This window comes from Micromonospora sp. B006 (genome assembly GCF_003408515.1).
GTDB lineage: Bacteria > Actinomycetota > Actinomycetes > Mycobacteriales > Micromonosporaceae > Micromonospora > Micromonospora echinospora_A.
Map to the genome: position 1 here is coordinate 5575320 of NZ_CP030865.1, position 57671 is coordinate 5632990.

49 protein-coding genes (2 of these 49 cut by a window edge) are annotated in these 57671 nt (G+C 71.8%); 34 read left to right on the plus strand and 15 right to left on the minus strand.

Annotation, left to right across the window (positions count from 1 at the left end):
• The 4 genes in view from MicB006_RS24995 to MicB006_RS25010 are tightly spaced (at most 52 nt apart) and all read left to right on the plus strand, a layout consistent with a single transcriptional unit that may run on beyond the window.
• Positions 1-1572, plus strand: the 3' portion of a protein-coding gene (locus MicB006_RS24995) for a sugar ABC transporter ATP-binding protein (protein ID WP_116509401.1). The gene continues 78 nt to the left of window position 1, outside the view; the window shows 1572 of its 1650 coding nt (coding positions 79-1650); the start codon falls outside the window, past its left edge; the stop codon is at positions 1570-1572.
• A complete protein-coding gene (locus MicB006_RS25000; protein ID WP_192900132.1) occupies positions 1569-2663 on the plus strand; it encodes an ABC transporter permease in 1095 nt (364 codons plus the stop codon). Before MicB006_RS24995 ends, MicB006_RS25000 begins: the two co-directional genes overlap by 4 nt.
• Before the next feature lie 25 nt (positions 2664-2688).
• Positions 2689-3681, plus strand: coding sequence for a substrate-binding domain-containing protein (locus MicB006_RS25005; protein ID WP_116509403.1), 993 nt, complete (start codon positions 2689-2691; stop codon positions 3679-3681).
• 52 nt (positions 3682-3733) lie between these two features.
• Complete coding sequence (locus MicB006_RS25010) at positions 3734-5368, plus strand: fucose isomerase (RefSeq protein ID WP_116509405.1); 1635 nt, start codon at positions 3734-3736, stop codon at positions 5366-5368.
• Here MicB006_RS25010 and MicB006_RS25015 read toward each other — a convergent pair.
• Positions 5358-6422, minus strand: coding sequence for a LacI family DNA-binding transcriptional regulator (locus tag MicB006_RS25015; protein WP_116511781.1), 1065 nt, complete (start codon positions 6420-6422; stop codon positions 5358-5360). The genes MicB006_RS25010 and MicB006_RS25015 overlap by 11 nt on opposite strands.
• Before the next feature lie 241 nt (positions 6423-6663).
• Here MicB006_RS25015 and MicB006_RS25020 point away from each other — a divergent pair, with 241 nt between their 5' ends.
• Together MicB006_RS25020 and MicB006_RS25025 are read left to right on the plus strand one after the other, a co-directional pair.
• Positions 6664-8115 (plus strand): VCBS repeat-containing protein, encoded by a 1452-nt coding sequence (locus tag MicB006_RS25020; protein ID WP_225980493.1) that lies wholly within the window; start codon positions 6664-6666, stop codon positions 8113-8115.
• A 20-nt stretch (positions 8116-8135) separates the two neighbouring features.
• Positions 8136-10211: an N-acetylmuramoyl-L-alanine amidase gene (locus MicB006_RS25025; protein ID WP_116509407.1), complete on the plus strand. Its 2076-nt coding sequence runs from the start codon at positions 8136-8138 to the stop codon at positions 10209-10211.
• Between the two features lie 55 nt (positions 10212-10266).
• Here the strand turns inward: MicB006_RS25025 and MicB006_RS25030 are convergent, their stop codons facing one another.
• The 6 genes from MicB006_RS25030 to MicB006_RS25055 are packed head-to-tail and all read right to left on the minus strand — an operon-like array spanning position 10267 to position 15314.
• Positions 10267-11244, minus strand: a complete 978-nt coding sequence (locus MicB006_RS25030) for a cyclase family protein (protein WP_161565950.1) — start codon at positions 11242-11244, stop codon at positions 10267-10269.
• Between the two features lie 20 nt (positions 11245-11264).
• Positions 11265-11723 (minus strand): thioesterase family protein, encoded by a 459-nt coding sequence (locus tag MicB006_RS31875; RefSeq protein WP_161565951.1) that lies wholly within the window; start codon positions 11721-11723, stop codon positions 11265-11267.
• An 8-nt stretch (positions 11724-11731) separates the two neighbouring features.
• Entirely contained in the window at positions 11732-12517 is a 786-nt protein-coding gene (locus MicB006_RS25040) for an HpcH/HpaI aldolase/citrate lyase family protein (protein WP_116509411.1), read from the minus strand.
• On the minus strand, positions 12514-13431 hold the full coding sequence (locus MicB006_RS25045) for a hypothetical protein (protein WP_225980494.1): 918 nt from the start codon (positions 13429-13431) through the stop codon (positions 12514-12516). Before MicB006_RS25045 ends, MicB006_RS25040 begins: the two co-directional genes overlap by 4 nt.
• Positions 13432-13461: 30 nt before the next feature.
• On the minus strand, positions 13462-14394 hold the full coding sequence (locus MicB006_RS25050; protein ID WP_116509415.1) for a 3-keto-5-aminohexanoate cleavage protein: 933 nt from the start codon (positions 14392-14394) through the stop codon (positions 13462-13464).
• Positions 14391-15314 (minus strand): DUF6282 family protein, encoded by a 924-nt coding sequence (locus MicB006_RS25055; RefSeq protein ID WP_116509417.1) that lies wholly within the window; start codon positions 15312-15314, stop codon positions 14391-14393. The genes MicB006_RS25050 and MicB006_RS25055 overlap by 4 nt, the downstream gene beginning before the upstream one ends.
• 360 nt (positions 15315-15674) lie before the next feature.
• Between MicB006_RS25055 and MicB006_RS25060 the strand changes: the two genes are divergently transcribed.
• From MicB006_RS25060 to MicB006_RS25135, 16 genes are all read left to right on the plus strand, one after another.
• Positions 15675-16457, plus strand: coding sequence for an IclR family transcriptional regulator (locus MicB006_RS25060; protein WP_116509419.1), 783 nt, complete (start codon positions 15675-15677; stop codon positions 16455-16457).
• A 40-nt stretch (positions 16458-16497) separates the two neighbouring features.
• Positions 16498-17364, plus strand: coding sequence for an ABC transporter permease (locus tag MicB006_RS25065; protein WP_161565952.1), 867 nt, complete (start codon positions 16498-16500; stop codon positions 17362-17364).
• Entirely contained in the window at positions 17361-18218 is an 858-nt protein-coding gene (locus tag MicB006_RS25070; protein WP_083664663.1) for an ABC transporter permease, read from the plus strand. The genes MicB006_RS25065 and MicB006_RS25070 overlap by 4 nt, the downstream gene beginning before the upstream one ends.
• Positions 18219-18225: 7 nt before the next feature.
• Positions 18226-19359 carry an ABC transporter ATP-binding protein gene (locus tag MicB006_RS25075; protein ID WP_116509422.1) on the plus strand — a complete coding sequence of 378 codons (1134 nt, stop codon included), beginning with the start codon at positions 18226-18228 and terminating at the stop codon, positions 19357-19359.
• A 162-nt stretch (positions 19360-19521) separates the two neighbouring features.
• Positions 19522-20595, plus strand: a complete 1074-nt coding sequence (locus tag MicB006_RS25080) for an extracellular solute-binding protein (RefSeq protein ID WP_116509423.1) — start codon at positions 19522-19524, stop codon at positions 20593-20595.
• A 49-nt stretch (positions 20596-20644) separates the two neighbouring features.
• A complete protein-coding gene (locus MicB006_RS25085) occupies positions 20645-21415 on the plus strand; it encodes an IclR family transcriptional regulator (RefSeq protein WP_161565953.1) in 771 nt (256 codons plus the stop codon).
• 291 nt (positions 21416-21706) lie between these two features.
• The gene (locus MicB006_RS25090) at positions 21707-23740 is read left to right on the plus strand and encodes a nuclear transport factor 2 family protein (protein ID WP_161565954.1); all 2034 of its coding nucleotides are present in this window, start codon (positions 21707-21709) and stop codon (positions 23738-23740) included.
• 279 nt (positions 23741-24019) lie between these two features.
• Entirely contained in the window at positions 24020-26035 is a 2016-nt protein-coding gene (locus MicB006_RS25095; protein WP_152037888.1) for a nuclear transport factor 2 family protein, read from the plus strand.
• Between the two features lie 180 nt (positions 26036-26215).
• Positions 26216-26989 (plus strand): SDR family NAD(P)-dependent oxidoreductase, encoded by a 774-nt coding sequence (locus MicB006_RS25100; protein WP_073827372.1) that lies wholly within the window; start codon positions 26216-26218, stop codon positions 26987-26989.
• Positions 26982-28259: an iron-containing alcohol dehydrogenase gene (locus MicB006_RS25105; protein ID WP_161565955.1), complete on the plus strand. Its 1278-nt coding sequence runs from the start codon at positions 26982-26984 to the stop codon at positions 28257-28259. The genes MicB006_RS25100 and MicB006_RS25105 overlap by 8 nt, the downstream gene beginning before the upstream one ends.
• A complete protein-coding gene (locus MicB006_RS25110; protein WP_225980495.1) occupies positions 28256-29683 on the plus strand; it encodes an NAD-dependent succinate-semialdehyde dehydrogenase in 1428 nt (475 codons plus the stop codon). Before MicB006_RS25105 ends, MicB006_RS25110 begins: the two co-directional genes overlap by 4 nt.
• Positions 29684-29992: 309 nt before the next feature.
• Positions 29993-31048, plus strand: a complete 1056-nt coding sequence (locus MicB006_RS25115) for a dipeptidase (protein ID WP_116509433.1) — start codon at positions 29993-29995, stop codon at positions 31046-31048.
• Positions 31049-31079: 31 nt separating this feature from the next.
• The gene (locus tag MicB006_RS25120; RefSeq protein WP_161565956.1) at positions 31080-32693 is read left to right on the plus strand and encodes an ABC transporter substrate-binding protein; all 1614 of its coding nucleotides are present in this window, start codon (positions 31080-31082) and stop codon (positions 32691-32693) included.
• Positions 32694-32757: 64 nt separating this feature from the next.
• The gene (locus tag MicB006_RS25125) at positions 32758-33624 is read left to right on the plus strand and encodes a tetratricopeptide repeat protein (protein WP_116509437.1); all 867 of its coding nucleotides are present in this window, start codon (positions 32758-32760) and stop codon (positions 33622-33624) included.
• 1 nt (position 33625) lies between these two features.
• Positions 33626-33826: a tautomerase family protein gene (locus tag MicB006_RS25130; RefSeq protein ID WP_018786431.1), complete on the plus strand. Its 201-nt coding sequence runs from the start codon at positions 33626-33628 to the stop codon at positions 33824-33826.
• Positions 33823-34803 (plus strand): D-2-hydroxyacid dehydrogenase, encoded by a 981-nt coding sequence (locus tag MicB006_RS25135; RefSeq protein WP_116509439.1) that lies wholly within the window; start codon positions 33823-33825, stop codon positions 34801-34803. Before MicB006_RS25130 ends, MicB006_RS25135 begins: the two co-directional genes overlap by 4 nt.
• Before the next feature lie 63 nt (positions 34804-34866).
• Here the strand turns inward: MicB006_RS25135 and MicB006_RS25140 are convergent, their stop codons facing one another.
• Genes MicB006_RS25140 through MicB006_RS25155 form a run of 4 tightly spaced genes read right to left on the minus strand, consistent with a single transcriptional unit; the run spans position 34867 to position 39481 of the window.
• Entirely contained in the window at positions 34867-37053 is a 2187-nt protein-coding gene (locus MicB006_RS25140) for a thiamine pyrophosphate-dependent enzyme (RefSeq protein ID WP_370013505.1), read from the minus strand.
• Between the two features lie 35 nt (positions 37054-37088).
• Positions 37089-37994, minus strand: a complete 906-nt coding sequence (locus MicB006_RS25145) for an ABC transporter permease (RefSeq protein WP_225980496.1) — start codon at positions 37992-37994, stop codon at positions 37089-37091.
• Entirely contained in the window at positions 37984-38931 is a 948-nt protein-coding gene (nikB, locus tag MicB006_RS25150; RefSeq protein ID WP_116509443.1) for a nickel ABC transporter permease, read from the minus strand. The genes MicB006_RS25145 and nikB overlap by 11 nt, the downstream gene beginning before the upstream one ends.
• 19 nt (positions 38932-38950) lie before the next feature.
• Positions 38951-39481: an Lrp/AsnC family transcriptional regulator gene (locus MicB006_RS25155; protein WP_030499629.1), complete on the minus strand. Its 531-nt coding sequence runs from the start codon at positions 39479-39481 to the stop codon at positions 38951-38953.
• Positions 39482-39601: 120 nt separating this feature from the next.
• Between MicB006_RS25155 and MicB006_RS25160 the strand changes: the two genes are divergently transcribed.
• From MicB006_RS25160 to MicB006_RS25180, 5 genes are read left to right on the plus strand one after another with little or no spacing between them, the layout of a single operon-like run.
• Entirely contained in the window at positions 39602-40636 is a 1035-nt protein-coding gene (locus MicB006_RS25160; RefSeq protein WP_225980497.1) for an ABC transporter ATP-binding protein, read from the plus strand.
• Positions 40636-41670 carry an ABC transporter ATP-binding protein gene (locus tag MicB006_RS25165; RefSeq protein WP_116509444.1) on the plus strand — a complete coding sequence of 345 codons (1035 nt, stop codon included), beginning with the start codon at positions 40636-40638 and terminating at the stop codon, positions 41668-41670. The genes MicB006_RS25160 and MicB006_RS25165 overlap by 1 nt, the downstream gene beginning before the upstream one ends.
• Before the next feature lie 2 nt (positions 41671-41672).
• A complete protein-coding gene (locus MicB006_RS25170) occupies positions 41673-43100 on the plus strand; it encodes an aldehyde dehydrogenase family protein (RefSeq protein WP_116509446.1) in 1428 nt (475 codons plus the stop codon).
• 8 nt (positions 43101-43108) lie between these two features.
• Positions 43109-44056 carry an NAD(P)-dependent oxidoreductase gene (locus MicB006_RS25175; protein ID WP_116509448.1) on the plus strand — a complete coding sequence of 316 codons (948 nt, stop codon included), beginning with the start codon at positions 43109-43111 and terminating at the stop codon, positions 44054-44056.
• A gap of 38 nt (positions 44057-44094) precedes the next feature.
• Positions 44095-45231, plus strand: a complete 1137-nt coding sequence (locus MicB006_RS25180; RefSeq protein WP_370013506.1) for an acyl-CoA dehydrogenase family protein — start codon at positions 44095-44097, stop codon at positions 45229-45231.
• 13 nt (positions 45232-45244) lie between these two features.
• On the opposite strand, the gene MicB006_RS25185 is transcribed toward MicB006_RS25180, so the two are convergent.
• Positions 45245-46090, minus strand: a complete 846-nt coding sequence (locus MicB006_RS25185) for a hypothetical protein (RefSeq protein WP_116509452.1) — start codon at positions 46088-46090, stop codon at positions 45245-45247.
• Positions 46091-46228: 138 nt separating this feature from the next.
• Between MicB006_RS25185 and MicB006_RS25190 the strand changes: the two genes are divergently transcribed.
• From MicB006_RS25190 to MicB006_RS25205, 4 genes are read left to right on the plus strand one after another with little or no spacing between them, the layout of a single operon-like run.
• On the plus strand, positions 46229-46567 hold the full coding sequence (locus MicB006_RS25190) for a PadR family transcriptional regulator (protein WP_116509454.1): 339 nt from the start codon (positions 46229-46231) through the stop codon (positions 46565-46567).
• Positions 46564-47385: an ATP-binding cassette domain-containing protein gene (locus MicB006_RS25195; protein WP_116509455.1), complete on the plus strand. Its 822-nt coding sequence runs from the start codon at positions 46564-46566 to the stop codon at positions 47383-47385. The genes MicB006_RS25190 and MicB006_RS25195 overlap by 4 nt, the downstream gene beginning before the upstream one ends.
• The gene (locus tag MicB006_RS25200; protein WP_116509457.1) at positions 47382-48068 is read left to right on the plus strand and encodes a hypothetical protein; all 687 of its coding nucleotides are present in this window, start codon (positions 47382-47384) and stop codon (positions 48066-48068) included. Before MicB006_RS25195 ends, MicB006_RS25200 begins: the two co-directional genes overlap by 4 nt.
• A gap of 52 nt (positions 48069-48120) precedes the next feature.
• The gene (locus MicB006_RS25205; RefSeq protein WP_116509459.1) at positions 48121-51261 is read left to right on the plus strand and encodes a BTAD domain-containing putative transcriptional regulator; all 3141 of its coding nucleotides are present in this window, start codon (positions 48121-48123) and stop codon (positions 51259-51261) included.
• Here MicB006_RS25205 and MicB006_RS25210 read toward each other — a convergent pair.
• Together MicB006_RS25210 and MicB006_RS25215 are read right to left on the minus strand one after the other, a co-directional pair.
• A complete protein-coding gene (locus MicB006_RS25210; RefSeq protein ID WP_116509460.1) occupies positions 51245-51991 on the minus strand; it encodes an ABC transporter permease in 747 nt (248 codons plus the stop codon). The two genes, MicB006_RS25205 and MicB006_RS25210, sit on opposite strands and share 17 nt — an antisense overlap.
• Positions 51988-52929, minus strand: coding sequence for an ATP-binding cassette domain-containing protein (locus MicB006_RS25215; RefSeq protein WP_116509461.1), 942 nt, complete (start codon positions 52927-52929; stop codon positions 51988-51990). Before MicB006_RS25215 ends, MicB006_RS25210 begins: the two co-directional genes overlap by 4 nt.
• A 93-nt stretch (positions 52930-53022) precedes the next feature.
• Here MicB006_RS25215 and MicB006_RS25220 point away from each other — a divergent pair, with 93 nt between their 5' ends.
• The 3 genes from MicB006_RS25220 to MicB006_RS25230 all read left to right on the plus strand — a co-directional run bounded on the left by MicB006_RS25220 (position 53023) and on the right by MicB006_RS25230 (position 55690).
• Complete coding sequence (locus MicB006_RS25220) at positions 53023-53592, plus strand: DUF4240 domain-containing protein (protein WP_116509462.1); 570 nt, start codon at positions 53023-53025, stop codon at positions 53590-53592.
• A gap of 77 nt (positions 53593-53669) precedes the next feature.
• Positions 53670-54704 (plus strand): DUF3800 domain-containing protein, encoded by a 1035-nt coding sequence (locus MicB006_RS25225; RefSeq protein ID WP_116511791.1) that lies wholly within the window; start codon positions 53670-53672, stop codon positions 54702-54704.
• A complete protein-coding gene (locus MicB006_RS25230; protein ID WP_116509463.1) occupies positions 54701-55690 on the plus strand; it encodes a BtrH N-terminal domain-containing protein in 990 nt (329 codons plus the stop codon). Before MicB006_RS25225 ends, MicB006_RS25230 begins: the two co-directional genes overlap by 4 nt.
• Positions 55691-55693: 3 nt before the next feature.
• Here the strand turns inward: MicB006_RS25230 and MicB006_RS25235 are convergent, their stop codons facing one another.
• Positions 55694-57671 carry the 3' portion of a hypothetical protein gene (locus tag MicB006_RS25235; protein ID WP_116509464.1) on the minus strand. 1295 nt of this gene lie beyond the right edge of the window, so only the last 1978 of its 3273 coding nucleotides appear in the window; its start codon lies beyond the right edge, outside the window — the gene reads right to left on this strand; it ends in the stop codon at positions 55694-55696.

Sequence of the window (57671 nt, forward strand, 5' to 3'; positions counted from 1 at the left end):
TTCGGCGGCGTGACTGCCCTCGACGGCGTCGACTTCGACGTGCGCGCCGGTGAGGTGCACGCGCTGCTGGGCGAGAACGGCGCGGGCAAGTCCACCCTGATCAACATCCTCTCCGGTGTCATCACCGACTACGACGGAGAGGTCACAGTCGACGGGACGCCGGCACGGTTCACCGGCCCGGCCGCCGCCCAGGCCGCCGGCATCGCGACGATCCACCAGGAACTCGACCTGGTGCCCGCGCTGTCGGTGGCGGACAACCTGGTGCTCGGGCGGGAGCCCCGGACCCGGCTGCGCACAGTCGACCGGCGGGCCGCGGCGCGTACCGCGCGGGAGCACCTGGACCGGCTCGGCGCCGACATCGACCCGCGCCGCCCGGTGGGCTCGCTGCGCGTGGGGGAGCAGCAGCTCGTCGAGATCGCCAAGGCGCTCGCCCTGGACGCCCGCGTGCTCGTCATGGACGAGCCGACGGCCGCGCTCGCCGACGGGGAGGTGCGGCGGCTGTTCACCACTGTCGACGGCCTGCGCCGGCGGGGCGTCGGTGTCGTCTACATCTCCCACCGGATGGAGGAGATCGAGGTCGTCGCTGACCGCGCGACGGTGCTGCGCAACGGTTCGGTCGCCGGTGTCGTGCCGGCCGGCCGGATGGACCGGCGGCGGATCGTGGCGACGGTGGTCGGCGGCCGGGCCGCGTCGCTGTTCGAGCCCGCCTCGGCCGGCAGTCCCGCTCCGCATCCCGAAACGGCGGACCCGGCCGGTGCTTCCGCTCCGCGCCGCGAGACGGCCAGGACCGGTGCCGGTCCGCTGTTGCGCGTCACCGACCTGGCCGTCCGGCCCCGGGCGCCCCGGTCCGGCCGCTGCGAGCCGGACGGCGTCAGCCTGACCGTGCGCGCAGGCGAGATCGTCGGCCTGGCCGGACTGATGGGCGCCGGCCGTACCGAACTGCTGGAGACCCTCTTCGGCGCCGGGCCCGCCGGCCGCCGTACCGGCACGGTCCTGCTGGCCGGCCGCCCGTACGCGCCGCGCCGCCCTCGCGCGGCGCTGCGTGCCGGCGTCGGCTTCGTCCCCGAGGACCGGCGCCGTTCCGCGCTCGTCCTGGAACACCCGGTCGGCCGGAGCATCGTGCTGGCCGCGCTGTCCAGCGTGACCTCGGCCGGGATCGTCAGCCGACGGCGGGAACGGGCCGCCGTCGCGCGGTCGGTCACCGGCCTGGCGATCAAGACGGCGTCGGCGGCCACGCCGGTCGGCGCGCTCTCCGGCGGCAACCAGCAGAAGGTCGTCTTCGCCCGGCACCTGCTCACCGAGCCGCGGCTGCTCCTGCTGGACGAGCCGACCCGCGGCGTCGACATCGGGGCGAAGGCGGAGATCTACCGGCTGCTGCGCCGGCTCGCCGACGACGGCATGGGCATCCTGCTCGCCTCCTCGGAACTGCCCGAGCTGCTCGGCGTCTGCGACCGGGTGGTGGTGCTGCGCCGCGGCCGGGCCGTGGCCGACCTCGCCACCGACGGCTGCACCGGCGAGGACATCCTCGCGGCGGCGATGGGCGGCCCGGCCGCCGGAAGGGACGACAGATGACCGACACCCGCGTGCCGCCGCCCGAGCCGGCCGTGACCGAGGCGCCGCCCGCCGCCGGTACGGTCGGACTGCGCGGCGCCACCGCCCGCTGGTTGCGCCGCCCGCGCAGCCGCCGGGAACTCGCCGACCGGCTCTTCGCGGTGCAGAGCCTCTTCGCGCTGCTCGTGGTCTTCGTCGTGGCGATCCTCGCCTCACCGCGCCGCGACGGCGAGATCCTCTTCCTCACCGCCGGCAACCTGGGGAACATCGTCCGCGCGGTGTCGGAGATCGGCATCATCGCGATCGGGATGACATTCGTCATCCTGCTCGGCGGCATCGACCTGTCGGTCGGGGCGATCCTCGGCCTGTCGGCAGTCGGCACCGCGACGCTCATGGTCGACTCCGGGCTGGGCATCCTGCCCGCCGTCGCCGCGGTGCTCGCGATCGGCGCGCTGTTCGGCGCACTCCAGGGGTACGCCGTGGCCCGCCTCGGCATCCAGTCGTTCATCGTCACCCTGGCCGGTCTCCAGGTCGCCCGGGGCATCGCCCGGATCTGGTCCGGCGGCCTCGGCATCCCGATCGCCTACGGCGACGGACCCCAGGAGGCGCCGCCCGCCTTCGAACTGCTGAACGGCTCGATAAACGGCGTGCTCCCGGTGCCGGCGGTGCTGTTCGTCCTGATCGGGGTGGCCGCTGTCGTGGTGCTGCGGACGACAGCGTTCGCCCGGCACGTCTACGCGATCGGCGGCAACGAGATGGCTGCCCGGCTCTCGGGTGTGCCCGTGACCCGGGTCAAGGTCGCCGTGTTCGCCGTCGCCGGCCTCCTGGCGGCGGTGGCCGGCGTCGTCCACGCGGGACAGCTCAACCAGGGCAGCCCGAACGACGGCGCCGGATACGAGCTGGACGCGATCGCCGCCGTCGTCATCGGCGGCACCAGCCTGGCCGGCGGCTCCGGCTCGATGGGCGGCACCCTGGCCGGCGCGCTGCTGCTCGGCATCCTCAACAACATCCTCGCGCTCAACAACATCGACGCCAACGTCCAGCTGCTGATCAAAGGACTGGTGATCGTGCTCGCGGCGGCGTTGCAGAAGCTGCGCCGCGGCATCGCCTGACCGAACCGACTCCGAGGAGCCACCGATGGACAAGCGAACCACACTGCTCGCGCTGCTGGTCGCCGGCGCGCTGGCGGCGACGGGGTGCAGCGTCGAGAAAGCGTCCGACGACGCCGGGCAGGCCCGCGCCTGCGGCGCCGGCAAGGACTTCCTGATCGGCATGTCCCAGGCCAACAACGCCGAGCCGTACCGGCAGGTGATGAACAACGACGTGCAGACGGCGGCGAAGTCGGTTCCCGGCTTCCGCGTCGTGGTCTCCGACGCCGCGCAGGACAACAGCAAGCAGGTCGCCGACGTGGAGAACTTCCTCACCCAGAAGATCAACCTGCTGATCATCTCGCCGAACGAGGCCAAGCCGCTGACCGCTGTGGTGAAGAAGGCGTACGACCAGGGCGTGCCGGTGATCGTGCTGGACCGCAAGGTCGAGGGGGAGGCGTACACCGCGTTCATCGGCGGCGACAACGTGGCGATCGGCAAGGCGGCCGGCGAGTTCTACGCCACGACGCTGCTGCCCGACGGCGGCAAGGTGATCGAGATCGCCGGGCTGCCCGGCTCGACCCCCGCCGCCGAGCGCGCGCAGGGCTTCCGCGACGGCATCGCCGCCAACCCGAAGATCCAGATCGTCGCCTCCCAGCCCGGCGACTGGCTGCGCGAGAAGGGACAGTCGGTGGCGGACGCGCTGATCAAGGCCCACCCGGACGTGTCCGCGATCTACGCGCACAACGACCCGATGGCCGAGGGCGCCTACCTCGCCGCGAAGTCGGCGGGCATGGTGCAGCGGATCAAGTTCACCGGAATCGACGCGCTGCCGGTGCCCTCCGGCGGGATCAAGGCCGTCGAGCAGGGCCGGCTCGCCGCCACGTTCCAGTACGCCACCGGCGGCCGGGAGGCGGTCGAGCTGGCCCGGAAGATCCTCGTCGACTGCGCCGAGGACGTCCCGCGTACCACCACGCTGGGCACCATGCGGATCACCAGGGAGAACGCCGCCGAGGCGTACGCGAAGCTCGGTGGCCTCTGAACGCGGCCGCGTCCCGTCCCGCCCACCGTCCGCCCGTCGAGGGAGCCGCCCCGTGACCCGTTACATACTGCCCGCCCCGGTCGAGCGTCCGGCCGCCCCGCCCCGGACCGTCTACACAGTGGCCAGCGGCGACCTGCGGCTTAGCGCGAACGTCACCTGCTGGCCCACCCAGCGGCAGCTCGAAGCCGACCTCGCCGCCGCCGTCACCGCGCTCGGCTGGCACGTCCGGCGCGGTCACGACGTCGACCCGGTCAGAGGACACGGCTTCATCGACAGCCAGCGCGCCGGGATCGAGGTCTTCCGGAGCATCCCGGCCGACGTGCCGCTCATCGTGGTGGAGGCGGTCTGGCAGTACAGCCACCACGTGCTGGCCGGGCTGCGCGCCCACCGCGGGCCGATCCTGCTGGTGGCGAACTGGAGCGGGCAGTACCCCGGGCTGGTGGGCCTGCTCAACCTCGCCGGCAGCCTCACCAAGGCGGGCGTGCGGTACTCGACGCTGTGGAGTGAGGACTTCACCGACGAGTGGGCGCGTGACGGCCTGAAGAAGTGGCTGGAGACCGGCGAGGTGACGCACGACGAGAGCCACGTACGCCCGCTGCCGGCGCTGCGGCCGGACGAGGAGGTCGAACTCGGCGTGGCGCTGGCCCGGCAGCTCGTCTCCGAGCGGGCTGTCATCGGCGTCTTCGACGAGGGCTGCATGGGCATGTACAACGCCATCATCGACGACGAGCTGCTCAACCCGATCGGCATCTTCAAGGAACGCCTCTCGCAGAGCGCGCTCGTGGCGGAGATGGCGCGGGTGCCCGACACCGAGGCGCGGGCGGTGCTCGCATGGCTGGAGACGGCCGGGATGACGTTCCACACCGGCACCGACGAGGCCACCGAACTGACGTACGCCCAACTGCTCAGCCAGTGCCGGATGTACGTCGCCGCGCTGCGCATCGCCGACGACTTCGGCCTGGACGCGGTCGGCATCCAGTACCAGCAGGGGCTCAAGGACACCGTCCCGGCCAGCGACCTGGCCGAAGGGCTGCTGAACAACGTCGAACGCCCCCCGGTGACCAGCCGGGACGGCTCCCGGGAGCTGTACCCGGGCGCGGCGCTGCCGCACTTCAACGAGGTCGACGAGGGCGTCGCTGTGGACTCGCTTGTCACCAACCGGATCTGGACCGCGATGGGCCTGGACCCGGCGACGACGCTGCACGACATCCGCTGGGGACAGCGGTACGGCGAGCACTTCGTCTGGGTCTTCGAGATCTCCGGTTCGGTGCCCGCGTCGCACAACGGCGGCTACGACAGGTCGTACAGCATGCGTCAGCCGCCGATGTACTTCCCGCTCGGCGGCGGCACTCTCAGCGGCGTGTCGAAGCCGGGGGAGATCGTCTGGTCGCGGGTGTTCGTGATGGACGGCTGCCTGCACGTGGACCTCGGGCGCGGCACCGTGGTGGAGCTGCCCGAGGCGGAGACCCGGCGGCGGCTGGACGCCACCACACCGCAGTGGCCGATCATGCACGCCGTGCTGCACGGCGTGGGCCGCGACCAGTTGATGGCCCGGCACAAGGCCAACCACGTAAACGTGGTCTACGCGCCCGACGCCGACACCGCCGACCGCGCGCTACGGGTCAAGGCCGCCCTCTTCGCCGAGCTGGGCGTACGGGTGCACCTGTGCGGGGAGGTCACGATCTGAGCGAGCCGGCGGCAGTGCCGTGCGACGGGGTACGGCCGGCGGCTCGGCCCCGCCGGCCGGCCGACGGCGCCGAGCTCTCACGGACCCGCAGCTCGGTGTGGAGCACCACGGTCGAGGGCGCCTTGGCCGGGTCGGCGATCCGCTCGACCAGCAGCGTGGCGGCGGTACGCCCCAGGTCGTACGTGGGCTGCGCGACGGTGCTCAGCGAGGGCCGGACCAGGTGCGCCCACGGGATGTCGTCGAACCCGACGATGCCGAACGGGTCGGGTACGCCGATGCCGTTGTCCACGAGGCATTCGACGGCGCCCACTGTCATCAGGTTGTTCGCCGCGAACACCGCGTCCGGCGGCTCGGCGGTCTCCAGCAGCGAGGCCATCGCGCGGTAGCCGCCCTCCTCGCGGAAGTCGGCGTACCGGATCAGGTCCTCGGTGGCCTGGCGTCCGCTGGCCTTCAGGGCCCGCTGGTAGCCCCGCAGCCGCTGCATGGCGGTGGAGATCCGGCGTGGGCCGGTGATGCATGCGATCCGCCGGTAACCGCTGTGCACCAGGTGGGCGGTCGCCTGCTCGGCGCCGTGGGTGTTGTCCACCAGCACGGTGTCCACCTCGACGCCGCGCGGTTGCCTGTCGATCGCCACGACCGGGATGCGCGCCTGCACCAGGCGGCTGATCAGGGCGGGCTTCCCGGACGAGGAGATGATCACCCCGGCCATCCGCTCGGCCAGGGCCGCCGCCACGTAGCGGGCCTCCTTCTCCGGGTCCTCGTCGCCGTTGCAGAGCACGACGGAGAAGCCGGCCTCCTGCGCGACGTCCTCGACGCCGCGCACCATCGAGGTGAAGAACGGGTTCCCGATGTCGGAGATGATGACCGCCCAGAGGCTGGTCCGGCTGCGGCGCAGGCTGCGCGCGACGGCGTTCGGGCGGTAGTCCAGGTCCTGCGCGGCCTGCCGCACCCGGGCGGCCATCTCCGGGTCGACCGAGGCTCGCCCGTTGAGGACGCGGGAGACTGTCGCCGGTGACACTCCCGCGCGACGCGCCACGTCGTAGATGGTCGTCATCGCGCTCCCGTCGTCGTCGCCCGGGCTGCTCCGACCCGGCCCCCGTCGGATGGTGACGTGCCGGAGGGAGACCGCCACCGCGGGAGGTCGCTCGGAATCCTATACCGGCCCAGCAATCGATTTCCGGCCGGGTGGGCCGGTCCGACCGACGCTATTGACATCGACGAGGATGACTACGAGACTCGTCGGCAATCGATTTCTCGCCCGGTGCCGCCTGGTCAGCCCACACCCCCGGAGGAGCATGGTGAGACGAACCCTGCTGGCGCTGCTTGTCGCGCTCTGCACCGTCACGGCAGCCGGCGCGGTCGGCGCGCCGGCGGCCGCCGTGCCGATCGGCACGCTCGCCTGCCCGTCCGTCCCGGCCACCCACGACCCCGCCGTCACCGTGATCGTCTACCGGGTGGCCCGGTCGTACAACGTCAACGACAAGGTCATGCTCTCCACCTTCGAGACGGGGTGGGTCGAGTCCCACATGAACAACCTGCCCTGCGGCGACAAGTCGAGCCTGGGCGTGTTCCAGCAGCGCTGGGACTACGGCTGGGGCACCCCGGAGCAGATCATGGACCCGGTCTACGCCACCACGCAGTACGTCACCCGCGCGATCACCTGCGACCGCAACAACCCCGGTTACACCGCCGGGCAGGTCGCCCAGTGCGTCCAGCGGTCGGGCTTTCCCGACCGGTACGACCAGGCGGCGGCGACCGCTCGGACGCTGCTCAACCAGGCGGCGCGTACCCACGGCATGGCCGGCGGTTCGTCGACGGACGTCAACGGCGACGGCCGCGACGACGTCCTCACCTTCACCCAGAACGCCACCGCCGACGTCTACGCGAGCACGTCGACCGGTACCGGCTTCGCCGGGACGTCGGTGAAGTGGAACGACTTCTTCTCCATCGGCGGGGAGACCGCGTCGACGGGCGACGTCAACGGTGACGGCCGCGACGACATCGTCACGTTCGCGCACGGCAACACCGGCGACGTGTACGTGGCGCTGTCGAACGGGTCGGCGTTCACGTCGCCGGGCAGGTGGCACGACTGGTTCGCCCCCGGCGCGGAGATAGCCGCCGTGGGTGACGTCAACGGCGACGGCCACGACGACATCGTCGCGTTCACGCACAACGCGACGGCGGACGTCTACGTGGCGTTGTCGACCGGTTCGTCGTTCGCCGGTACGGCGGTGAAGTGGCACGACTACTTCTCCATCGCCGGTGAGTTCCCCGCCCTCGGCGACGTCAACGGCGACGGCCGCGACGACATCATCACCTTCACCCAAGGCCCCAACACCGCAGCCGACGTCATCGTCGCCCTGTCCACCGGCAGCGGCTTCGGGGAACCCCAGAAATGGCACGACCTGTTCGCCGTCGGCACCGAACAACCCCGCGTCGGCGACATCAACGGCGACGGACGCGACGACATCGTCACCTTCACCTGCAACACCGACGCCGACGTCTACGCCGCCACCTCCACCGGGACCACCTTCACCGGCACCACCATCAAATGGCACGACTTCTTCTGCCTCCCCGGCGAATTCCCCTACCTCGCCGACGCCAACGGCGACGGCAAAGACGACCTCATCGTCTTCACCAAAAACACCACAAACGACATCTACGTAGCCCTGTCCACCGGCACCACCTTCAGCCCCTCCACCAAATGGCACGACTACTTCGGCCTCACCGGTGAGGTGACGCTGTGACGCCAGGATGGGAGGCCCTCGTGGCCGGAACACGACGGAGACGGCGGCGCGTCGGCGCCGCCCTGCTGGCCGCGGCGCTCGCCGGAGCGGTCGCGGTGCAGCCCGCGTCCGCGTCCGCGACGCCGCCGGGCCGTACCGCGCTGGACGCCGCCTTCGTGCGGGCGGCGCAGGAGTACGACGTGCCCCGGGACGTCCTGGTAGCGGTCGGCTACGGCGAGTCCCGCCTGGACGGGCACGGCGGCAAGCCGAGCCAGGCGAACGGCTACGGGGTGATGCACCTGGTGAGCAACCCCGCCCAGCGCAGCCTGGAACGGGCGGCGGCGTTGACCGGCGAGCCGGTCGCGCGCCTGAAGACCGTCACGCCGGCCAACATCCGCGGCGGCGCGGCGGTGCCGCGCGAGCTGGCAGACGCCGAAGGGCTGACCGCGCGGGACCGGGACCGGGTCACCGCCTGGTATCCGGTGGTGGCGCGGTACGGCGGCGCGGCCGACGACGCCACCGCCCGCCTGTACGCGGACGGGATCTACGAGCTGGTGCAGCAGGGCATTCCGGGCGCCGTGCCGGTCCGGGCGTACCGGGTCGAGCCGGAGCGCGGCCGCTACGCCACGGTTCCGCCCGCCGGCACGGCGTCCCGTACGCTCGCCGCCGCCGTGCCGGAGTACCCGGCGGCGCGGTGGGTCGCCGCGAACGGCGCGAACTACGGCGTCGGGCGGTCCAGCCGGATCACCACCGTGATCCTCCACGTCACCCAGGGCTCATACGCCGGCACCGTCAGCTGGTTCCAGAACCCGTCGTCCGGCGTCAGCGCCCACTACGTGGTGAAGTCCAGCAACGGCGAGATCACCCAGATGGTCCGCGAGGGCGACACCGCGTACCACGCCCGGTCCGGCAACGCGTACGGCGTTGGCATCGAGCACGAGGGGTACGTGGACAACCCGGCCTGGTTCACCGACGCGATGTACCGTTCCTCGGCCGCGCTGACCCGCTACCTGTGCGACAAGTACGGCATCCCGAAGAACCGCACCGGCATCAAGGGGCACAACGAGATCCCGGGCAACGACCACACCGACCCGGGGCCGAACTGGAACTGGAACTACTACCTCTCGCTGGTGAACCAGGGCGGTGGCGGGCCGGCCGCGCCCCGGTATTTCGGTGGTTCGCCGACTGATTTCAACGGTGACGGCCGGGATGACGTGGTGGCGTTCACGCACGGCTCACTCGCCGACGCCTACGTGGCCACCTCAACCGGTTCGTCGTTCGCGGGAACGTCGGTGAAGTGGCACGACTGGTTCGCGTTGTCCGGGGAGACCCCGTTGACCGGAGACGTCAACGGCGACGGACGAGACGACGCGATCGTGTTCACCCACGGCACCACCGCCGACGTCCACGTCGCCCTGTCCACCGGCACATCATTCGCGGCGTCGGCGAAATGGCACGACTGGTTCGCCCCCGGCACCGAAATCCCCGCCGTCGGCGACGTCAACGGCGACGGCCGCGACGACATCATCACCTTCACCCACGACACCACCGCCGACGTCTACGTCGCCCTGTCCACCGGCACCGGCTTCACCGGCACCGCAATCAAATGGCACGACTACTTCTCCATCGCCGGTGAGTTCCCCGCCCTCGGCGACGTCAACGGCGACGGCCGCGACGACATCATCACCTTCACCCAAGGCCCCAACACCGCAGCCGACGTCATCGTCGCCCTGTCCACCGGCAGCGGCTTCGGGGAACCCCAGAAATGGCACGACCTGTTCGCCGTCGGCACCGAACAACCCCGCGTCGGCGACATCAACGGCGACGGACGCGACGACATCGTCACCTTCACCTGCAACACCGACGCCGACGTCTACGCCGCCACCTCCACCGGGACCACCTTCACCGGCACCACCATCAAATGGCACGACTTCTTCTGCCTCCCCGGCGAATTCCCCTACCTCGCCGACGCCAACGGCGACGGCAAAGACGACCTCATCGTCTTCACCAAAAACACCACAAACGACATCTACGTAGCCCTGTCCACCGGCACCACCTTCAGCCCCTCCACCAAATGGCACGACTACTTCGGCCTCACCGACGAAACCACACTCTGACCCCGTGATCGCCGACGACGCCGGCCCTCGATCCGGGGCCGGCGTCGTCAGCCGCTCACTTGACGGCGAGCGCGTTCGGCGGCGACCCGACGCCGCCGGGCAGGTTCAGCGGCTTGCAGGTGAGGAAGAACTCGTAGACGCCGTCGGCGGCGCAGTCGTCGGCGAGGTCGTCGAGTTTCCACAGCTCGCCCAAGGCCATCCCGAGCAGCGCGATGAGCGGCCGGTGCAGCATGCCGCTGTGGTCGACCCCGCGCTCCGGCGGGCGGTCGTGGGGCGAGCGGAAGTCCGACTCCAGCACCGGGTCCGCCTCCACGGCCAGGTTGTCGGCGGCGACGAGCGCGATCTCGTGGTCCCACAACCAGCGCAGCACCGACTCGCGCTGGGCCAGCCCGGGGGAGCGGTTGCGGGTGTTGAACTCGACCCGTTCTTCGACGGACTTGGCGAGGTAGTTCCCGGCCCACCCGGTACGCAGCAGCAGCATGTCGCCGCCACGCCAGGACACGCCCTGCGCCCGCGCGACGGCGTCCAGCACCGTCTCGTCCAGCGCGATCGTCTGCTCGCAGTCGTACGGGCGGCCCTCGCGGCCGAAGTGCCGGGGGATGTCGAGCAGCACGCCCCGTCCGGCGATCCCGGCCTCCGCCCAGTGGTGGATGCCGAGCGCGGTCGAGTCCTGGTTGTTGTCCGCGGCGGACAGCCCGCCGTAGAAGCCGTGGGCGGGGTGCCCGATGTGACGCAGCGAATCGAGCTGCGAGGTGGACTGGAGGTAGAACGAGTCGATCCAGTCGTCGCGATGCAGCGGGTTGTTGGCGAAGACGTGGTGCTCGGCGGGACGCCGGGTGCCGGTGGGATAGGGCTCGAAGGCGTTGACCGGGTAGTCGAGGTTGAACCGCTCGCCCCGGCGGACCAGGCGGGCGGCGGCGGTCACCCGCTCCGGCGTCAGCCGGTTGATGCTGCCGAGCTGGTCGCCCGGTCCGAAGACGTCCCAGGCGGCGCCGGGCACCGCGGCCGTGGAGAGCTCGTCGTAGGTCGGCACGGTGATTCCTTTCGGGCGGCTCAACGGAAGGTCAGCGGATCGCCCCGGTAGGGCGCCAGCGCATCGCGCTCGGCGGCGGTCAGCGGCCGGGGCCGGCGGTCGGCCAGGTCGCAGACCACGAGCGTGGTCTGCGCGAGCAGGTACGTCGTCGTGCGCGCCTCGTCGACGAAGCGAAAGCTCAGGTCGAGGCTGCGGGAACCGGTACGGGACAGCCAGGCGTCGGCGAGGATCGACTGCCCGTGGTAGGCGAGCTCGCCGGTGAACTCCAGCCGGGCCGCCGCCGTCATGGTGAACGTCGCGGCGCCGAGCACGGCCAGCGCCGGCGGCCGCGCCGGATCGAACGTGCCGGGCAGGTCCGGCAGCCCGAACGTGCGGATCCGCGCCTCCTCGACGTAGCGCAGCCAGGTGACGTTGTTGACGTGGCCGTAGTGGTCGGTGTCGGCCCACCGCAGGTGCAGCGCCGTCGTGAGGGGTGCCACGGCGTTCCTCAGCGCTTATGCACGGTGCGCTGCCGCCACGCAAGCGCCGGGCCGCCGCGCCGAGCAGGCTGCGTCGTCGGCTCTAGCACAGGTAGCGTGAAACCCTTCCACCGCCAAACGGTTCGCGTGCCGCCCCACGGCGTTGCCGATGGGTACGCCGGGGAGCGGGAATTCCTTATAGCAGCAGGCGGGGCCACTAACCGGGGATCGTCCTCGGTGGTGCCCTCGGACGTGGACAGATCCGCGGCCCCGACGAGCAGCGCGTCGACCCCCGGCACCGCCGCGACGGCCCCGGCGGACGAGGCGGCCCGGGCGCTCTCGATCTGGGCGACGAGCACGACCTCCTCCTGTCCGTAGCGCAGGTACTCGGCGCGGGGCATGGCGCCCCACGCGCCGGCCCGGCTCGTGCTGCCGACGCCGCGGGCGCCGAGCGGCGGGAACCGGACCGCCGCGACGGCGGCTCGCGCCTGCTCGACGGTGTCCACGTGCGGGACCATGACGCCCTCGGCGCCCGCGTCGAGGACCCGCTGCGTGATGCCCGGGTCGAGCGCCGGGATCCGGACGATCGGGGCCAGCCCGAGATGGTTGGCGGTCCCGATCAGCTGATAGGCCGTCTGCAGGTCGATCGGGGCGTGTTCCAGGTCGACGACGACGAAGTCGAATCCGGCGAGCGCGAGCAGTTCCACGCTCTCCATCACCGGCAGCTTCACCCACGTGCCCAGCGCCGGGGCGTCCGGGCGGGCGAGCGCGGCCCGGAACCGGCTGCGCCTCGGGGCGGCCACGTCGGTGCTCATGCCGGCATCGGGTAGTCGTCGGCGTTGCGCACCCACCCGGTCTTGGCGGAGAAGTCCGCGCGCGGCGGCGCGAACATGTCGATCAGCTGCTGGTGGTCGCCGACGCCCTGGGTGGTGTGCACCGTCGGCGGCGGGATGACGCAGAGCGAGGGCACGCCGAGGCGGCCGTGGTCGTCCGGGCGCCAGCGGGTGGAGTCGGGTCCCCAGGGGTAGCGGATGTGGTGGACGAACTCGCCCTTGACGCCGAACGAGAGCTGCTCGAAGTCGTCGTGCGAGTGCGGGGAGAGGCGCAGCGGGTCCCGCGGCGTCGGTTCCTCGGCCAGGAAATTGATCATCATGTTCGTGGTGCGGAAGATGCGTCCGAACCGGCCCGGCTCGATCGGGTGCTCGGCGAGCGGGTACACCCGCAGCCGGAACCCGTCCACCGGGTCGGGCCAGGCGGCGAGCGGCGCGCACCGGGGGTCGGGCTCGCGGTAGGCGGCCGCGTTGGCGGCCGCCCCGGCCAGGTCCGGGGCGAGAGTCGACAACACCCGGATCACCGGGCCGTCGGCGAGCGCCTCGACTACGCTGTCGCCGGGCGGCACCACCACGAACGCCTCCTGCGCCACCTCGGCGGAACCGCCGCCGGCACTCACCCGCACCGGGGCGCTGCCGGAGTACATCAGCACCGCGTACTCGTCCGGCTGCTCCGACCGGGCGAACCGGTCGCCGGCCACCGCCTCGGTCCACGAGAGCACGAGGTGCTGGCCGCGTACGAGCCACGTCCGGCTGCCCGCGTCGCTGACCGTCGTCGGCGCCATGTCGTACAGCGCGAGGTACTGGGCCGGCCGGACCGGCGTGGACGGGTCGACAGTCCGCGACGGGGCCGCCGCCGCCAGTTGCGACCGGATGTCGTCCTTGGCATACATGGTCATGTCATCAGTCCCTGCGAAGTGTCGGTGGCGTCAACGGCTGATGTTCTGGCCGCCCTTGAGGCCGAGGATCGCCCGGGCCTCGTCGGGCGTCGCGATCGTGCGGCCCAGGTCCTGCACGACCGACCGGACCTTGCGGACCTGCTGCGCGTTGCTGGTGGCGAGTTCGCTCTTGCCGATGTAGAGGTTGTCCTCCAGACCCACCCGGACATGCCCGCCCAGCCACGCGCTGTGGGTGCAGAACTGCATCTGATGCCGGCCCGCGGCGAACGCGGAGAAGTGGTACTCGGCGCCGAACAGCTTGTCGGCGATGGCGATCATGTGGGTCAGGTTGGCGTGGTCCGCGCCGATGCCGCCGAGGATGCCGAAGACGCCCTGGATGAACAGGGGCGGCCGGGCGAGACCGCGGTCCACGAAGTGGGCCAGGGTGTAGAGGTGCCCGATGTCGTAGCACTCGTACTCGAACCGGGTGCCGCCCTTCTCGCCGATCTCGCGCAGCGCGTACTCGATCTGGGCGAACGTGTTGACGAAGGGCTGCCGGTAGGTGTTCTCGACGTAGGGCTTCTCCCAGTCGTGCTTCCAGCGGCTGACCCGCTCCGCGATGCCGGAGTAGACGAAGTTCATCGACCCCATGTTCAGCGAGGCGAGCTCCGGGCTGAACCGGGCCGCGGCGGCGAGCCGTTCCTCGATCGTCATCGACGAGGCGCCCCCGGTGGTGATGTTGATGACCGCGTCGCACTGATCGACGATCGGCGGGATGATCTCCTCGAACGTGGCCGGTTCGAACGCGGGCCGCCCGTCCGGGTGCCGCGCGTGCAGGTGGATGACCGCGGCGCCGGCCTGAGCCGCCTCCAGCGAGGACTGCACCACCTGCTCGGGGGAGAGCGGAAGGTGGTCGCTCTGCGAGGGCACGTGCACGGACCCGGTGACCGCCGCGCTGATGATGACCCTGTCCGCCCTGATCACGACGGGCTGTCCTCCAGGCCGAGCAGATAGGCCGGGTTCCCGGCGATCATCCGCCGGACGTCCTTCTCGGACACCCCGTGGTCGAGCAGGCGCTGCACGATGTAGATGTAGCCGTCGACCGGCAGCGGGTTGCCCTGCTGTCCCAGGTCCGAGCCGATGGTGGTGCGTTCGGGCCCGACGCGTTCGATCCAGCGCACGAGCTGCTCGATCGGCCAGCCCGGCTTCGGGACGCCGGGGTGGTACATCGCGATCTCGTGCTCGACGTACGCCCCCATCCGCAGCAGTTCCTCGATGTCGCCGTCCGAGGCGCCCACGATGAAGTCGGGGTGCTGGACGAGAAGCCGGCGTACGCCCTTGTCGACGGCGACCGTGAACAGCGCCTTCATCGACTCGGCGTCGAGGTGGCCGCCGGTCAGCAGCGCGCCGGCATCCGCGACGACCTCGACGACCTGCTCGGTCTGCGCGGAGACGGACCCGGTGTCGTCGAACACCGAGACCTCGCTCTCCAGCAGGTCGAGGCCCGAGGTCGGGAATCCGTGCTCGTGGCTGTGGTGCTCGATGTGCTGGCGCGCGGACACGGTGGGCGCCCACACGCACCGGCCGCCCATCCGCAGGCTCATCGCGACAGCCGAGGGGTTGATGCCGCCGACCTCGGAGTTCAGCGCGACGCCGCCGTAGACGGGTGTCGGCGCCTCCTTCAACCACGGGCCCATGGCCAGCAGGTCCATGACGGTGTTGTGGTGGTGCGACTTCACCAGCAGCGCCCGCAGGCCGATGCGTGCGGCGTCGTACGACGCCTCGACGTGGTTGATCCGCCGCGGGAAAGGGCTCGGGCCGGAGTGGCAGTGCAGGTCAACCGTGCCGTCCAGGACCTTCAACAGCCCTGGGGGGACCGGCTGGCCATCCTTCGAGACGCCCATCGACTCCTCCTGTTCGTCCCATGAACTTGTCGTTCAGCATACGGACGAGCACTGCTCGTGTCCATGGGCCGCCGAACGGCGTAATGGCTGCGCCGGGCCCGCGAAAGGACCATTGTGTTGCGCGCGGGTTACCGGTTATCGTCCGCATACCGAAAGCGGTAGCTCGCAAAACGAACGCCCGGTCTCGGGTCAACCATCGGTCGTGCCGGATCCGCCCAGCGCTCGCGCCTCGTCGGCGTGCCCGTCGAGGCGTCGAGCGGAAGAGCCTTCGTTCGCATCGTGCATGGCTCTGCTCGCATGTGAACTTTTGCCTGCCCTGGATCGGGTCCCCGGAAGGATGCGTCCGGCAAGGAGGTGACGATGAGCGCCGATCCTGACGACCAGCGAACCGGCCCCGGACCGGCAACAGTGGACACGGATCGCACCATGATCCAGTCCATCGACCGGGCCGCGAACGTCCTCGCGCTGCTCGACGAGCACACCCGGAGTCTCGCCCCGGGCCTGGTGGCCGAGCGCCTCGGCCTCAACCGGACGACCGCGCACCGCTACCTCCAGTCCCTGCAACGGGCCGGCTTCCTGAGCGCGTCGTTCGGCCCCGGCCCGCTGCTCGACCAGCTCTTCGCCCTCGTCTCGGTCCGCCAGCAACTCCTCACGCTGGCGCCGGCGATCATGCGGCAGCTCTCGGACACGACCGGCCTCACCACAGTGCTGAGCTTCCTCGGACGCTCCGGCGCGGTGGTGACGCTCGTCGAGGAGCCGCACCAGGGCACCATCGTGCTGACCGCCCGGGTCGGGACGGTGCTGGAGCTCAAGGCCGCGCAGACCCGCGTCCTGCTCGCCTTCCAGGCCGATCCGGCCACCGTGACGCGGGCCCACGCGAGCCTCACCCCGGCCGAGGCGGCAGTGGAGCGGCAGGCGCTGGCCCGGGTACGGCGGCACCGCATCGCCTGGGCGGACCTGGACCGGGCCGGCCTGGCCTCGGTGGCGGTGCCGATCTTCGCCACCTACGACGTGCAGGCCGCGATGGGCCTGCTCGGCACGACCGAGATGCTCAACCCCGCGGACCGGCCCGCGGCGCGCGTCGCCGCGCTGGAACAGGCGGCCGAGACCCTCGGCTCCATGATCGCGACCAGCCATGCATGACAGGCGAGCCCGGGACGCCGGGCGGAAGGCGGAAACAGAAATGCCAGGTCTCCTACGGCGGCTCCGGCCGCGTCCGCAGTGGTTGCTCCTCGTGCCGGCGCTCACCCTGCTCGCCTGGATCCTGCTCGTGCCGCTCGGCAACAGCTTCCTGCGCAGCGTCGGCAACGGCGACTGGACCCTGCGGCACTACGAGTCGCTCTTCACCGACGGCGTGACGATGCGGGTGCTCGTCCGCACCGCGATGACGGCGGCGGCGGTCACCGTCATCGCCTTCCTGCTCGGCTATCCGTACGCCTACCTGATGACCCGCGTCGGTCCCCGCATGCGGGGCGTGCTGCTGGTCATCGTGCTGATCCCGTTCTGGACCTCGGTCATGGCCCGCAACTACGCCTGGATCGTCATCCTGCAACGCAACGGGCCGGTGCACTCCTTCTTCGAACTGTTCGGCCTGGACGTCGTGCTCTACGGCACGGTGGCCGGCGTGACGGTCGCGATGAGCCAGGTGCTGCTCCCGTTCATGGTGCTGCCGTTGTTCAGCGCGCTGTCCGGCATCGACCGGCGGCTCCTGCTGGCCGCGCGCGGTCTCGGCTCCCACCCGCTGGTCGCGTTCTGGAAGATCTACTGGCCGCTGTCGCGCGCCGGCGTGGTCGCGGGACTGATCCTCGTGTTCACCCTGAGCCTCGGCTTCTACGTCACGCCGGCCCTGCTCGGGTCGCCGCAGCAGTCCCTCGTCGCGCAGCTGCTCGGCCAGCGCACCACCCTGCTGCTCGACTTCTCGGGCGCCGGCGCGCTGGGGATGCTCGTGCTCGTCGTCACCCTCGTGCTCGTCGCCTGGGCGAACCGCCTCGGCGGAACCATCTCGGCGATCGGCGTCGTCGCCGCCGCCAGGACGAAGGACCAGCCATGACCGCGACGAAGACCGACCAACCTCCGCGTACGCCCCGGCGACCCGCCCCGGCCCGCCGGCGTCGCCGCGCCACCACCGTCGACCCGATCCCCTGGTGGCTCAAGCTCGTCGGCGCCCTGGTGGCGCTGTACTTCATCCTGCCGACCCTGTTCGTCATCCCGATGAGCTTCAGCACGGCGTCGACGTTCCAGTTCCCGCCCACCGGCTTCTCGCTCAAGCTGTACGAGAACTTCTTCACCGACCCGACCTGGCTCGCGTCGTTGCGTACCTCGGTGCTGGTCGGCGTGCTCGCCGCGTCGCTCGCCACGGTGGTCGGCACCGCCGCCGCCATCGGCCTGCACAGCCTGACCGGGCGGCTCGCGCGGCTCGCGCGGACGCTGCTGATGGTCTCGATCGTCACGCCGTCGATCGTGATCGCGGTCGCGGTCTACATCTCGTTCCTCAAGTGGCACCTCGTCGGGACGCTGAGCGGTTACGTGTTCGCCCACGCCGCGATCGGCGTGCCGTTCGTGCTGGTGTCGGTGACGAGCGCGCTCAGCGGCTTCGACCCGAAGCTGCTGCGGGCGTCGGCGTCGCTGGGCGCGACGCCGATGCGGACCTTTCTGTTCGTGACCATGCCGCTGATCAGCCGGGGGATCGTCACCGGCGCCATTTTCGCGTTCGTGACCTCGTTCGACGAGGTGGTGATCGCGCTGTTCCTCCGCGCTCCGACGTTCCAGACGCTGCCGGTGCAGATGTACAACAGCGTCACCGTCGAGATCGACCCCACCATCGCCGCGTCGTCCAGCCTGGTCGTCGTCGCGGTCACCGTCATCTGCCTCGTGCTGTTCGTGGGCAACCGAAAGAGCCGATAGGAGCATCATGTCCGCATCCACGTTCCGCACGGCCGCGCCCACGCCGACGTCCACGGCAGCCGGAACCCAGATCCGGCTCACCAACGTGACGAAGGACTTCGGACTGAGCCACCCGGCCGTCGACGACGTCTCACTGACCATCGAACCGGGCGAGTTCATGACCCTGCTCGGGCCGAGCGGCTCGGGCAAGACCACCACGCTCAACCTCATCGCCGGGTTCGAGACGCTCACCACCGGCGCCATCTCGTTCGACGGCGTGGACGTGAGCCGGCTGCCGCCGCACCGGCGCAACCTCGGCATGCTCTTCCAGAACTACGCGCTCTTCCCGCACATGACCGTCGCCCAGAACGTCGCCTACCCGCTGCGGGAGCGCCGCATGTCCAAGCCGGACATCGCGCGCAAGGTCGCGGAGGTGCTCGAACTCGTCCAGCTGACCGGCCGGGACGGGCACTACCCGGCGCAGCTGTCCGGGGGGCAGCAGCAGCGGGTCGCGCTGGCCCGGGCCATCGTCTTCGGCCCGACCGCGCTGCTGCTGGACGAGCCGCTCGGCGCGCTGGACCGCAACCTGCGCGCCACGCTGCAACTGGAGATCCGCCGCATCCACCGGGAGGTCGGCTCGACGTTCGTCTTCGTCACCCACGACCAGGAGGAGGCGATGAACCTGTCCGACCGGATCGCGCTCTTCAACGACGGGCGGATCGAGCAGCTGGGCCATCCCGAGGCGCTCTACCAGTCGCCCGAGACGCTGTTCACCGCGCGGTTCCTCGGCGACTCGACGGTCTTCACGCTGTCGCAGGCGACCGGTACGACGGCGGTCTGGGAGGGCGAGGTGTGGTCGGTCGACAGCCGTACCGTGTCGGCCCTGGTGCGTGAGGGCCGCCCCGCCGCCCTGGTGGTTCGGCCGGAGGACGTGCGGATCGCGGCCGACCGGGACGCGGTCCCGCCGGACGCGAACTGCGCGGCGGCGATCGTCCGCGACATCGAGTACATGGGGGCCTACCGGACCGCCATGCTGTCGCTCGGTGGAGCCGGCGACGTGATGGGCCGGGCCCGGCTGGACGCGCTGGAGAGCGACCTGCGGATCGGCCAGCCCGTGGTCGCCTGGTGGCGAGTGGACCGGCAGCGCATCGTCGCAGGCTAGCTGCGTTCACCATGCGCACATTCGACCGCACGCTTTGGTAACGAACTCGTTCCACGCTCTTGTTGGGCACGTTACGCCCTCGCTACTGTTCACTATGCGAAGCACCAATCCATATTCCGAACAGTCAGCCCGTGTTGGCGGGCCATAGCCGAAGGAAGTGACATGGTGTTGAGAACATCCCGCGTCCTCGCGGTCCTCGTGGCGACCGCAGTGGTCTCGATGACCGCCGCCTGCGGCGGAGACGAACCGGCCGCCGCGGTGGACCCCGAGGGGGACGTCAAGCTCACGTTCGTCGCCTACGGCGGCGTCGGCCAGGAAGCGATGATCAAGCACTACCAGGAGCCCTACACCAAGGCGCACCCGAACGTCACCTTCACCAACACCTCGCCGCCCGACGTGTCGCAGGTGAAGGCCCAGGTCGAGAGCGGGGCGGTGCTCTGGGACGTGGTGGCGACCGCGCCGGCCGCCGCCACCCAGAACTGCGGGACGCTCTTCGAGCCGCTCGACTTCTCCGGCGTCGACAAGAGCAACCTGGCGGAAGGCACGATCGGCAAGTGCTACATCGGCAACTTCATCAACGCCTCGCCCTTCGCCTACCGCACCGACGCGTTCCCGGACCCGAGCAAGGCGCCCAAGAGCATCAAGGACTTCTTCGACGTCCAGAATTTCCCCGGCCAGCGCGGGATCCTGACCAACCTGCAGAACGGCATCCTTGAATACCCGCTGCTCGCCGACGGTGTTGAGCCGGACGCGCTCTACCCGCTCGACGTCGACCGCTCACTGAAGAAGCTCAACACGATCCGCAAGGTGACCACGTTCGCGCCGAACGTCGGCGCGCTCCAGCAGGCGGTCGGCGCCAAGCAGGTCGACATGTTCCTGCTCGCCGACGCGCGGCTCGTGCCGTTGATGGACGAGGGCGCGGACATCACTGTGGTGTGGGACGTGACGGTGGCCTCGATCAACTGCTTCGCCGTGCCGAAGGGGTCGCCGAAGAAGGTCGCCGCGGAGCGGTTCCTGTCCACAGTGGTGAGCCCGGAGGCGGTGGCCGGCATCTCCGAGGCGCTCGGCACCGCGCCGGTGAACCTCGCCGCCAAGCCGAACCTGTCGGAGAACGCGAAGAAGGTCGAAGTCTACGGCGACGCCAACACCGGCAAGACCGTGCTGCAGGACGTCCAGTGGTACGCCGACAACTTCAACGAGGTCACCGCCAAGCTCACCAACTGGCTCGCCGGCTGACGTGACCCCCCGGTAGCGATTCGTCCGTCATGTGAACTACGCTTCGGGGGTGGCGAACTTTGATCCGAATGAAGCCTCGAACTCGGACATCCGGGCGGTCGCGCGCGTGGGCCAGATCTGCGCGCTCTTCGGGCCCCGGGTCGTCGAGCTCACGGCCGCGGACGTCGCCGAACGGACGGGTCTGAACCGCACCACCGCCTACCGATACTGCGCGTCGATGACTGCCGCCGGCATTCTCGAACGGGGGACGCGCCGCGGGACGTTCGCCCTCGGCGGACTGATGCTGGAACTGGGAATTCGGGCGCTGGGACGCCAGCGGATCGTCGAGATCGCCGGGCCCCACCTGCGGAAGCTGAGCACCGACGCGCGAATGACGGCGGTGCTCAGCGTCCGCGGCGCCCAGGGGCCGGTGGTGACCCTGGTCGAGGAGGACACCAGCCGCCAGGTCGTGGTCACCGTGCACCCCGGCACCAAGCTCGACGCGAGCGCCGCGCAGACGCACGTGTACCTCGCGTACGCCGACGCGGCCGTGATGGATCTGCTGGCAGCCGGCATGTCCCCGGCCGAGCGCGCCCGGCTGGACTCCGAGGTCTACGCCGCGCGCCGGCAGGGGTACAGCGTGGCCCGGCACAGCGGCGGCCTGTTCGCGGTGGCCGCCCCGGTCTTCGACGAGAAGGGGCTGTGCGCCACTGTCGCCCTCCTCGGCGCCGGCGACATCGCCGAGCTGTCCGCCGCCATCGAGCTGCTGGTGGCGACCGCCACGACCCTGACCAACGAACTCGGCGCCCCCGCAGACAGCGCGCCCAACGTCGACGAGTAGCGGCCCGGCCCTCCCGCGCCGCCGTCCGAGCCCGCCCGCGCCGACACGCGCGGTGATCATGAGGTTGGCCGGGAGAAAACGGGCGAAAATCGCGGTCAACTTCATGATCGACGGCATCGGGCGCGCCCGCGTCCGGCGAGAAGTTCGTATGCCGGAATGGTTCTTGCGGCAGGTGAACACGTCACGTACGTTCACCGCATCGCCCTCCGGCCGGACCTGGCGATGCCAGAGCTCTCCCTCCACCCATTCCGCGCGGGATTCCGCACGGCATCAACGGACAGGGATGTGACGATGAAACCTCTGACAAGACGGCTGACGGCAACGGTGACCGGGCTTCTGCTGGTGGCCGGCGTGAACGTCGCGGTGCGGGCGCCGCACGCGGCGGCGAGCGGGAACGCGCCGGTGAGCATCGACTCGCTCGCCCGGGACGTCGAACGGGTCGAGTCGCTGCGCGAGGTCAAGGACGTGCAGCGGTCGTACGCCCACCTGGCCCAGTTCGGGCGCTGGGCGGACATGGCGAAGCTGTTCAGCGCGAACGGCACGTTGCAGTGGGGCAGTCAGGTGGTGAGCGGCCACCACGCCATCAAGGGGTGGCTCGCGGCGGAGGCCGGGGACATGAACGGCGCGCGGCCGGGCGCGCTGCACACCACGGTGATCGACCAGCCGCTGGTGAACCTCTCGCCGGACGGCCGCACCGCGAAGGGCCGCTGGTCGGGCATCCGGTTCCTGGGTGACGGGGCCGGCGCGGCGCGCATCGACGGCGGCATCTACCAGAACGAGTACGTGCTGGAGAAGGGCGAGTGGAAGATCTCGCTGCTGCGCTACTACCCGCTCTACGAGGGGGACTACGCCACCGGCTTCCGGACCATCAACCGCCAGCCGGTGCCGGTCGTGCCGTACCACTTCACGCCCGACGTCGCCGGCGTGCCGATCCCGGCGGCGACCGGGCCGGCGCCCAAGACCCGGTTCAACGCGAAGGAGCTGGCCGACCGCATCGGCGCGCTCAACGACGAGGACTCCGTACGCAACCTGCAGCACGCGTACGGCTACTACGTCGACCGCCGGATGTGGAGCGACGTGGTCGACCTGTTCACCAACGGCGCGAAGGTCACCATCGACGGCGTCGGTGTCTTCCGCAACGCCGCCGGTGTCCGGCAGGCGATGGAGCGGATGGGGCCGGAGGGTCTGACGCAGGGGGTGCTCAACGACCGGCCGCTGTTCGACACCATCGTCGACGTGGAGGACAACGGCAAGAAGGCGACCGCCCGGGGCATCGAGGTCGGCATGCTCAACGACGCAGGTGGCGCCTCGTGGCAGTTCTCCGTCTTCACGAACCACTTCGTCAAGCAGGGCGGGCTGTGGAAGCTCAAGGAGATGCACCTGACGCCGCTGGTCACCGCGCCCTACGGCACCGGCTGGGGCGACGGCGGCACCGGCCCGGTGGCTTCCGGGAAGCCGCCGAAGTTCCTCGACGTGGCCGGCCGTACGCCCGCGCCGAAGCCCGGCAAGGCCGCCGGTGGTCCGAAGGGGCCGAAGGAGGACCTGGCCGACCTGCAGCGGAGGCTGAACCGCTCGGTCGCGTTCGACGGGGCGGAGAACGTCTCGGCGGCGTACAGCTACTACATCGACGACAGCAGGTGGCCGGAGATGGCGGCCGTGCACGCTGTGGACGGCCACAAGCTGTCGCCGTTCGCCGGCTGGAACGTGACGCGCGAGCGGATCCTCGGCTCGGTGGTGTCGACGTACGGCAACACGCCACCGCCGACGCAGAAGTCCTTCCTGGTGCTGCACTGGCGGCCGCAGCCGGTCATCGACGTCTCGCACGACGGCCGGTCGGCGTCGGTCCGGGCCCGGCTCATGCACGTCAACGCCTCGACCGTCAACGCCGGGTACATCAACGGCGCGATGTACAACGACCAGTTCGTGCTGGAGGACGGCATCTGGCGGATCTGGAGCCTGGACATCGACGAGTTCTACTGGCAGTCGCCGAACTGGGCCCAGGGCTGGGGTGGCGTGGCCCCGCGTGATCCGAGCCTGCCCGACCCGCCGCCGAGCAACCTGGTGAACACCTACCCGCCGGACGTGCTGCACAGCGCGCTGGGCGAGCGGTCCCGCGGCTTCCGCGGCGGCAGTCCCGGATACATCCATTGGCCGGACATCGTGCCGATGTGGTTCCACTACCGCAACCCGGTGAGCGGGCGGGTGCCGCCGCACTTCTGGTACGACTGCGCGCCCTGCGAGGTGCGGCCGGACTGGAGCATGACGCGGTACGGCTACCAGCTGCCGCCGACCGGACCGCAGATCGACGGGCTGGAGGTGGGCTGATCCGTCCCTGACGGCGGCCCGGCCGTCGCGCCCGTCCCGAGGCGCCTCTTCCCGCATCCCGCGGGGAGGGGCGCCTCCGCGTGCCTGCCGCACTCGGGCGTCCCCCCAGTCGATGGCGAGATGGTGCGGGTTGGGCAAAGTTCATCTGGCGTAACTGCTCTTGCGCCCTGCGAACATGTCCCGTACGTTTCCGGCAACTGCCTCCGGTCGTGAAACTCCACGGCCGCCCGCCGACCCACGGGGATTCCACATACGACAGCAACGGACAGGGATGTGAAGATGAGACGTCTGACAAGACGGCTGACCGCGACAGCCTCCGCACTGCTGCTGGTCGCCGCCGGAATGGTCGCCCTCCAGGCGCCCCCGGCCGCGGCCACCACCCCGACGATCACCCTCGACACGCTCGCCCGGGACCTCGTCCGCGTCGAGTCGCTGCGCGAGGTCAAGGACGTGCAGCGCACGTACGCGCACCTGGCGCAGTACGGCAGATGGTCGGACATGGCGGCGCTGTTCAGCACCGACGCCACGTTCCGCTGGGGCGACGAGACGGTCACCGGCCGGCCCGCGATCCGCAACTGGCTGGAGGCCGACGCCGGCGCGATGAACGGCGTCAACCCGGGCTCACTGCACACCGTCATCGTCGACCAGCCCCTGGTGAACCTCTCCGTCGACGGCTTGTCCGCGAAGGCGCGCTGGAACGGCTTCCGCTTCCTCGGCGACGGCGCGGGCGCGGCCCGGATCGAGGGCGGCATCTACGAGAACGAGTACGTGTTCGAGAACGGCCGCTGGCGGATCTCCCTGCTGCACTACTACCCGCAGTACGAGGGCGACTACGCCACCGGCTGGCGCAACAAGGACCTCGCGCTGCTGCCGATCGTCCCGTACCACTTCACCCCGGACGAGGCCGGCGTGCCGATCCCGGAGCCGGTCGGCCCGGCCCCACGGGCCGGCACGACGGTCAACAAGGTGGCGGCCCGCATCGACAAGCTCAACAGCGAGGACGCGGTCCGCAACCTGCAGCACGCGTACGGCTACTACGTCGACCGCCGGATGTGGTCCGACGTGGTCGACCTGTTCGCCAACGGCGCCACGGTGTCCATCGACAACGTGGGCACGTTCCGGGGCGCCGCCGGTGTCCGCCAGGCGATGGAGCGGATGGGTCCGGAGAACCTCAGCCAGGGCATCCTCAACGAGCGGATCCAGTTCGACACGATCGTCGACGTGCACACCAGCGGCACGCAGGCGACCGCCCGGGGCATCGAGTTCGCCATGGTCGGCGACGCCAACACCCGCGCGGCGTCGTGGGAGATCTCCGTGTTCCACAACCACTTCGTCAAGCAGGGCGGGTTGTGGAAGCTCAAGGACATGAACATCACGCCGCTGGTGATCGCCCCGTACTCCACCGGCTGGGGTGACGGCGGTATCGCGCCGGCGCCGACCCGGGTGCCGGCCTTCCTCGACGTGGAGGCGCGCAGCCAGAAGAACGCCGGCGGCGCGGCGTCGTCCAACCGGAACCTGGCCGACCTCGACCGCCGGCTGGCCCGTTCGCTGGCGTTCGACGGGGCGGAGAACGTCTCGATGGCGTACACCGCCTACCTGGACGATCTCCGGATCTACGACATGGCGCAGATCCACGCCGAGTTCGGCCACAAGCTGTCGCCGTTCGCCGGCTACTTCCAGGGCCCGGAGCGGATCCGGCAGGCCGGGGTGACGGTCTACGGAACCAACCCGTCGACGATGCGCGCCAGCATCTCGTACCACTGGCGGCCGCAACCGGTGATCCTCGTGTCGGAGGACGGACGGTCGGCGACGATGCGCGCCCGGCTGCTCCAGCCGCGGACGTCGAGGACGAACGCCGGTGCGTTCAACGGCGCGATGTACAACGACGAGTTCGTGCTCGAGAACGGCATCTGGCGCATCTGGAGCCTGACGATCGACGAGTTCTACTGGCAGTCGACCAACTGGGCGGGCGGCTGGGCCGCGGCGAACCCGCGCAACCCGGAGCTGCCGGACCCGGCACCCAGCACGCTGGTGACCCGGTACCCGCCGGACGTGCTGCTCAGCAGCATGGGTGAGCGCTCGCGCGGGTTCCAGGGCGGTTCCCCCGGTTACATCGCGTGGCCCGGGATCGTGCCGATGTGGTTCCACTACAAGAACCCGGTCAGCGGGCGCGAGCCGCAGTTCTACTGGCCGCAGTGCGCGCCGTGCGAGGTGCGGCCGGACTGGCGGATGACCGAGCACGGCTGGCAGCAGCCGCCGCTCGGCCCGCAGGTCGACGGGGTGGACCTGGGCTGACCCGGGGCGACACCGCGCCGTCAGTGGGGGGAGCGCCTCTTCCGACTCCGGTCGGGAGGGGCGCTCCGCCGTCACGGCGACTGTGGACACACGAGACCGCGCTCCGTAATATGAACTTCGGTTGCGCTATCCGAACATTGCTGCCCACCGGCAGCCGTCGAGAAGAGGGATAGAGAAGCCATGCCGGACCCGCAGAACCGCCCCCTCCCGTTGGCGGGCAAGGTCGTCCTCGTTGTCGGCGCCAGCGCGGGCATCGGCGCCGACGCCGCCCGGGTGTTCGCCGCCGACGGCGCCTCGCTGATGCTCGTCGCCCGCTCCGAGGGGCCACTGGAGAAGATCGCCCTGGAACTCGCCTCGGCCGGGCACGACGTCGACCACGTCACCGGTGACATCTCCGTCGCCCGCGACGTCGCCCGCGTCGTGGACCGGACCGTCGAGCGGTTCGGCCGGCTCGACGGCGCCTTCAACAACGCCGCGATGACGCAGGGCGGCCGGCTGGACCAGGTCCCCGAGGAGGACTTCGACCGGATCATGGCGGTGAACGTCAAGGGCACCTGGTTGTGCGTCCGCGAGCAGGTGCGGGTCATGCTCGGCCGGGGCGCCGGCTCGATCGTCAACGTGAGCAGCATCGGCGGGCTGCGCGGCAGCTCCGGCCTGGGCGCGTACCAGGCGACCAAGCACGCGGTCATCGGCCTGACCCGCACCGCCGCGCACGACTTCGGCCCGCTCGGGATCCGGGTGAACGTGATCGCGCCCGGTCCCACCGAGACGCCGATGCTGGCCCAGACCCGGCTGGCGATTCCCGGTGGGGTCGAGGCCCGCATCGCGGCGACCCCGCTGCGCAAGGCGGGCACCGGCACGGAGGTCGGCGCGACCGCGTCGTTCCTGCTGAGCGACCGGGCGAGCCACATCAGCGGGGCGGTGCTCCCGGTGGACGGTGGCTTCAGTGCCTGACGAGACCGCGGTGGCCGCGCCGACCGGCACCGGCGACGATCTCCGCTCCGCCGCCGTCGGCACGCTCCGCCTTCCCCCACGGATCCACTTCGGGTACGGCGCCCGCCGGCACCTGCCGGAGGTCGTCCGGGTGCACGGCCGGCGCGTACTCGCCGTGGTCGACCCGTTCCTGGTGCGGACGCCGATCTTCCGCGAGACGGTGGACGCCCTGACCGAGGCCCGGCTGGACGTGCTGGTCCACTCCGACATCACGCCGGAACTCCCGGTCGACACGCTCGACGCCGCGGTCGCCACCGCCCGCGACTACCGCGCGGAGGTGGTCCTGGCGATCGGCGGCGGCAGCGCGCTCGATGCCGCCAAACTGATCGCGCTGCTGTCGGCCTACGGCGGCCCGGCGCACCGCTACTACGGCGAGAACCTCGTGCCCGGGCCGATCGTGCCGCTGGTGGCGGTGCCGACGACGGCGGGCACCGGGTCGGAGGTGACACCCGTCGCGGTCGTGTCCGACCCCGGCCGCGAACTCAAGGTGGGCATCTCCAGCCCTTTCCTGGTGCCCTCGGCCGCTGTGGTCGACCCGGAGTTCACGCTCGGGACGCCCGCGACGGTGACCGCCTGGTCCGGCATCGACGCGCTGGTGCACGCGGTCGAGTCGTTCACGGCCCGGCCGTTCGACCTCGACTGGTCGGGCGTGCTCCCGGTGTTCACCGGACGCAACGTGCTGAGTGAGTCGGTCGCGTTGCAGGCGGCGGCGCGTCTGGGCCCCTGGCTGCCGGTCGCGGTCCACCAGCCCGGCGACCGGCGGGCACGGCACGAGGTGGCGCTGGGCTCGCTGCTCGGCGGGATGGCGTTCGGCGCGACCGGCACCCACCTGTGCCACGCCCTGCAGTACCCCATCGGCGCGCTCACGAAGACGCCGCACGGGCTCGGCACCGGGTTGATGCTCCCGTACGTCATCGACACGCTGACGGCGCAGCCGGCGGTCGCCGAGCGGCTCGCGACGCTCGGCGCGGCGCTCGAAGCGATCCCGGCCGCGGACGCCTCCGCGGCGCGGACGCTCGCCCGGGTGGTCGAGATCAACCGGGAGATCGGCGTGCCGCGGACGCTCGCCGAGATCGGGCTGACGCGCGGCCAGCTTCCGCAGATCGCCGAGCTGGGGCTCAGGTCCACCCGGCTGATCGCGGCCGCGCCGGTGGACCCGTCCCGCGAGCTGCTGCTCGACATCCTGGAACGCGCCCACGACGGCGCCCTGGCGAATGGGAGTCTCAGGTGAACCTGCTCGCGGACCTCTTCATCGACGGGCAGTGGCGGCCCGGCTCCGACGGCCGCCGGTTCGACGTGACCGACCCCGCCGACCTCTCCACCATCGCCCAGTTCGCCGTCGCCACGGAGCGGGACTGCATGGCCGCTGTCGACGCCGCGGCGGCGGCCCAGCCCGCCTGGGCCGCGACCGCCCCACGCGAGCGCAGCGAGCTGCTGCGCCGGGCGTACGAGATCCTCACCGACGAGGTGGAGGTCTTCGCCGAGCTGATGGTGCGCGAGAACGGCAAGTCGTGGGCGGACGCGATCGGCGAGGCCAACTACGCCAAGGAGTTCTTCCGCTGGTTCGCCGAGGAGGCCGTCCGGGTGCCGGGCGACTACCGCCTCTCCCCGGCGGGGGACAAGCGGATCGTCGTGGACCGGCAGCCCATCGGCGTGTCCCTGCTGGTCACGCCGTGGAACTTCCCGGCCGCGATGGCCACGCGCAAGCTCGGCCCGGCGCTGGCGGCCGGGTGCACGACGATTCTCAAGCCCGCCCGGGAGACGCCGCTGACCGCCGCCTACGTCGTGGAGGTCCTGCGTCGTGCCGGCGTGCCGCGTGGCGTGGTCAACCTGGTCACTCCAGTGCCCACCGGCCCGCTGGTGAAGCGGATGATCGACCGCCCCGAGGTCCGCAAGCTCTCCTTCACCGGCTCCACCGAGGTCGGCCGCGAGCTTCTGCACGCCTGCGCCGACAGCGTGGTCAGCACGTCGATGGAGCTCGGCGGCAACGCCCCGCTCGTCGTGCTGCCGGGCGCGGACCTGGACACCGCTGTGGAGGGCGCGCTGCTGGCCAAGATGCGCAACGGCGGGTCCGCCTGCACCGCGGCCAACCGCTTCTACGTCCATTCCTCCGTACATGACGAGTTCGTCGCCCGGATGGACGCCGCCCTCGCCGCGGTGTCGGTCGGGCCGGGACTCGACCGGGCGAACGACCTCGGCGCGCTCGTCTCGGTGGCTGAACGGGACAAGGTGGCGGACCTGGTCCGGACCGCTGTCGCGGAAGGGGCCTCCGTGGTACGCGGCGGGCGGTCCGCGGCCCACGGCGCGTTCTACGACGCGACGCTGCTGACCGGCGTGGCGCACGGCTCCACCATCACCACTACCGAGATCTTCGGGCCGGTCACCGCTGTGGTCCGGTTCGACCACGTCGACGACGCGGTCCGGATGGCGAACGACACCGTCTACGGCCTGATGGCGTACGTCTTCGGTGAGGAACGGGAGGCGATGGCCGTAGCCCGGCGTCTGGAAGCCGGGATGGTTGCCGTGAACCGGGGTGTCGTCAGCGACCCGGCCGCTCCGTTCGGCGGGGTCAAGCAGAGCGGCCTCGGCCGGGAGGGCGGCTCCGAGGGCATCCTGGAGTTCCTGGAGGAGAAGTACATCGCGCTCACCGCGTGACGGCCGAACCTCTCGACGAAGCGCCCGGCTCCGGCCGGGCGCTTCTCGTGTTCCGGTGACCCGCGCTGGTCCACTGTGCGCGCTCCGGCGCGGGTGGCCGTCGTGGCCGTGCCGTACTTGTCGTCCATAAGGCTCTTCTAGTGCTATGGCGGATTCGCGCCGGACCGGGCACCCTCGATCGGTTTGCTAGAGCTATTACGACGAAATTCGTCGCTTCAAAGCGATCTACCGACGAGTTGCTGAGATTTTATGGACAACAACTGGCGTGGCTCGTAGAGTCTCGGCATCTTCCGATGATCTGGAGATGACGTGAAGACTGCCGCCACCGCCCATCCCGTTCGCTCCTCCGCCGACCTGCACGCCGCCGCAACAGTGGTGGACGGAAGCACGGTGATCGAGCTGAGCGACGCCCACCTCGACCGGATCCGGCGAGGAGGCGTCACCGCGGTCAACCACACGGTCACCCGGCCGTACGCGGACACCGTCACCGCCCTGCGCGAGGTCAACCGCTGCCGCAGGTGGATCGACGCACACCCGGACGAGGTGCTGCTCGCCCTGACCGTGGACGACATCCACCGGGCCAAGGCCGAGGGCAAGGAAGCCGTCATCCTCGGCCCGCAGGACACCGAGATGATCGGGGGCGACCTCGACCTGCTCGGCACGTTCCACGACCTGGGCGTCCGCATTCTTCAGCTGACCTACCAGCGGCAGAACCTGCTCGGCGCGGGCTGCGGCGAGGACACCGACTCGGGGCTGACGCACCGGGGCCGTGCCTTCGTCAAGGCGATGAACGAGCTGGGGGTGCTGGTCGACGTCTCGCACAGCGGCGAGCGCACCGGCCTGGACGCCATGGACGCCTCGGACAAGCCGGTCGTCGTCACGCACGCCTTCTGCGACGCGCTGTCGCCGCACATCCGCGCCAAGTCGGACGGATACCTGCGGCGTCTCGCCGAGCAGGGCGGCGTCATGGGCATCACCACCCTGTCGGGGTTCCTGTACCACCCGGAGGACCCGTCCCGTCGTCCGGACCTGACCCGCTTCGTGGAGCACGTCTGCCGTGTGGTGGAGGTGGCCGGCGTCGACCACGTCGCCGTCGCCACCGACTACGACGAGACGTGGACCGAGGAGATGCGGATCGCGCAGCTCAAGAGCATCGCGCAGGCGAACTCGAAGGAGCACCAGAACCTGCTCGGTGACTTCGGATGGGAGGAGCGCCGGGCGATCGGCATGGACGACGCCGCGGACTTCCCCAACATCACCGAGGCGCTTCTGGCCGGCGGATTCTCGCCGGAGGACGTGATCAAGATCCTCGGCGGCAACTGGCTTCGGGTCTATGGGGAGGCATGGAAGCCGGCCGCGCGATGAAGCGCTAATCGTGACACTGCCAAGGAGACTGATGCGTACCCGAATTCTGATGAGAGCGCTGGCGGTGGGCGTCGTGGCGACGCTCGCGGCCGGCTGCGGAGGCGGCGAGCCGCCGTCGGGCAAGTCCGGTGGCAACGCCAGCGACGGCCTCACCAGCAACGTCAAGCTTGAGGACGAGACGCAGGCAGCCGGTACGCCGAAGTCCGGTGGCCGCCTGCGGATCATGATCCGGCTGGACGCCAACGAACTCGACCCGCACCGGATGTCGGAGACCTCGGCCTTCGTCATCAACGAGCAGATCTACGAGTCGCTCGTGCAGTCGTACCGGGGCGAGATCAAGCCGGCGATCGCCGAGTCGTGGGAGCTGAGCGCGGACGGCCTGACCGTGACGTTCAAGCTGCGCGACAACGCGTACTTCCACAGCGGCCGCAAGGTGACCGCCGCCGACGTGAAGTACTCGATCGAGCGGATCAAGGACCCGGCCACCCGGGCGCCGCGCGCCCGCAGCTACGAGGGCATCACCTCGGTCGAGGCGTCCGACGAGCGCACCGTCGTGATGAAGCTCGCCAAGCCCAACGCCGCCATCCTGACCCTGCTGTCCACCGCCGCGTCGTCGATCGTCGACCGGACCGTGGTCGAGAAGCAGGGCGACCTCAACGGCAGCGTCGACGGCGGCAGCGGGCCGTTCAAGCTGGCCGCCCGGACCACCGGCCAGGCCATCAAGCTGGACAAGCACGACAAGTACTGGGAGTCCGGGGTTCCGTACCTGGACGGGCTGGACTTCACGTTCAACCCGGACGACAACGCCCGCGCCGCCGCCGTGCGCAGCGGCACCGTCGACTTCCTGTGGCGGCCCGCCCCCGAGTTCATCGACGCGCTCAAGCGCGACGAGAAGCTCAAGTGGTACGGCGGCTCCGGCTCGCTGTCGCTGCACCTGCGGCTGAACACCTCGAAGGCGCCGTACGACAACGTCAAGGTCCGGCAGGCCATCTACCTGGCGCTGGACCGGCAGGAGATCCTGAACGTCGCCAACTCCGGCTTCGGCACCGCGCTCAACGCCGGCTACCTGCCGCCGGACCGGTTCGGCGCGCTGAAGGAGCCGGTGTACGGCAAGCCCGACATCGAGAAGGCCAAGGCGCTGCTGGCCGAGGCGGGTTTCCCGAACGGCTTCGACGCCAAGCTCATGGTGATCGCCACCTCGGCGTTCCAGGTGCGCTCGGCGGAGGTGGAGCAGCAGCAGCTCGCCAAGATCGGCATCAAGGTGACGCTGGAGTCGGTGGAGTCCACCATCGCCGACACCAAGACGAAGTCCGGGGACTTCGACATGTACCAGTCCGGCTTCGGCCTGACCTACGACCCGGACGAGCGGTTCACCGCCAGCTTCCTCAAGGGCGGCGGCCTGAACTACGGCAACTGGTCCGACCCGGAGTACGAGGACCTGATCGTCAAGGCCCGCTCCGAGATGGACAAGGACAAGCGCGCCCAGCTCTACCAGCAGGCCGAGAAGATCCTGGCCGAGCGGGGCCCGGTGGCCATGACCTTCCTGAACGCCGACTTCGACGTGGTGCAGAAGGACGTCATGGGTTACCGGGGTGACCCCACTCCGACCTACCGCTTCTACCGGCACCTCTGGCTGGACCGCTGACGAGTCGCGGAGGGGACGCCGGCGCACGGCGTCCCCTCCGCCGCACCGCGACGAAAGGCAATCCATGACGGCCGTACCCCTGACCCACCGCTACGTCATCGCCGCCCGCCTGAAGGGCTACCTCGGCAAGCACGAGGAGTCCGTGGCGCTGCTCACCGAGGCGCTCGAACTGGAACCGAACAGCCCGCGCCTGCTGCGTTTCCGCGGCCACCGGCGGATCTCCATCAGTGACTACGCCGGCGCGATCGCGGACCTGCGCGCCGCCGCCGACCAGCTCGCCGGCGTCGAGGACGAGTACGAGATGTACCAGCCGGAGGTGGAGAAGGACGTCGTCAGCCTGATCCTCGGCCGGCCCGAGGACGTGCGCCCGCAGCACCTCAGCGACACCGATGCCGCCGCGAACCCGGAGATCCTCGGCCGCTACAACACCACGTTGCACGCCTCCGTCTGGTACCACCTGGGCGTCGCGCAGTACCTCGCCGGTGACCTGGAGGGCTGCCTGCCCAGCTTCGCCGAGTCGGAGAAGGCGTCCCGGCACCAGGAGGGCCTGGTGGCGTCGCAGGACTGGCAGTACATGGCACTGCGGCGCCTCGGCCGGACCGCCGAGGCCGAGGAGGTGCTCGACCGGTTCCGCAAGGTCGACCTGGTCGACGAGCCGCACCTGGTCGGCTACGAGGGCCGGATGAGGCTCTACACCGGCCAGATCGGCCCGGACGAGCTGTGGGCGATGTGCGACGGCAACAGCCTCAAGACCGTCACCCAGGGGTACGGCCTCGGCAACTGGCACTACTACAACGGTGACGTCGAGAAGGCGCGCGAGGTCTTCGACGGGGTGCTGAAGACCCGCGTCACGCACGCCTTCGCGTACCTCGCAGTCAAGGCCGAGTACGAGCGCAACCCGGACTTCGCGACCACTAGCAGGGAGAACTGAGATGGCAATCATCCGTGCCGAGATCGGCAAGCGGGACCAGGCGACCAAGGAAGCGATGATCGCCGACCTGACCGACGTGCTGGTCAAGTACGGCTCGCCGCGCGAGAACACCCACGTCCTGCTCTACGAGGTGTCGTACGACAACTGGGCCAAGGGCGGCGTGACGTACAACAACCGGAAGCGTGCGCAGGAGTCCTCGTGACCGGCGCCGCGGCGGGACCGCACATCCTGCTCACGCCCAACCTGTCGGACCTGCTCCAGCAGCTGCGGGAGCGGTTCCCGCAGTGCCGGTTCAGCCCGGTCGGCGACGGTGAGCCGGTACGCGACGAGTGGCTCGACGCCGAGGTGATCCTGCGCAGCGCGATGAACGAGGACACCTTCGACGAGCTGCTGGCCAAGTGCGACCGGCTGCGGTGGGTGCAGATCACCGCGGCCGGGTTCGACTGGGTGGGCGGCGAGCTGATGCAGCGCCGCCTCGCCGAGGGGCTGCTCTACACCCGGTCGCCCAACTCCTACAACGTGCCGATCGCCGAGTACGCCATCGGCGCGGTGCTGATGCGCTTCCGCGCGTTCCCGGAGCACCGGGAGGCGCAGGAGCGCCGGGAGTGGGTGCGGATCACCGGCCGGGACTTCATCGGCAGCACGATGCTCGTCTTCGGCACCGGCGGCATCGGCGGCGAGGTGGCCTGGCGGGCCCGGGCCCTCGGAGTCGACGTGATCGGCGTGAACCGCTCCGGCACCGCGGCCGAGGGCTTCGACCGGGTGATCCCGTACGCCGAGCACATGGCCGTGCTGCCGGAGGCCGACTCGGTGGTCCTGGCCATGCCGCTGACCACCGAGAACCGCTACTTCTTCGACGCCGAGCACTTCGCGGCGATGAAGGAGTCGGCGGTGCTGGTGAACGTCGGGCGGGGCGCCCTCGTGGTGGAGGACGCCCTGGTCGACGCGATGCGGTCCGGCCGGATCGCCGGCGCGGTGCTGGACGTGTTCGAGGAGGAGCCGCTGCCGGCCGACCACCGGCTGTGGGACCTGCCGAACACCACGATCACCCCGCACACGTCGTTCCGTGGCACCGGCAACCTGCAGCGGCTCTACGCCGACTTCTGCGTCAACCTGGAGCGTTACCTGGCCGGCGAGCAGCTGGCCGGCCTGAAGCGGCAGCCCGACCTGGGGTACTGAGGCGGCCGAACGAGAGGCGGCCCACCGGATCGATCCGGTGGGCCGCCTTCGTCGTGCCGTGCGTCAGTCGAGCAGCGCGCGGGCGGCCGTCAGCACGTCGTGCTCACCGAGCAGGACGTGGTCGGCCGCCGGGCCCAGCGGGACGTAGCTGTCGACGCTGTTGACGCGGGAGATCCGCCCCGGGTAACCGGCGTCGACCAGGGCGGCCACCACCGCCTCGGAGACGCCGCCGCCGGCCCGGGTCTCGTCGACCACCAGCACCCGGGGTACGCCGTCGAGGGCGGCGAGCATGCTCGCGGCCGGCAGCGGCGCCAGCCACTGCAGATCCACGACCCGGGCGCGGGCGCCCCGCTCGGCGGCCAGCGTCTCGGCCACCCGCAGGCTCATCGGCACGCCGTTGCCGAACGTGACGAGCGCCAGGTCACCGCCGTCGCGTACGGTCCGGACCTGTCCGAGCGGGATCTCCGCGTCCGCCCACCCGTCCGGCGGGGCGTACCGGGCCAGCCAGCCGCCGTCGCCGTCGGTGTGCAGGTCACGCGTGTGGTAGAGCGCGATCGGCTCCAGGAACACGCAGACCCGCTTCTCCTGCTCGGCCAGCGCGAGGCACTGCCGCAGCAGCGCCGGCGCGGTGGCCGGGTGGGAGGCGACAGCCAGCGCCAGGCCGGGGATGTCCCGCAGCACGGCCACCGAGTTGTCGTTGTGGAAGTGCCCGCCGAACCCCTTCTGGTACGCCAGCCCGGCGATCCGGACCACCATGCCGTTGCCGTACTGCCCGTCGGAGAAGAACCGCAGCGAGGCGGCCTCGCCGCGCAGCTGGTCCTCGGCGTTGTGCAGGTAGGCGAGGTACTGGATCTCCGGGATCGGCAGCGTGCCGGCGAGCGCGCCGCCGAGCGCCACCCCGAGGATGGTCTGCTCGTCCAGCAGCGTGTCGAACACGCGGTTCGCGCCGAACGCCTTGCGCAGCCCGCGGGTGGCGCCGTAGACACCGCCCTTGCGTGCCACGTCCTCGCCGAACACCTGCGCCTGCGGCCAGGTGAGCAGCGCGTCGTGCAGCGCGGCGTTCACCGACTGGGCGAGCGTGAGCGGCCCGCGCGACTCGGGGAGCCGGCCGCCGAACACCTTCTCCCGCCCGGCGCCGGCCCGCGCGGCGGCCGCGGCGACCCGGTCGGTGGCGCGTTCGGTGAGCGGCCCGGTCACCGCCGCCGCGTCGGGCAGCCGTTCGACCCGCCCGAGCATCGCCTCGGCCTGGTCCATGACCAGCTTGCGGGCCTGCTCGTAGCGGGCCAGGCTCTCGGCCGGGGCGAGGATGCCGCGCCGGGCCAGCACCGCCGCCGTGGCCAGCAGCGGGTCGCGGGCGTAGTCGGCGAGGATCTCCGACCGGGACCGGTACGCCAGCTCGGCGTCGGAGCCGGCATGGCCCATGAACCGGACCGTGCGCAGGTGCAGCACGGCGGGACGGCGTCCGGCGCGTACCCGATCGGCCACCTCGCCCGCGACGGCGAGCAGCCGTGCGGGATCGGCGCCGTCGGCGGCGGTGTAGTCCAGGCCTGGTAGCGCGGACAGCATCCGGTCCACCCAGCCCTGCGGGGACCGGGTGCTGATGCCGATGCCGTTGTCCTCGCAGACGAACAGCACCGGCATCCCGAGCCCCTGGTGAGCGGCCCATCCGACGGCGTTCAGCGCGCCCGCCGCGGTGGAGTGGTTGGCCGAGGCGTCGCCGAAGCTGCACACCACCACCGCGTCGGCCGGGTAACCGGTGTCGCCGACGCGCCGGTCCAGCGCGAACGCCATGCCCATCGCGCGGGGCAGGTGCGAGGCGATCGTCGAGGTCTGCGGGATGACGTTCAGCGCCCGGTGCCCGAAGACCTTGTGCCGGCCGCCGGAGATCGGGTCCCGCCGGGACGCGGCGGCCGAGTGCAGCACGTCGGTGACCGGGGTGGAGCCGGGGACCTGGCCGGCCCGGGCGGCGTAGAAGCCGCCGGACCGGTAGTGCAGCAGCGCCGGGTCGGTCGGGCGCAGGGCCAGCGCGACAGCGGCGTTGCTCTCGTGGCCGCTGGACCCGATCGTGTAGAAGCCCTCCCGTTTCGACTGCAGCCACCGCAGCGCGAGGTCGAGGTGGCGGCTCTGGATCTGGGCGTCGAAGTAGTCCAGCAGCAGACCGGCGTCGACCTCGACGTCCGGCGACGGGTCGGCGGGCGCCGCGGCGCCCGCCGACCATTCCGACAGTTGACGAACCAGGTGTTCGTCGATGGTTTCCACGTTGCTCCTTGCCGGGGTGCGAGGGGTCAGCGGCCGGAACGGCCGCGCAGTCGCGGGTCGAGCACGTCGCGAAGGGTGTCGCCCAGCAGGTTGAAGCCCAGCACCGCGATCATGATGCAGACGCCGGGGACGACGGACGGCCAGATCGACATCTCCATGAACGCCTTGCCGCTGGAGAGCATCGACCCCCAGGACGGCTGGGGCGGCTGCACGCCGAGCCCGAGGTAGCCCAGTGACGCCTCGACCAGGATGGCGGTGGCGAGGCTCGTGGTGAACTGCACCGCGATCGGGGCGACCGAGTTGGGCAGGATGTACTTGAAGATCAGCCGGGTGTTGGTGAGCCCGACCGCCTGGCCGGACTCCACGTACGGCTCGCGGCGCACCGACATCGCCGTGCCGCGTACGACGCGGGCGAAGCTCGGGATGAACACGAGGATCAGGGCCAGGATCAGGTTCTCCGTGCCGGGGCCCCGGGCGGCGACGACCGCCAGCGCGAGCAGCAGCGTGGGGAAGGCGAACATGATGTCGGTGGCCGGGGTGATGATCGCGTCGAGGAAGCCCCGGTAGAAGCCGGCGAGCAGTCCGAGCAGGACGCCGATCGCGCCCGCGCAGGTCACCACGATCAGGCTGACGGTCAGCGAGGTGCGTGCGCCGTACAGGGCCCGGCTGAGCAGGTCGCGGCCGGCCTCGTCGGCGCCGAGCAGGAAGTCGCCGCCGGGCGCGGCGAGCCGCTGGTTGGACATGGCGGTCGGGTCGTACGGGGCGATGAGCGGGGCCAGCGCCGCCGCGGCGACCATCAGCACCACGATGACCAGGCCGATGGCGCCCACCCGGTCGCGCCAGATCAGGCGCAGCACCTCCAGGTTGCGGGAGGTCTTGCGAGTGGACGCCGCCTCGGCGGGGCGGCGGTCGGGGGCGGTGTCAGTGACCACTGCGCAACCTCGGATCCAGGTAGGTGTAGATGAGGTCTACGAGGAAGTTGACGACGACGTAGAAGAAGGCCAGGAAGAGCAGGGTGCCCTGGACGACCGGGTAGTCGCGCTGGGAGATGCCGCGGATGACCATCGTCCCCAGGCCCGGCCAGGCGAACACCTGCTCGACGATGACCGTGCCGCCCAGCAGCGCGCCGGCCTGGATGCCCAGCACCGTCACGACCGGGATCAGCGAGTTGCGCAGCGCGTGCCGGGCCATGACCACGCGCTCGGCGAGGCCCTTGGACCGGGCGGTGCGCACGTAGTCCTGGTTGAGCACCTCCAGCATGCTGGAGCGGGTCATCCGCATGCTGATCGCGGCGAGGCTGGAGCCGAGCGTCACGGCGGGGAGGATGAGGTGCTTCAGGGTGCCCCAGAAGCCCTCACCCTCACCCGCGCCCTGGGACGGCAGCCAGCCCAGCGACACCGAGAAGACGTACACCAGCAGGATGCCGAGCCAGAAGTTCGGCAGCGACAGCCCGACCAGCGAGCCGACCCGGGTGGTGGCGTCCAGCAGCCCGTTGCGCTTGGTGGCGCTGAGCACGCCGAGCGGGATGGAGATGAGGATCGAGACCAGCAGCGCCGACACGGCCAGCAGCAGCGTGGACGGAAGGCGCTGCATGATCTCTTCCAGCACCGGCTGGCCGGTGCGCATCGAGGTGCCGAAGTCGCCCTGGACGAGGGCGCCGAGCCACCTCAGGAACTGCTCGTACACGGGCATGTCGAGCCCGAAGTAGCGGCGCATCTCCGCCTCGATAGCGGGGTCGCCGAAGTCCTGACCCATGATCGAGCTGATCACGTCGCCGGGAATCATGCGGATGACCAGGAATGAGATCACCGAGATCCCGAAAAGGACTGGAATAACCGATAAGAGACGGGTCAACGTGATGCGCAGCATTGCAGGTTTCTCCGGTCGGTCAGGTGTCTGCGCCGGGTGTGCCGGGGTCGGCTTCCGCGTCCCAGCCGGCTTCCTCGTCCCCCGTGACGGCGATGTCACGCGCCCACTCGTGCGCGCGCTTGGCGACCCGTAGCACCATCACCGACCGGCTCTCCATCACCCCGTCGAGGTTGCCCAGCCGCTCCGTCCAGAACCGCCGCATGGCGTTGCTGGAGGCGAAGTAGCCGACGGCGATGATGTCGAACTGGCCGGTCACGTGGTAGACGTACGCGATCTCCGGCATCCCGGCGAGCTTGTCGATGAGCCTTTCTGTGGCACCCGGAGCGCTCTGGATCTCGAACAGCGTGTGCACCGGCCGCCCCATGAAGGCGGCGCTGGGAATCGCGGCGAACTGCAGCTGACCCTCGGTGACAAGCCGTTCCACCCGGCGTCGTACGGATCCCTCGGAGAGGCCGACCTTCGCCGCCAGTGCGACGTTCGTCTGCCGTGGATCCTGAACGAGCTCCCGGATGATGCTGCGATCTTTCTCGATCGAGCTCTTGGATGCCATCTCGCTCCAACTCTTAGTGACGGAATTCGTCGCTGCCGGGAGCCTAGACGACGAACATCGTCTGTGCAACACTCCCGGATGACGAATGGTGGCGTTCGGGAGTTTAACTCAGGGGGATCGATGGCCTTGTTGGAGGTCCGGGATCTGCGCACCGAATTCCGCGGCGCGCGGGGCTCGGTGACGGCGGTGGACGGGGTGTCGTTCACTGTCGACGCAGGGGAGATGGTCGCCCTCGTCGGCGAGTCCGGCTGCGGGAAGTCGGCGACCGCTCAGTCCATCATGGGCCTGATCGTGCCGCCGGCCGGCCAGGTGACCGGTGGCCAGGTGCTCTTCGAGGGACGGGACCTGCTGCGACTGTCCGCGCGGGACCTGCGCGCGGTGCGCGGCAAGGGCATCTCGATGATCTTCCAGGATCCGATGACCTCGCTGAACCCGGTGCTGACGGTGGGCCGGCAGATGACCGAGGCGCTGGAACTGCACCTCGGGATGAGCCGCCGGGCCGCGCGCAAGCGGGCGGTCGAGCTGCTGGACATGGTGCGCATCCCGGCGGCGGATACCCGGCTCAGCTCGTACCCGCACCAGCTCTCCGGCGGCATGCGGCAACGCGTCATGATCGCCATGGCGCTCTCCTGCCGGCCGCGACTGATCCTCGCCGACGAGATCACCACCGCGCTCGACGTCACCATCCAGGCGCAGGTGCTGGACCTGCTGCGGGAACTGGCCCTGGAGACGCGCACCGCGGTCCTGCTCATCACCCACGACCTCGGCGTGGTCGCCGGCATGGCCGAGCGCGTCAACGTCATGTACGCCGGCCAGATCGTCGAGCGCGCCGGGACCGTCGACCTGTTCCACCAGCCGCAGATGCCGTACACCTGGGGTCTGCTCGGCTCGGTGCCCCGCCTCGACCAGGCCCGGGGCGGCAAGCTGCGCCCGATCGCCGGCCGCCCGCCGGAGCTGTCGGAGATCCCGCCCGGCTGCCGCTTCGCGCCGCGTTGCGTCCACGGCCGCGACGTATGCCAGGACAAGGCGCCCGGCCTGACCACAGTGCCGGGCCGCGACCAGCTCACCCGCTGCTGGGGCATGCGCCCGGCGGACCAGGGCGGCTGGCTGACCACCGAGGACCGCTTCGCCGACCAGAGCGCGGAGGTGCGCTGATGACCCCCACCCCCGACACCGCCCCGGACCCGCTGCTGCGCGTGCGTGACCTGGCCGTCGACTTCAAGGTGCCGGTGCGCGGCTCGCTGCTGCCGGCCCGGCTGCGCGCGGTCTCCGGCGTGGACCTGGACGTCCGGCGCGGCGAGATCATCGGCGTGGTCGGCGAGTCCGGCTGCGGCAAGTCCACCACCGGCCGCGCCATTCTCCAGCTGCTCAAGCCCAGCCAGGGCACCGTCACGTTCGACGGCACCGAACTGACCACGCTGGACCGGCGGCGGATGCGGGCCATGCGCCGGCAGATGCAGATGATCTTCCAGGACCCGTTCGCCTCGCTGAACCCCCGGATGACCGTCGGCGAGCTGATCGAGGAGCCGCTGCTCGTGCACTCCGGCCTGCCGGCGGCCGGGCGGCGGACCAAGGCGCTGCAGACCATGCAGATGGTCGGGCTCAGCGAGAAGTGGCACGACAGGTACCCGCACGAGTTCTCCGGCGGCCAGCGCCAGCGCGTGGGCATCGCACGCGCCCTGGTCAGCAACCCGCAGTTCATCGTCGCCGACGAGCCGGTCTCCGCGCTCGACGTCTCGGTGCAGGCGCAGATCGTCAACCTGCTGGAGGAACTCCAGGAGGAACTGGGCCTGACCATGATGTTCATCGCCCACGACCTGGCCGTCGTACGGCACCTCTGCGACCGCATCGCGGTGATGTACCTCGGCTCGGTCGTGGAGGTGGGGGAGTGCGAGGACATGTACGACCGGCCGCGCCACCCGTACACCCAGGCCCTGCTCTCGGCGGTGCCGATCCCCGATCCCCTGGTCGAGACCGAGCGCCGGCGCGTGATCCTCAGCGGTGACGTGCCGAGCCCGCTGAACCCGCCGTCCGGCTGCCGCTTCCGGACCCGCTGCTGGAAGGCGCAGGACATCTGCGCGACCGAGACGCCGAAGCTCACCGGCGCCGGCCACCAGGTCGCCTGCCACTTCCCGGAGAACGCCGACCCGCAGGGCGAACCGGTAGCCGCCGTCGGCGCGGGGCGGTAGACGTGTCGGTTCCGTACCACCGCAACCTGGTCGACGGCGAGTGGGTCGACGGCGAACGCCGGCCGAACCTGAACCCGGCCCGCCCCGGCGAGGTCGTCAGCGAGTACACGGTGGCCGACCGGGACACCGCCCGCGCGGCGGTCGAGGCGGCCCGCCGGGCCGGTCCCGGATGGGCGGAGCTGCCCGTCGGCGACCGGATGCGGATGCTGGACCGGATCGGCGGCACCATCCTGGACCGCGCCGACGAACTCGCCGTGCTGCTCGCCCGCGAGGAGGGCAAGCTGCTCGCCGAGGCCCGCGGCGAGGTCGTCCGCGCCGGCCAGACGTTCCGCTACTACGCCCACCAGCTGCTCCAGCCCACCGGTGAGGTCTACGCCTCCACCCGGCGCAACGTGCACGCCGAGGTCCGCCGCCGTCCACTGGGCGCGGTCGGGATCATCACGCCGTGGAACTACCCGCTGGCGATCCCGGCGTGGAAGGTCGCGCCGGCGCTCGCGTACGGCAACACGGTCGTACTCAAACCCGCCGAGCTGGTTCCCGCCAGCGCCGGGGAACTCGCCCGGATCATCGCCGGCGCCGGTGTCCCGCCCGGCGTGTTCAACCTGGTCGTCGGCCCCGGCTCGGTGGTCGGGGAGGAACTGCTCACCAGCGACGGACTCGACGGCATCTCGTTCACCGGCGGCACCCGCACCGGCGCGCACGTCGCCCAGCGCTGCATCGCGCACGGCAACAAGCGGTTCCAGCTGGAGATGGGTGGCAAGAACCCGCTCGTGGTCTGCGACGACGCCGACCTGGACGTGGCGGTGCGCTGCGCGCTGGACGGCAGCTTCTTCAGCACCGGCCAGCGCTGCACCGCCTCCAGCCGGCTGATCGTGACGGCCGGCATCCACGACCGGTTCGTCGCGGCGCTGGCCGAGGCGACGCGGGCGCTGCGCGTCGGCGACCCGCTCGACCCGGACAGCCAGCTCGGCCCGGTGGTCAGCGCCGGCCAGCTCGACCAGAACCTCGACTACGTCCGGATCGGACGCGACGAGGGCGCGGCGGTGGCGGCCGGCGGTACGCACGACGGGCAGTTCATGCGGCCCACCCTGCTCGTCGGCGCGCACAACGACATGCGGGTGGCCCGGGAGGAGATCTTCGGCCCGGTGTCCTGCGTGATCCGCGCCGACGACCTCGACGAGGCGATCGAGCTGGCCAACGACACCGACTACGGGCTGTCCGCCGGGATCGTCACCACCTCCCTGTCCGCCGCCGAACGGTTCAAGCGCGACGCCCGCGCCGGCATCGTCACCGTCAACCTGCCCACCGCCGGCACCGAACTGCACCTGCCGTTCGGCGGCACCGGGGCCTCCAACCACGGCCCCCGCGAGCAGGGCGGCTACGCCCGCGACTTCTACAGCGTGCCGGTGACCTGCTACACCGGCTGGTAAGGACGGCAATGTCCCCTCAGATCCTGCTCACCGAGCCCATCGCCGAGGCCGGGATGCGGCTGCTGCACGCCGCCGGTGAGGTACGCGTCGCCCACCTCACCGACCCCGCCGCGCTCGCCGCCGGGCCGCTCGCCACCGCCGACGCGCTCGTGGTGCGCTCCTCACCGGTGACCGCCGCGATGCTGGAGGCCGCGCCCCGGCTCAAGGTCGTCGGCCGGCACGGCGCCGGGCTGGACGGCATCGACCTGGCCGCCGCGCAACGGTTCGGCGTCCCGGTGGTCGGCACGCCCGGCGCCAACGCCGAGTCGGTGGCCGAGTTCGTCGTGCTGGCCGCGCTCGCGCTCGCCCGGCAGCTCACCCCCGCCGTGGCGACGCTGGCCGCCGGCGGATTCCCGCCCGGCCGGTCACTTCCCGGTTCGGTCGTCGCCGCCGGACTGACCGGCGCCATGCTCACCGGCCGCACGCTGGGACTCGTCGGCCTCGGCGCGATCGGCCGGGGCGTCGCCGCCCGCGCCCGCGGGATGGGCATGACCGTCCTCGGGTACGACGTGGCGGTCACCGAGCCGCCGGACGGCGTACACCTGGTGGACCTGGACGGGCTGCTCGCCGAATCGGACGTGGTCAGCCTGCACGTGCCCCAGACGCCGTCGACCACCGGCCTGATCGGCGCCGCCGCGCTGGCCCGGATGCGGCCGCACGCGCTGCTCGTCAACACTGCGCGGGCCGGGGTGGTGGACGGCGCGGCGGTGCTCGCCGCGCTCGACGCCGGCCGGCTGCGCGGCTACGCGGTCGACGTGTTCGCGCCCGAACCGCCCGCCGCCGACGACCCGATGCTGCGCCACCCCCGCGTCCTCGCCACGCCGCACATGGCGGCGATGACCACCGACGCGCTCGACGCGATGGCCGTCGCCGTGGCCCGCGGCGTCCTCGCCCACCTGGAAGGAACCCGTACGTGACACTGACCGTCCCCGCGTCCGCCCTCGACTACTTCGGTGTGGACACGCTCGTCGACGACGACACCCGGGAACTCCAGGCCGCCGTGCGCGGCTTCGTGGACCGGCGGATCCGGCCCGAGGTCGCCGGCTGGTACGAGGCGGGCCGGCTGCCGGTGCGGGAGCTGGCCCGGGAACTCGGTGAGCTGGGCGTGCTCGGGATGCACCTGGAGGGCTACGGCTGCGCCGGCACCTCGGCCGTCGCGTACGGCCTCGCCTGTTTCGAGCTGGAGGCGGGCGACTCGGGCCTGCGGTCCCTGGTCTCGGTGCAGGGCTCGCTGGCCATGTACGCCATCTGGCGGTTCGGCTCCGAGGAGCAGAAGCGCGAGTGGCTGCCCCGGATGGCCGCCGGCGAGGCGATCGGCTGCTTCGGGCTGACCGAACCGGACGTCGGCTCGGACCCGGCCGGCATGCTCACCCGGGCCCGCCGCGACGGCGGCGACTGGGTGCTCAACGGCACCAAGATGTGGATCACCAACGGCTCGGTGGCCGACGTCGCCGTGGTGTGGGCCCGCACCGACGAGGGCATCCGGGGCTTCGTCGTCCCGGCCGGCACGCCCGGGTTCACCGCGCCGGAGATCACCCGCAAGCTCTCCCTGCGCGCCTCGGTGACCTCCGAGCTGGTCCTCGACGACGTCCGGCTGCCCGCCGACGCGATGCTGCCCGGCGCGGCCGGCCTGTCCGGGCCGCTGACCTGCCTCAACGAGGCCCGCTTCGGTATCGTCTTCGGCGCGCTCGGCGCCGCGCACGACTGCCTGCAGACCACAGTCGCGTACGCCCGCAGCCGGCAGATCTTCGACAAGCCGCTCGCCGCGTACCAGGCCACCCAGCTCAAGCTCGCCGACATGGCGCTGGAACTGGGCAAGGGGATGCTGCTGGCGATGCAGATCGGCGCCCTCAAGGACGCGGGCACGCTGGACCACCGGCAGATCAGCCTGGGCAAGCTCAACAGCGTGCGGGAGGCCATCGCCATCGCCCGCGAGTGCCGGACGATCCTCGGCGCGGCCGGCATCACGCTCGACTACCCGGTGCTGCGGCACGCGAACAACCTGGAGTCGGTGCTCACCTACGAGGGCACCTCCGAGGTGCACCAGCTCATCATCGGGCAGACGCTCACCGGTCACGCGGCCTTCCGCTGACCGGCCGCGCCGCCTACCGCTTGACGAGGTTGCGCAGCGCGGAGAGCAGCGACCGGTGGCTGACCTCGGCGTAGATCTTCTTGTCCGGTCCGAACAGGACCACGTACGGGCACTGCTGGTCGTCGCCGCCCATGGTCTTGTCCAGCAGTCTGCGCCCGGTCGCTACCTCGTACACCCGTAGGCGGTAGGTGGCCTTCAGCAGCGTCAGCGTGTCCGGCTTCGGGTCGTCGTAGCGGCACTTGCGGATCGTCGCGCCGGTGCTCGTCCGGTCCAGGCAGGCGACCATCTGCACGACCTTCGGGTCCTCCGACGCCCAGGTCCGTTCCACCCGCTTCGACAGGCCCTCGTCGTAGAAGTAGACCTGGTCGTGGCGGCGGCCCGTGCCCATGTCGGTGCCGACGAGCAGCGCCACCGGGTGCGGCGCCGCTCCGGCGCGCTTCGGCGACTGCGGGAAGTAGCGGACGCCGTCGCACACGTCGTTCAGGTCGGAGATCTTCGCCGCCGGGAAGTCGCTGGGCTGCGGCCCGCGCGTCGACGGCTCCACGCTCGCCGTCGAACCCGGCGTGGGCGTCGTGCCGGACGATCGCCAGGGCGCCACCGGCGGCGCGGCCGGCTCCGGCTCGGACGCCTGGCGCGGCGAGGAACCCAGCAGGAACGCGCTGCCGATCAGGCCCGAGCACGTCACCAGCAGCAGCACGCTCAGCGCCGCGACGGCAATGACCAGACCGCGGTTGCGGCCGGTCGACGGCGGACCGGGCGGTGGGTACGGCCCGTACGGCGGGGCCGACCACGCAACCACTGCGGGCGGTTCCGCGTCCCCCGCCGTTCCCTGATCGGACCCGGCCCCCGTGTCGGACATGCGTATTCCCCCGTCGAACCCCTTGCGGAGCGCGCAACTTATCAGGATCCGCCGCCCGGAGACGCCCGTACTAGGTGGTTGCGCTACCTAGATGGCGGCGCTACCGTCGTCCGGTGTAGACGTCGCGTCAGGAGCGGGATGAACCAGGAACGACGGGCGCAGTGGCTGCGCGGGGTGCTCGACCTCTGCGTGCTCGCGCTGCTGAGCCGGGGCGAGTCCTACGGCTACGAGCTGTCCCAGGCGCTGCGGGCCCACGGCCTGGGCGCCGTGCAGGGCGGCACCCTCTACCCGGTGCTGCTGCGGTTGCAGCGCTCCGGCCTGCTCACCGCGCACTGGCGGGAGGGCGGCACCGGCCCCGCGCGGAAGTACTACCGGATCAGCCCGGAAGGCAGCGCGGCGTTGCGGGCGGCCGCGATCGACTGGAGCGCCTTCGCGTCGAGCGTGGGCACGATACTGAGCGAGGAGCCGAAGCGGTGAACCACGACCTCTGGCTCGCCGCCCTCACCGGCGAGCTGCGCCGGCACGGGGTGGGGCCTGATCTGACCGGTCACGTCGTCGCCGAGGCGGCCACCCATCTGCTCGACAGCGGGGAGCCGCCGCTGCGGGTCTTCGGCGCGCCGCAGGCGTACGCCCGTGCGGTGGTCGACAGCCTCGGCGGCCCCGACGTACGGCCGCCGCGCCGCCAGCCCGGCCCGGTACGGCTCACCGCCCAGGGCATCACGAAGCGTTATCGCGGGCGGACCGTCCTGGACCGGGTCGACCTCACCGTCCGGGCGGGCGAGATCGCGGCGGTGGTCGGCGCCAACGGGGCCGGCAAGAGCACTTTCCTGCGGATCTGCGCCGGCCTGCTCAGCCCGGACACCGGCACCGTCGACGTCCACGGCACGCTCGGCTACTGCCCGCAGGACGGCGGCACCGCCGAGTTCCTCAGCCCCGACGAGCACTTCGTGCTGATCGGCGCCGGCCGAGGGCTGGGCCGGACGGCGGCGCGGCGGGCCGGGCGCGCGGAGGCGGCCGGGCTGGAGTGGACACCGCCGCGACGCACCCAGGCGCGGCACCTCTCCGGCGGCACGCGGCAGAAGCTCAACCTGGTGCTGGCCCGGCTCGGCGAGCCGGACGTGCTGCTGCTCGACGAGCCCTACCAGGGGTTCGACAGGGGCACCTACCTCGACTTCTGGCACGAGGTGTGGCGGTGGCGCGACGCCGGCAAGGCCGTCGTGGTCGTCACCCACCTGCTCAACCAGCTCGACCGCGTCGACGTCGTGCTTGATCTTTCCGGGGAGCGTGACGCGTGAGCCGGACCCTCGTGGTGGCCGAGGCCGCCCTGCGCGAGCTGCTGCGTCGCCGTACCGTGCTGGTCATCCTGCTGCTGATGCCGCTGGCCTTCTACCTGAGCCGCCGCGGCGACTTTCTCGGGCAGTCGATCCGCTTCGTCTGTCTCGGCCTGGCCTGGGCGCTCAGCACCGCCGCGCTGTTCGCGGGCAGCGCGGCGCGGGGCATGGAACCCCGCCTGCGGCTCTCCGGCTACGGCAGCCGGCATCTGGTGCTCGGCCGGCTGCTCGCGCTCTGGACCGTCGGCGTGCTGCTCTCCACCCCGTACTTCCTGCTTGTCCTGGCCGACCAGCGCGACGTGCGGTACGGCGCGGTCGCGCTGATCATGGCGCTGACCGTGTTCGTGTCGGTGCCGTTCGGCCTGCTGCTGAGCGCCGTACTGCCGCGCGAGATGGAGGGCACGCTGGTGCTGCTGACAGTGGTCGGTCTCCAGATGGTGATGGACCCGGCGGGCAGCGCCACCCGCGCGTTGCCGTTCTGGTTCAGCCGCGAGATCGCCACGTACGCCGTCGACCACACCGACGGCGGCTACCTCACCCGCGGGCTGGCACACGGGCTCTTCTTCGCGGCCGTGCTCACCCTCGCGGTCGTGGTGGCCGCCGCGGTACGACTGCGACAGCGCCGGCACCTGCGGCTGGCCACCTGACCCCGCGCCCGGCGGACGGGACCGAACCGCCGGGCGTGGCAGGATCGGCCGGGTGCAGATCGGGTTGCTCGGGCCGTTCCAGGTCACCACGGACGGCGGCGTCCCGGCCGACGTGCCGGGCGCGCGGCTGCGCGGGCTGCTGGCCGCCCTCGCGCTCCACCCCGGCCAGGTGGTCCCGAAGACGACGCTCCTCGACTGGATCTGGGGCGACCAGCCGCCCGCCGACGCGACGAACGCGCTGCAACGCCTCGTCTCGCGGCTGCGCAAGGCGCTGCCGGCGGGCACTGTCGACGGGCTGCCGGACGGCTACCGGCTCGCCGTCGAGCCCGACGCCGTCGACGCCGTACGGTTCGAACGTCTCCTGCCCCGGGCCCGCGACGGCGACCGGCCGCAGCGGGTGCGGCTGCTGCGTGAGGCGCTGGGCCTGTGGCGCGGCGACGCGTTGCGGGACGTCGGCCTGACCGGCAGCGTGGCGCTCGACGCGGCGGCCACCCGGCTGGAACGGCTGCGCCTGACCGCGACGGAGGACCGGTTCGACGCCGAGATCGGGCTCGGCGGCGACGAGACCGGCCTGATCGCGGAGCTGACCGACCTGGTGGCCGCGCATCCGGTGCGCGAGCGGCTCGCCATGGCGCTGATGCGCGCGCTCGCCGCGACCGGCCGGGACAGCGAGGCGCTGCTCGTCTACCGGCGCACCGCGGACGCGCTCGCCGACGCGCTCGGCGTCGACCCGTCACCGGAGCTGTCGGCGCTGCACGTCGCGGTGCTGCGCGGCGAGACGGGACGCCGGGACCGGACGCGCCGGACCAACCTGCGCGCCGAGCTGACCAGCTTCGTGGGCCGCGACGACGATCTCGTCGCGGTCGGGGCCCTGGTGACCGAACACCGGCTCACCACCCTGACCGGCCCGGGCGGCTCGGGAAAGACCAGGCTGGCCACCGAGACCGGGCGCCGGCTGACGGGCGACCTGCCGGACGGCGTGTGGCTGGTGGAGTTCGCCGCCGTCAGCGCCGACGGGGACGTGGTGCAGGCGACGATCTCCGGGCTCGGCCTGCGCGACGCGCTGCTCGGCGACGCGAGCAGCGTGGAGCCGGCCGACCGGCTCGTCGCGGCGATCCGGGACCGGGAGATGCTGCTGATCCTGGACAACTGCGAACACGTCGTGGAGCAGGCGGCGGCGCTGGCCCACCGGCTGCTCGGCGAGTGCCGGCGGCTGCGGATCCTGGCCACCAGCCGGGAACCGCTCGGCATCACCGGTGAGGTGTTGTGGCCGGTCGCGCCGCTGGGCCTGCCGGACGGGGACGCCGCGGTCGCCGAGGTCGAGTCGTCGCCCGCCGTCCGCCTGCTGCGGGACCGGGCCGCCGCGGTCCGCCGGGACCTCGCGTCCGATGCCCGCACGGCGACGACGATGGCGCGGATCTGCCGCGCGCTCGACGGCATGCCGCTGGCGATCGAGCTGGCCGCGGCGCGGCTGCGCACCATGTCCGTCGACCAGCTCGCCACCCGGCTCGACGACCGGTTCCGGCTGCTCACCGGCGGCAGCCGGACCGCCCTGCCCCGGCACCGGACCCTGCGCGCGATGGTCGACTGGAGCTGGGAACTGCTCACCGACGCCGAACGCGCGGCGCTGCGCCGGCTGTCGGTGTTCTCCGGCGGGGCGAGCCTGGACGCGGCCGAGCGGGTCTGCGCCGGCGGCGCCGTCGAGCCGGGCGACGTGCTCGACCTGCTCACCGCGCTGACCGAGAAGTCGCTGCTGGTCGCCGCCGGCGACGTCGCGCCGCGCTACCGCATGCTCGGCACGATCAAGGAGTACGCCGCGCAGCGGCTCGTCGAGGCCGGGGAGGAGGACCTCGCCCGCCGCGCGCACCTGGAGTACTTCACCGAGCTGGCCGAGACGGCCGAGCCGCGGCTGCGCCGCGCCGACCAGCTCACCTGGCTCGCCCGGCTCGAAGCCGAGCACGACAACATCACCGCCGCGATGCGCGGCGCGCTCGCCGCGGGTGAGGGACGCGCGGCGATGCGGCTCGCGGCCGGCGCCGGCTGGTACTGGTGGCTCGGCGGCCACCGGACCGAGGGCATGGAACTGATCATCGCGGCCACCGAGGCGCCCGGCGACGTGCCCGACCACATCCGCGCCGTGGTGTACGGACTCGTGGTGCTGTTCCTCAGCTCCGGCCCGGGCGACGCGCAGCACGCGGCGGAGTGGATCCACAAGGCGTACCGGTTGAGCGGGGAGGGCCGCGGCGGTCACCCGGAGCTGGCCCTGGTCGTGCCGATGGAGCGCATGCTGCGGGAGCCGGACGCGCTGCTGCCCGCCTGGGAGTCGCTGCTCGACCACGAGGACCCGTGGGTACGCGCGCTGGCCCGGCTGCACCTGGGCAAGCTGCGGGTCATTCTCGGTATCGAGGCGGCGCAGGCGGAGGCGTGCCTGCGGCAGGCGCTCGCCGAGTTCCGGGCGGTGGGCGAACGCTTCGGGATCTCGTTCGCGCTCAGCGAACTGGCCGAGCTGATCGCCGTGCGCGGTGACGTCGCCGCCGCCTGCGACTACTACGAGCAGGCGGTCACGGCGGTCACCGAGGTCGGTGCCGTCGAGGACGTGATCCGGATGCGGGCGCGGCTGTCCTGGCTGTACCGGCTCGGCGGCGACGAGGCGGCGAGCACCGACGCGCTGGCCGAGGCGCACCGGCTCGCCGCCGGGGTCGCCTGGCCGGGCGCGCTGGCCGAACTGGCGCTGGTCCGGGCGTACCTGGCCCGCCACGACGGCGACGCGGCCGAGGCGTACGCGCAGTTGCGGTCCGTGTCGGCGCTGCTCGGCGACGAGGCGGACCTGGCCAGTGTCCGGGCGGGCACCCAGGATCTGCTGGGCTACCTGGCCGAGGACGTCGAGCTGTCGCGTACCCATCGGGCGGCGGCGTGCCGGGCGGCGCGCGAGGGTGGCTACGCGCCGCTGACCGCGCAGGTGCTCGTCGGTGTCGCGGACCTGGCGGTGCGGCTGGACCGGCCGGACCAGGCGGCGCGGCTGCTCGGCGCCGCCACCGCGGTACGCGGGCAGCCCGACCGCACCCACCCCGACGTGCCCCGCATCGAGGCGGCGGCCCGCGACCGCCTCGGCGACGCGGGGTACGCCGAGGCGGTCGCCCAGGGCCGGGAGACCGGCTGGGAGCGGCTGGTCGAGGTCACGCTCGCTTCGTGAACGTGGACCGCGCCCACAGGTAGCCGACCACCGCGATGCCCGCGGACCAGGCGAGCGCGGGGATCACGTCGCCGGCCGACGGCGCGCCGTCGAGCAGGCCACGCAGCGTCTCGATGATCGGCGTGAACGGCTGGTACTCGGCGAACTGCCGCACTCCCGGTCCCATCTTGTCCGCGGGCACGATCGCGCTGCTGAAGAACGGCAGCAGGACCAGCGGCACGGCGGCCATGCCCGCCGACTCCGGCGACTTGGCGAACAGGCCCAGCGCGACGGTGAACCAGCTGACCGCGACGCTGAGCAGCACCACCATGCCGGCCACGCCGAGCCAGTGCAGGGGATCGGCGGCCGGGCGGAAGCCGAGCAGGAACGCCACCCCGACCAGCGCCGCGACCGCGAAGACGTTCGTCAGCACCGTGGCGACGACGTGGCCGGTCAGCACCGCGCCCCGGGAGACGTGCATGACCTTGAACCGGTTGATGATGCCCTTGGTCATGTCGGAGCTGACCGACGTCGCGGTGCCGCCGAGGCCGTAGCAGACCGCGAGCAGCATCAGGCCCGGCGTCGCGTAGTCGACGTAGTCGACGCCGACGGAGAACGCGTCGCCGAGCATGTACACGAACATCAGCATCACGATGATCGGCATCAGCACCGCGTTGAACACCGAGGTCGGGTTGCGGCGCAGGTGCGTCAGGTTGCGGCGCAGCATGACGACCGAGTGGTTCTGGCTCATTTGGCGGCCACCTCCGGGGTACGGCCCGTCAGGGCCAGGAAGACGTCGTCGAGGTCGGGGGTCTGGACGGACAGGTCGTCGGCGCTGATCGCGTGCGCGTCGAGCCGGTCGAGCAGGGCGCGCAGCGACGCGGTTCCGCCGTCGCCGGGCACCCGCAGGGCCAGCGCCTCCTCGTCGCGTACGGCGTCGGGCAGCACCCGCGCGGCCGCGTCGAGTTCGGCGACGCTGCCGAACCGCAACCGCACGTGCGTACCGGGGATCCGGCGCTTCAGCTCCTCCGGCGTGCCCTGGGCGACCAGCCGGCCCTGGTCGAGCACCGCGATCCGGTCGGCGAGGCGGTCGGCCTCGTCCAGGTACTGGGTGGTGAGGAAGACTGTCACGCCACCGGCCACCAGCTCCCTGATGATCGACCACATGGTGCGGCGGCTGCGCGGGTCCAGGCCGGTCGTCGGCTCGTCCAGGAAGATGATCCGCGGCTCGCCGACGAGCGTCATCGCCAGGTCCAGCTTGCGGCGCATGCCCCCGGAGTACGTCGACACCGGCTTGTCGGCGGCCTCGACCAGGTCGAACCGTTCCAGCAGCTCGGCGATGACCCGCTTGCCGGTCACCCGGTTGCGCGGGCCGAGGTCGACCATCAGTTGCAGGTTCTCCCGCCCGGTGAGCAGTTCGTCCACCGCCGCGAACTGTCCGGTCACGCCGATCGCCGCGCGGACCGCCCTGGCCTCGGTGACCACGTCGTGCCCGGCGACCCGCACCGATCCGGCGTCGGCGCGGATCAGCGTGGTCAGGATGTTGATGGCTGTCGTCTTGCCGGCCCCGTTCGGCCCGAGCAGGCAGAAGATCGTCCCGGCGGGGACGTCCAGGTCGATGCCGTCGAGCACCACCCGGTCCTTGTACGCCTTGCGCAGTCCGGAGACCGCTATCGCTGAACTCGTCATGCGACCACCATCGGCGGCCGCGCCGCCACCGCCCTGACACGGCGCTGACACGGCCGCTGACAGCTTGTCGGTGGGCCGGCGTACGGTCCCGCCGTGGATCGGGAGACGTTCTGGGAGATCGTGGAGCGGGCACGTCGCGCCGCAGGGCGTGAGACGGTCACCGCCGAGGGGGCCGACGCGGTGGCCCGGCACCTGGTCGCGCAGCTGTCGGTGCTGAGTCCGGCGACGATAGTGGGCTTCGAGCAGGCGTACGACGACGTGAATCTGGAGGGGTGGCGCTGGGACCTGTGGGCGGCCGCCTATCTGATGCGCGGCGGCTGCTCGGACGACGGATTCGACTACTTCCGCGGCTGGCTGGTCGCGCAGGGGCGGGCGGTCTGGGAGCGGGCCGTCGCCGATCCCGACTCACTCGCCGGGGCCGGCGTCGACCCTGACGACGACGCGGTCGAGTGTGAGGCGGTGCTGAGCGCGGCGGGCGACGCCTACGCCCAGGCGACCGGCGGCGGCACTGACGCGTTCTGGGAGGCGCTCGACGCCGCCGACCGGGCGGCTCCCGGGCGGACGCCGACCGACCCGGCCGGCGACGACTTCGACTTCGACGACGACGAGCAGATGCGCGCCCGCCTGCCGCGCCTGACCGCGATCTACCGGCCGGTGGAATGAGGCTTCACGACCTGCCGCCGACCCGATCCGGGTTAACCGCTGGTCCGCCGCGGGCCGGGTGGGCGAGCATGGTCGGCATGGCGAGGTCGACGGGCGCGAGGCTGCCGCTGCAGGGCGGGCTGCCACCCGGCGCGGCGCTGACCGGCGCGGTGCTGGAGATCGCCTGCGACGAGTCCGGCTTCTCCGGCACCAACCTGCTCGATCCGGCCACCCCGGTGATCGTCCACGCCAGTGTCGACCTGAGCCGCGACGAGGCCGCCGATCTGATCCGTACGCTGCGGTCCGGGTTCCGGTTCTCGCCCGACGAGGTCAAGTCCCGGCAGTTCCTGCGCCGCCGCGGAGCCGCCGAGGCGGTGGAGTGGTTCCTGTCGGCGCTGCGCGGCCGGGCGCACGTGCACCTGGTCGACAAGGAGTTCTTCCTCGTCACCCGGGTCGTCGACCTGCTGCTGGCCGAGCCGTCGTACGCGGCGGGCACCCGCCTCGCCGGTGACCGGCGTCCGGCCGCGATAGCGCTGCACCGGGCCGGGCGGGCGGCCGGGCCCGACTGGGCGGGCTTCCTCGCTGCCGTGGTCGAGATGCTGCGCACCAAGCGGCGGGACCGGGCGGACGACCGGAGCGTGGCACGGTTCTTCGCCGCCCGGGACGCGCTGCTGCGTCACCTCGTCGACGCGCAGGCCGGCGCGGTCCTCGACGCGCTCGACCCGGCCCGGGTAGCCGCCGTGCAGGCCCGGTTGTACGCGGGCGACCGGACGATCCCGCCGCCGCTCGAACCGCTGCTGCCGGCGCTGGCCGAGACCGTCCTGCACTGGAGCGCCGGCCGGCGGCGGGTGCTGGTGATCCACGACGAGCAGAGCGCGCTCACCGAGGACCGGCTGCGCCGCCTCCAGGCGGCGCTGGCCGCCGGCGACCCGGCCCACCCGTCACCGCTGGCCGGGCTGGTGATGACCGACTCGCGCGACGACCCGCGCGTCCAGGCCGCCGACCTGCTCGCCGGGGTGGCCCGCCGGATGCCCGGCACCCCCGGCGACGGGCCGCTGCGCCCGCTGCTGTCCCCGCCCGCCGGGCCCGACCCGGACGCCGTCGGCGTGACGACGGAACAGGAGCCCGCGTGATCCTCGACGACGTGACGCCTCGCCCCGGACTGCACTGCGAGACCACCACGCTCGGCGTGCTGACCCGGCACGCGGGCCTGGACCTGTCCGAGCCGATGCTGTTCGGCCTCGGCGAAGGGCTCGGCTTCGTCTACTGGGACGCCAGGAGCATGGACGTGCCGTTCCTCGGCGGGCGTACCAAGCCGCTGTGCGTGACCGGGGCCGCCGCCGACCGCCTCGGCCTGGACCTGCGCGTACGGGAGACGACGTCCGCGGCCAGGGCGTGGCGCGACGTCACCGAGGCGCTGGACGCCGGGCAGCCGGTCGGCCTGCAACTGGACTCGTACCACCTCGACTACTTCACCACCCGGGTCCACTTCGGCGGGCACACCGTCGCCATGTACGGCTACGACGACACCCACGCCCACCTGGTCGACACCGCCCAGCAGGGCGGCGCGGTGACCACCACGCTGGACAGCCTCGCCCGGGCGCGCGCCGCGCGGGGGCCGATGACCGCGCGCCACCTGTCGTACACGCTCACCGCGCCCGGCGGCCCGCCGGACCTGGCCGCCGCCGTCCGCGCGGCGGTACGCGCCAACGCCGGGGCGTTCCTCCACCCGCCGATCGCCAACCTCGGCCACCGGGGGATCGCCACCGCCGCCGCCCGGGTGACCCGCTGGCTGGACCGCGCCGCCGACCCGGCACGCGACCTGCCGCTCGCCGCGACGCTCATGGAACGGGGCGGCACCGGCGGCGCGCTGTTCCGCGCCATGTACCGGGACTTCCTCGCCGAGGCCGCCGCCGTCACCGGCGACGCGCGGCTGCGGCGGGCACAGCTGATGTACGCCGACATCGCGCCGCTGTGGACCGCCTTCGCCGACCACCTCGCCACCGCCGGGCGGACCGGCGACGCGGCCCACCTGACCCGCGCGTCGGCGGTCCTGGCCGACCTGGCCGTCCGCGAACGCGAGGCGATGACGGTGCTGGCCGCCGTCGACGCCGGGTAGGCGTCAGCTCATGTCGAGCGTGTACGCGGCTTCCCGCACGTCCGCGTCGGGGTGACGGCGTAGCCCGATGAGCAGGTCCCGCCACGGTGTCTTCCAGCCGAAGACCGACCCGTGTGCGACGAGCGCCACCGCGAACAGCCCACCGGCCAGGTCGCCGCGCCCGCCGAGATGGGCCACCGTGCCGGCGAGGACCGCCGGGTCGGGCCGCTGCCGCAGGTCGCGCAGCCGGTGGCCGACGTGTTCGGCGGTGCCGACCGCGATCACCGGCCGGTCCGCGCAGAGCGCGGCGACCTCGTCCAGGTTGTCCAGCCGGCCGAGGTCGACGAGCAGCCGGGTGGCCGTACCCAGGAAGCCGTCCTGACCGGCGAGCCACCGCGCGGTCGCGACCAGCCCGGCCCGGTCGGCGTCGGCGGGCCGGCCGGCGGACCACAGTGCCGCGCCGGCCGCGAGCAGGTCGACGCGCCGCCGGGCGGGCCGGTCGGCGGCTGGTCCGCCCGGGTCGTCGTCGGCCGCGTCCCGCTCCAACAGCCGCTCCAGCGCGGCCCGGAACACCTCGTCACCGCCGGCTCGCAGTAGGTTCGCCACCCCGATGCTCGGCGTCGTCTCGTCCGGGTCGGTGAGGCGGTCCACGATCAGATCGGTGACGCCGGTCAGCCACGGCCACCATTCCCCGAGCGCGGCGAACGCGGCGCGCCGGACCTCCCGGTCGTCGGCCCGGCACGCCGTCACGATCAGCGCGGCGTAGGCGCGGCGGTGGCGTTCCGAGATCCCGGACGGGTACGCGCCGAGCACCGCCCGCCGTTCCTCGCGGCTGGCGTGCACCGCCGTGCGCAGCACGGTCCAGCTCGCCTCGGGCCCGAGCCGCTGCCGCGCGGCGGAGACGATCGCGGCGCGCACGTCGCGGTGCGCCTCCGGATCGGCGTACACGTCGGCGAGCGTCGCCAGCACGTCCACCGGCGCGTAGCGGGCCAGGAGCCGGGCGGCCTCCTTGCGGCTGGTGACCTTCGCCGCGCCGGTCAGCACCCCGCCCAGCGGTTCGGCGAGCCGGGCCGGCGGGACGTGCCGGGCGGCCCGCCCGGCGGCGTACAGCGCGACGCGCGCCCGGTCGCCGTCGGCGTAGCGGAGCAGCACCGGGAACGCCTCGTCCGGCCGGTCGGTCCGGGCCAGCGCGCCGAGCGCCGCCTCGGCGACCGGCACCTGAGGCGCGTCGAGGTGGCGCAGCACCAGTTCGCGTCCGGCCGGGCCGGCTCCGGCGGCGGCCTGGATCGCCGCCGCCCGTTGCCACACCCGGTGACCGGAGTCGGCGATGACGCGGGCCTGCAGAGCCACGAAGCGTTCCTGCTGGCGGGGGAGCCACCGCTGGGCGTGCGGCGCCGGGCCGGGCACCCACCGCTTTCCCTTCTCCACGAACCGGCCGCGCGGCGGCCGGTCCAGCACCCGGTCCAGCAGGTCGGTGCGGGACGTGCAGACGATCGTCCACACCTCGTACAGCGCCACCGCCGAGGCGTCGACGTCGAGCACCTCCTCGACGCGCCGCGAGCGGGTACGCGGATCGGCGAGCCAGAGCGCGACCGCCGTGCGGGCCACCGCGGGCAGCGTGTCCGGCCCGATCGCCCGGTGCAGCAGGTCCTGGAGCTCGGGCAGGCGCCAGGCCCGCCGGCCGAGCGCGTGGGTGAGCGCGAACAGCAGCCCGTACCGGGCGCGTGCCATGCCGGCCTCGAGCCGGCCGCGCAGCCGGTCGAACACCACAGTCTCCTGGCCGCGCCGCAGCACCGTGTCGAGCCGGCGCAGGATCGGCACGTTCGCGTCGCTGCTCACCAGGTCGATCGTGAGCAGCGCCCACTCGGCCAGTTCCGGCACGTCGACGTGGTACGTGAGCGTGTCGGCCGCGAGCCGGCTCAACGCGTTGGTGGTGGCCGCCGAGGTGTCCCGGGCGTCGACCACGTCGGTGGTGAGCCCGGTCAGCCCGCCCGCGTTCGTG

What these genes read in the sequence shown, in the direction of transcription:
- MicB006_RS25160 (WP_225980497.1), top strand. Translation starts at nt 39,602, where the DNA reads ATGGCCTTGTTGGAGGTCCGGGATCTGCGCACCGAATTCCGCGGCGCG.
- MicB006_RS25100 (WP_073827372.1), top strand. Translation starts at nt 26,216, where the DNA reads ATGCCGGACCCGCAGAACCGCCCCCTCCCGTTGGCGGGCAAGGTCGTC.
- MicB006_RS25190 (WP_116509454.1), top strand. Translation starts at nt 46,229, where the DNA reads ATGAACCAGGAACGACGGGCGCAGTGGCTGCGCGGGGTGCTCGACCTC.
- MicB006_RS25080 (WP_116509423.1), top strand. Translation starts at nt 19,522, where the DNA reads ATGGTGTTGAGAACATCCCGCGTCCTCGCGGTCCTCGTGGCGACCGCA.
- MicB006_RS25055 (WP_116509417.1), bottom strand. Translation starts at nt 15,314, where the DNA reads ATGGGCGTCTCGAAGGATGGCCAGCCGGTCCCCCCAGGGCTGTTGAAG.
- nikB (WP_116509443.1), bottom strand. Translation starts at nt 38,931, where the DNA reads ATGCTGCGCATCACGTTGACCCGTCTCTTATCGGTTATTCCAGTCCTT.
- MicB006_RS25015 (WP_116511781.1), bottom strand. Translation starts at nt 6,422, where the DNA reads ATGACGACCATCTACGACGTGGCGCGTCGCGCGGGAGTGTCACCGGCG.
- MicB006_RS25020 (WP_225980493.1), top strand. Translation starts at nt 6,664, where the DNA reads ATGGTGAGACGAACCCTGCTGGCGCTGCTTGTCGCGCTCTGCACCGTC.
- MicB006_RS25000 (WP_192900132.1), top strand. Translation starts at nt 1,569, where the DNA reads ATGACCGACACCCGCGTGCCGCCGCCCGAGCCGGCCGTGACCGAGGCG.
- MicB006_RS25075 (WP_116509422.1), top strand. Translation starts at nt 18,226, where the DNA reads ATGTCCGCATCCACGTTCCGCACGGCCGCGCCCACGCCGACGTCCACG.
- MicB006_RS25060 (WP_116509419.1), top strand. Translation starts at nt 15,675, where the DNA reads ATGAGCGCCGATCCTGACGACCAGCGAACCGGCCCCGGACCGGCAACA.
- MicB006_RS25175 (WP_116509448.1), top strand. Translation starts at nt 43,109, where the DNA reads ATGTCCCCTCAGATCCTGCTCACCGAGCCCATCGCCGAGGCCGGGATG.
- MicB006_RS25090 (WP_161565954.1), top strand. Translation starts at nt 21,707, where the DNA reads ATGAAACCTCTGACAAGACGGCTGACGGCAACGGTGACCGGGCTTCTG.
- MicB006_RS25070 (WP_083664663.1), top strand. Translation starts at nt 17,361, where the DNA reads ATGACCGCGACGAAGACCGACCAACCTCCGCGTACGCCCCGGCGACCC.
- MicB006_RS25225 (WP_116511791.1), top strand. Translation starts at nt 53,670, where the DNA reads ATGGCGAGGTCGACGGGCGCGAGGCTGCCGCTGCAGGGCGGGCTGCCA.
- MicB006_RS25155 (WP_030499629.1), bottom strand. Translation starts at nt 39,481, where the DNA reads ATGGCATCCAAGAGCTCGATCGAGAAAGATCGCAGCATCATCCGGGAG.
- MicB006_RS25040 (WP_116509411.1), bottom strand. Translation starts at nt 12,517, where the DNA reads ATGAGCACCGACGTGGCCGCCCCGAGGCGCAGCCGGTTCCGGGCCGCG.
- MicB006_RS25045 (WP_225980494.1), bottom strand. Translation starts at nt 13,431, where the DNA reads ATGACCATGTATGCCAAGGACGACATCCGGTCGCAACTGGCGGCGGCG.
- MicB006_RS25215 (WP_116509461.1), bottom strand. Translation starts at nt 52,929, where the DNA reads ATGACGAGTTCAGCGATAGCGGTCTCCGGACTGCGCAAGGCGTACAAG.
- MicB006_RS25120 (WP_161565956.1), top strand. Translation starts at nt 31,080, where the DNA reads ATGCGTACCCGAATTCTGATGAGAGCGCTGGCGGTGGGCGTCGTGGCG.
- MicB006_RS25130 (WP_018786431.1), top strand. Translation starts at nt 33,626, where the DNA reads ATGGCAATCATCCGTGCCGAGATCGGCAAGCGGGACCAGGCGACCAAG.
- MicB006_RS25065 (WP_161565952.1), top strand. Translation starts at nt 16,498, where the DNA reads ATGCCAGGTCTCCTACGGCGGCTCCGGCCGCGTCCGCAGTGGTTGCTC.
- MicB006_RS25185 (WP_116509452.1), bottom strand. Translation starts at nt 46,090, where the DNA reads ATGTCCGACACGGGGGCCGGGTCCGATCAGGGAACGGCGGGGGACGCG.
- MicB006_RS25125 (WP_116509437.1), top strand. Translation starts at nt 32,758, where the DNA reads ATGACGGCCGTACCCCTGACCCACCGCTACGTCATCGCCGCCCGCCTG.
- MicB006_RS25005 (WP_116509403.1), top strand. Translation starts at nt 2,689, where the DNA reads ATGGACAAGCGAACCACACTGCTCGCGCTGCTGGTCGCCGGCGCGCTG.
- MicB006_RS25210 (WP_116509460.1), bottom strand. Translation starts at nt 51,991, where the DNA reads ATGAGCCAGAACCACTCGGTCGTCATGCTGCGCCGCAACCTGACGCAC.
- MicB006_RS25165 (WP_116509444.1), top strand. Translation starts at nt 40,636, where the DNA reads ATGACCCCCACCCCCGACACCGCCCCGGACCCGCTGCTGCGCGTGCGT.
- MicB006_RS25095 (WP_152037888.1), top strand. Translation starts at nt 24,020, where the DNA reads ATGAGACGTCTGACAAGACGGCTGACCGCGACAGCCTCCGCACTGCTG.